Source organism: Streptomyces sp. NPDC107546 (genome assembly GCF_055639175.1).
The window spans coordinates 1-56,560 of the sequence record NZ_JBVKBA010000034.1 but is presented as its reverse complement, the minus strand read 5'-3'; the positions used below and the strand labels follow the sequence as shown (position 1 = coordinate 56,560).

The window sequence follows — 56,560 nt, the reverse complement described above, 5'->3', positions numbered from 1 at the left end:
CTGGGGGCACAGCAGCCGGGTCTGCTCGACCGGCAGCCGCGCGGCCGACTTCGGGGTGTCGTTGCCGGAGGCGGCCGGCGCGCCGAGTGCCGCGAATCCGGTGACGGCGGCGAGTGCGGTCGCGCCGACGATCAGGGACAGGGTCGTGCGGTTCACTGCTGGCTCCCGTCGGGGCGCTCACTGTCGGTGCCGTGCGCCGGGTCGTACGGCGCGGCGTAGCCCTGGGTGTACGTCGGGTCGTACGGCGCCGTGTTGCCGTACGCGTACGGGTCGTACTGGGCGCCCTGATGTGGGTCGGCCTGGTACGGCTGTTGCTCGTAGGCGCCCGGCGCGTACTGCTGGGGGACGCCCTGGTAGTGCTCGCCGCCGTAGGAGCCGTACCCGGTGTCCGCGTAGCCCGCAGTGTCCCACTCCCCGTACGCCGACTGGTGCGGGTCGGCGGCGGGGGGCTCCTGCGGAGGGGCGGGCGGGGCGCCGGCGTCCTGGGCGGGTTCTTCCGCCTCGGCCTGCGCCCGCAGCCGGCGGGCGCGGCGGCCCTCGCCGGTGGTGTCCTGCGCGGGCGCCACCCGCTCCTCGGGGAGGTCGTCGTCGACGTCACGGCGGCGCCCGGGCAGGGCGAGCACCACCAGGACGACGGCGAGCGCGCCCTGCGCCCACAGCCAGGCGGCGTGGCCGAACGGAGTGTCATAGGTGACGTCCAACGTGCCGCCGGAGGCGGGCAGTCGGAAGCCCTGGGCCCAGCCGTCCATGGTGGTGGGGGTGAGCGGCTTGCCGTCCAGGGTGGCGGTCCAGTCGGGGTCGGCGGTGTCGGCGATCCGCAGGATGCGGCCCTCGCCGCCCGAGGGGATCGTGGTGTGGATCTCCACGGGTCCGGCCGCGACGGGCTGCGGCGCGCCCGTGCCGCCGACGATCGCGGCGCGGGAGACCTCATGGTCGACGCGCCACAGGGCGCTGCCGTCCTGCTGGCTGAGCCGGGTCAGGCCGGGCGTGGCGTCCAGCACGCGGCTGATGTCGCGGGGCGCGCCCTTGCGGACCAGGACGTAGCGCACGGCGAAGCCGCCCAGTTCGTCGGCCTGGTCGGCGCCGGAACCCGCGACGAGGTTGGCGACGGTCTTGTCCAGCTGCCTGTTCTCGCCGTCCTCGGCGGCGAGTTCACCGTCGCCGAGGCGGGCGCCGGAGCCGCGCACCAGGGTGTAGCCCACGCGCGCGGTGGACTCGCCGTCGAGGACCAGAGTGCGGGCCTGGTCACTGGTGCCGCTCTCCTCGGCGACGAACGCGGGCACCTGCACGGGGTCGCGCCGCTCCAGCGGCCCGTCCGCGCCGCGGATCATCCAGCCGGCTGCGATGAGCAGGGGACCGGCCGCGGACGCGAACGCGATGAGCGCGGCGACCGGCTGGCGCCAGCCGAAGCTCTGCTCGGCCACGCGTGCGCGTGCGCCGTCCGCACCGACCGCCGCCGCGGCCAGCAGCGCGAGGCCGTAGACGAGGGTCGCGGGTCCGGCCCAGGCGGAGCGGTTGGACAGGACCGCGAAGACGAGCGCCACCAGGGCGGCCGCCCACGCCGTCCAGACGGCGGCCTGGCGCTCGCCGCGCATCAGGGCGGCCAGCGCGGCGAGGACGACGCCGATGAGCATCAGCCCGCTGACCGTGCCCGGTCCGCCCGGGCTGGCGCCGAGCAGGTCGGAGGCGGAGGCCGCACTCGCGCCGTACGCCAGACCGGCCTCCTTGAAGAAGCCGAACGGCAGCAGCGACAGCGACCAGGGAGCGAGCAGCAGCAGCGGGGTGCCGACCTGGGCGAGGAAGCGCAGACCGTGGGCGACGATGTCGTTGCGGCGCACGACGAGCAGCGCGAGGCCCAGGACCAGGGCGATCGGCCACACGATCGGCGTGAACGCGGTGGTGATCGTCAGCAGGAGGGCGTAGGCCCAGGTGGCGCGCCAGCTGCCACGCGCGCCGGAGGTGTGGGCGAGGCCACTGGCCGCGATGCCCGCGCGCCCGATGAGCGGCAGCAGGACCGCGAGGACCGCGGTGCCGATGCGGCCGCCGGCGAGGGCGCCGGTGGCGGCGGGCAGGAAGGCGTAGGCGACGGACGCCCACGCGCGCAGCAGCCGCGACTCGACGAGGGGACGCGAGGCGAAGTACGCGGTGAACCCGGCGAGCGGCACCGAGCAGACGAGCAGCACCGTGACCGCGAGACCGGTGGAGCCGAACAACATCGAGGCGAGCAGGGCGACGAGTGCCAGATAGGGCGGCGCGGAGTGCGTGCCGCCGGCGCCCACCGGATGCCAGGCGTCGAGATAGCGCGACCACAGCTCGGAGGAGTCGGCGGGCGCGGGCAGCAGCGCGCCGCCCGCGAGCGCGCCACCGCCGAGCAGCGCGCGGCAGGCGACGAGCGAGAAGAGCAGGAGGACGCCGAAGAGCACCGGTCCGGGCTTGCGGGCGATGCGCTTGAGCCGTGCGAACTGTTCGACCTGCAGGAAGTCGGCGTCGTCACCTCCGGGTCCGGACTCCAGGCCGCCGCCGTGCCGGCCGGCCGAGGACACCTCGGGGTCGGAGCGGCCCACCAGGTTGCTCGCCACCTGTTCGACGGTGGCCCGGACGGTCGCTCCGGGCGGCGGGAACAGCGCGCGCAGCTCGCCCTTGTCGACCTGCGGGCGGCCGCGCCCGCGGCGTCCGGCGATGATCCGCTCGGGCCGCAGCAACGTCCCCAGCAGGCCGCGGATCTCGTCGACGGCCTGCCCGGGCACCTTGCCGACGAGGTACGCCACCGTGCGCAGCAGGGTGCCGAGCACCAGACGGATCAGGACCCAGGGCAGCTGTGCGGAACGGGCGTTGACGAGGAGGGTGTAGACGGCGCCCGCCTTGTCGACCTTGTGCGGGGAGGCCGCGGTGCGGCCCACGCAGTCGACGGTTCGGCGTTCGCGGGAGGCCGCCTCGGCGTGGCGAACGACCGCGTCGGGGGCGACGAGGACGCGGTGGCCGGCGGCCTGGGCGCGCCAGCACAGGTCGACGTCGTCACGCATCAGCGGCAGGTTCCGGTCGAATCCGCCGAGCTGCTCGAAGACATCCCACCGGATCAGCATGCCGGCGGTGGACACGGACAGCACCGGGCGGACGTGGTCGTGCTGGCCCTGGTCCTGCTCACGGCGGTCCAGGCCGGTCCAGCGACGGCCGGAGTTGGCGATGGTGACGCCGACCTCGAGCAGCTGCCGGCGGTCGTACCAGCCGCGGAGCTTGGGGCCGACGACGGCGACCTCGCGTCCCAGCTCGGCCTCGTGCTCCACGACGCGCAACAGCTCGGCCAGTGCGCCCGGTTCGGGGGCGCAGTCGTCGTGCAGGAGCCACAGCCACTGCACCGGCTCGCCGTACGGCAGCTCGGGCATGTCGTAGGCCTCGTCCCGCCAGGTGCGGGTCACGGGGTCCCAGCCGCTCGGGCGCTTGAGGTAGGGCAGGTCGTCCGGGGTCGGTACGGGCGCGGAGCGGCTCACCTCCTCGACGGCCTGGCCGAAACCGGTGCGCCGGGCCAGGTGCAGGACGCGGTCGGGGCCGAGGGCGTCGGTGAGCAGCTGGGCGGAGTCGTCCGCGCTGCCGGTGTCGGCCGCCACGGCGTTCTGCACGGGGCGCTCCTGGCCGAGCAGCCCGGCGAGCGCGTCGGGCAGCCAGCGGGCGCCGTCGTGGGCGACGAGCACCGCGGTGACCACGTGACGTGGGAACTCTGGTGGAGACGGGTCGTGTTGGACCGCCGTATGGCTGTGCACGGACATCGAGGTACGGGCCCCGGTTCGTTGGACTGCGTGGACGCCTGTGCCCCGAGGGGGCCGCGGGACGTCTCGGACGGAGGCCCACACTAACGGCTGGACAAGATCACGGCCCGTCGCCTGGGGACAACCCACCTGCGACGGGCCATTCGTTACGAAAGGATGTGCGGCTTTTCACCGCTCGCCGGCCGGACCGGCCGCCACGCCCGCATGCGACTGCTCCACGACGTCCTGAACGACTCTTTTGGGACGGTGTCGACGGTGACCGCAGTGACGTCAGACGGCGGCCTTCTTCAGACGGCGACGCTCACGCTCGGACAGGCCGCCCCAGATGCCGAACCGCTCGTCGTTGGCGAGCGCGTACTCGAGGCACTCGGAGCGGACCTCACAGGCGAGGCAGACCTTCTTGGCCTCGCGGGTGGAGCCGCCCTTCTCGGGAAAGAAGGACTCGGGGTCGGTCTGGGCGCACAGCGCGCGCTCCTGCCAGCCGAGTTCCTCGTCCGCGTCGTCGACCAGCAGTTGCTGCACCAGCTCGGTCATGTGCGCCCCTCGTCTGTCTTTCGCGTCCCCGTGATGTAGCCGTTACCGAATCCGGCTGAACGACACGAGTGAAATTACAAGTGTGCCGATCCGGGCCAGTCAAGCCGAGATCTGCTATTGAGCCCCTTATTCACTCTGCGGAACCAAGGCTATGCGGAAAGTGTTCAAATCGGCATAAACCCTGACAGCCTGTGAGGGTCCAGGTGGCCCTGCGACCCCTCACCGAGAAGGACGCCCAGCAGTTCGATCTCGTTCCGACACGCACGCCGAAGCGAACCGGATCACATTCGGATCACGAGATCGCAACGACGCCCACGCGCCCGGCGGTGCGCCATGTGTCCCCCCGACTGCACTGAACAAACCTTTCCTCTGCACGATGAACCGGATGAGGTGAAACAGCTCCCACATGGCGGACGTCAAGTTGACAGGGAAAGGTGTGAACCGATGTCCTAGTGGGCATGTTCGCGAACTCGGCACTCACCCAGACCCGCACCGCCGGGTCACACGGTGCTGCCCGCGCTCGCTGTAGCTGTTGCTGTTCCGGCTGTTGAGCCTTCCCCCGCGCTCCGGCCGCTCCCGGGTCCACACGGCCCGGCTGTAGTTCCCTCCGCCCGCACCAGGGCTCGCGCCGTGCCCGTGACCCGGGCGGGGCACGCGACACCCCACCCCTGCACTCTCCCGCCGAGGAACCACCGCACCCATGAACAGCGACAGCGACCTGCAGATCGCCGGCGACATCCTGGAAGTACCGCACCTGCTCCAGCCGCCGCGCGAGCACCCGGTCACCGTGGCCGAGTTCGCCGGGCTCGCCCGCTCCATCGCCGCCGACCGCTCCCGGTGGGAGCACCTGGTCCGGTACGACGCGACCTCGCGCTGGTACCACCGGCTGCAGACCGGGCCCGGCTACGAGGTGTGGCTGCTGTCCTGGGTGCCCGGGCAGGGCAGCGGGCTGCACGACCACGGGCGCTCGTCGGGCGTACTGACCGTCCTGCACGGCGCACTCACGGAGCGCACGGAGCGTGGCAAGCGCGCACTGCGCACGGGGGCGCAGCGCGTGTTCGCACCCGGCTACGTACACGAAGTGGTGAACGACGCGCTGGAACCGGCGGTCAGCCTGCACGTCTACTTCCCCGGGCTGACGGAGATGCCGATGCACACCAGGGCGTGCGCGGCGGAGCGCGGCACGGTGGACACGGTCACGGCCTGAGAGCCCCGGACGGAAGAGGGGTCCCGGACGGAGGGGGAGCCCGGCGGCGGGTCGGGACCCGCCCGGTGCCGGGCTGCGTCGCGGGTGTCACCGCCGGGTCACGCGTTGTCGTAGGCGCCTGCAAGACTGCATCCATGCGCATTGTGGTTCTGGCAGGCGGCATCGGCGGTGCCCGGTTTCTGCGGGGTCTGAAGCGGGCCGTGCCCGACGCGGAGATCACCGTCATCGGCAACACCGGCGACGACATCCACCTCTTCGGGCTGAAGGTCTGCCCGGACCTCGACACGGTGATGTACACGCTCGGCGGCGGCATCAACGAGGAACAGGGCTGGGGCCGGGCCGACGAGACCTTCCACCTCAAGGAGGAGCTCGCGGCGTACGGCGTCGGGCCGGAGTGGTTCGGGCTCGGCGACCGCGACTTCGCCACGCACATCGTGCGGACCCAGATGCTGGGCGCGGGCTACCCGCTGAGTGCGGTGACGGAGGCGCTGTGCGACCGCTGGAAGCCGGGGGTCCGGCTCATCCCCATGTCGGACGACCGCGTCGAGACCCATGTCGCCGTCACGCTGCCCGACAGCGGCTCGGCCGCGGGCTCGGGCGAGCGCAAGGCGATCCACTTCCAGGAGTACTGGGTGCGGCTGCGCGCCTCCGTCCCGGCCGAGGCGGTCGTGCCGGTCGGCGCGGAGCAGGCGAAGCCCGCGCCGGGTGTCCTGGAGGCGATCGCAGAGGCGGACGTGATCCTCTTCCCGCCGTCCAACCCCGTCGTCTCCATCGGCACGATCCTCGCGGTCCCCGGCATCCGGGAGGCCATCGCGGACGCCGGGGTCCCGGTGGTGGGCCTGTCCCCCATCATCGGTGACGCTCCCGTGCGCGGGATGGCCGACAAGGTGCTCGCGGCGGTCGGCGTGGAGTCCACGGCCGCGGCGGTGGCCGAGCACTACGGCTCGGGGCTGCTGGACGGCTGGCTCGTCGACACGGTGGACGCGGCCGCCGCGGAGCGCGTGGAGGCCGCCGGCATCCGCTGCCGCGCGGTACCGCTGATGATGACGGACCTGGAGGCGACGGCGCGGATGGCCCAGGAGGCGCTCGCGTTGGCGGAGGAGGTGCGGGGGGCTTGAGCGGCGGGCTTTCCTTGGATGCCGGGTCCGGCGGCGGCGCACCCGTCGCGGCACCCGCCTACCGGGTCTGGGCGCTCGCGGGGCTGCCTGAGATCCGTGAGGGCGACGACCTCGCCAAGGTGATCGCCACGGCCGAGCCGCGGCTCGTCGACGGCGACGTCCTGCTGGTCACCTCCAAGATCGTCTCGAAGGCGGAGGGACGGGTCGTCCGGGCGGACGACCGGGAGTCCGCCATCGACGCCGAGACCGTGCGGGTCGTGGCCCGGCGCGGTCCGCTCAGGATCGTGGAGAACCGGCAGGGTCTGGTGATGGCCGCCGCCGGTGTCGACGCCTCCAACACCCCTGCGGGCACCGTGCTGTTGCTGCCCGAGGACCCCGACGCGTCCGCGCGCGCCATCCGCGAGGGGCTGCGGGACACGCTCGGCGTCGAGGTCGGCGTGATCGTCACGGACACCTTCGGGCGGCCCTGGCGCACCGGGCTCACCGACGTCGCCATCGGGGCGGCGGGCGTGCGGGTCCTCGACGACCTGCGCGGCGGCACGGACGCGCACGGCAACCCGCTGAGCGCGACCGTCGTCGCCACCGCCGACGAGCTGGCGGCCGCGGGTGATCTGGTCAAGGGCAAGGCCGCCGGGCTGCCCGTCGCGGTGCTCCGCGGGCTGCCGCACGTGGTGACCGGCGACCACGGCGACGGCGCGCGGGCCATGGTGCGCGGCGCGCGCGACGACATGTTCCGGCTGGGCACGTCCGAGGCGGTACGGGAGGCGGTGACCCAACGGCGTACGGTGCGCGCGTTCACGGACGAGCCCGTCGACCCCGGTGCCGTACGCCGTGCGGTGGCCGCCGCCGTGACGGCTCCTGCGCCGCATCACACCACGCCGTGGCGGTTCCTGCTGCTGGAGTCCGAGGAGTCACGGACGCGGCTGCTCGACGCGATGCGGGACGCGTGGATCGCGGACCTGCGCCGGGACGGGAAGACCGAGGAGTCCATCGCCAAACGCGTCCGGCGCGGGGACGTGCTGCGCAACGCCCCGTATCTCGTCGTGCCGTGCATGGTCATGGACGGCTCCCACACCTACGGCGACGCGCGGCGGGACGCGGCCGAGCGGGAGATGTTCGTGGTCGCGACGGGCGCGGGGGTGCAGAATCTCCTGGTCGCGCTCGCCGGGGAGCGGCTGGGGTCGGCGTGGGTGTCCTCGACGATGTTCTGCCGGGACGTCGTCCGCGAGGTGCTGGAACTGCCGGCGAACTGGGAGCCGATGGGCGCCGTGGCGGTGGGGCATCCGGCTGAGGAACCGAAGCCGCGGCCGGAGCGGGATGCGGGGGCGTTCATCGAGGTGCGGTGAGCCGGCGGCTCGACCGCAACGCGCCCGGAGCCGGGCGCGCGCCCCCTACCCTCGTAGGACGACACCCAGAGCACCACCACCTATCCACCAGGACCTCATCCGTGGCCGGACGATTCGCACCCCGCCCCACCCCCACGACCGCGCGCGGTGGGCATGTCGTCGTGCCCGCGGGCATTCCGCGGCCCGCCACGGCACCCGGACGGCGGCGGACCTGGACCCCGCCCGGCCCACTGGACCTGGGCCTGGTGCTCGGGCCGCTGCGGCGCGGCCCCGCCGATCCCAGCTTCCGGGCGACGCCCGACGGCTCGGTGTGGCGGGCCAGCCGTACGCCGCTCGGCCCGGGCACGCTGCGGGTCGCGCTCCGGTGCGGGGTCGCCGAGGCGGAGGCCTGGGGACCCGGGGCGGAGTGGCTGCTGGAGCAACTGCCGGAATTGCTCGGCGCGTTGGACGATCCCGACGCCTTCGAGCCACGGCACCGACTGGTCGCGCAGACACGGCACCGCCGGCCGGGACTTCGGCTCACCCGGACCGGACTGGTACTGGAGTCACTGATTCCGTCGATCCTGGAGCAGAAGGTCACGACGGACGAGGCCTACCGGGCGTGGCGGCTGCTCGTACGGAAGTTCGGGGAACCGGCGCCGGGGCCCGCGCCGGGGCGGATGCACGTGATGCCGGCACCGCGGACGTGGGCGCTCATTCCGTCGTGGGAGTGGCACCGGGCCGGAGTGGACAACAAGCGGGCGTCGACGATCCTGCGGGCGGTAAGGGTCGCCGCCCGACTGGAGCAGGCGGTGGGGATGGAGCCGGCCGAGGCGCAGGCGCGGCTCGAGGTGGTCCCCGGGATCGGGCCGTGGACCTCGGCGGAGACCGTGCAGCGCAGTCACGGGGCGGCGGACTCGGTGACCGTCGGGGACCTGCATCTGCCCGGGATCGTCGGATACGCGCTGGCCGGGGACCGGGACGCGGACGACTCCGTGATGCTGTCGCTGCTTCAGCCGTACGCGGGCCAGCGGCACCGGGCGGCACGGCTGATCCTGCTGAGCGGGTGTGCGCCGCCACGGCGCGCCCCGCGGATGCGGCGGGGCGACATCGGGCGGTTGTAGCGCGACGCCGGGTGCCCACGGGACACAGGGCACCCGGCGTCGTCGAGAGGTGCTACTGCTGGTCCGAGGAGAAGCGCACCGCGCCCGCCGGGATCCGCGCGTCGCACCAGACCCGCACTCCTTCTCGGAGTTCGTTGTCCGCGCCGACCACCGCGCCGTCACCGATGACCGCGCCCGTGACGATCGAGCGCTCGCCGATGCGGGAGCGGGCGCCGATCAGGGAGTCCGTGATGACGGCCCCGGGCTCCACGACGGCGCCGGAGAGCACCGTGCTGCCGGAGATCCGGGCGCCCTCTCCGACGAACGCGCCCTCGCCCACCACCGTGCCGCCCGTCAGCTTTGCGTCCGACGCGACCGAGGCCGTCGGCAGGATCAGACGGTCGCCGCAGCGGCCGGGCACCGCCGGGGACGGCGCCCGCCCGAGGACCAGGTCCGCCGAGCCGCGCACGAAGGCCGCCGGCGTGCCCAGGTCCAGCCAGTACGTGGAGTCGACCATGCCCTGCAGATGGGCTCCCGCCGCCAGCAGGTCCGGGAACGTCTCGCGTTCCACCGACACCGGGCGGCCCACGGGAATCGTGTCGATCACCGAGCGGCGGAAGACGTAGGCGCCGGCGTTGATCTGGTCGGTCACGATCTCCTCGGGGGTCTGCGGCTTCTCCAGGAACGCCGTCACCCGACCCGTCTCGTCCGTGGGGACCAGGCCGTACGCCCTCGGGTCCGTCACCTTCGTCAGGTGCAGCGACACGTCCGCGCCCGTCGACTGGTGGGTGTGGACCAGGGCGCGGATGTCGAGGCCCGTGAGAATGTCCCCGTTGAAGATCAGTACCGGGTCTTCGGGACCGGACTGGAGGCGGCTCGCCACGTTGCGGATGGCGCCACCCGTGCCGAGGGGCTCCTCCTCCGTGACGTACTCGAGGCGGAGGCCGAGGGACGAGCCGTCACCGAAGTACGGCTCGAAGACCTCTGCCAGATAGGAGGTGGCGAGCACGATGTGCTCCACGCCCGCCGCCTTCGCCCGCGCCAGTTGGTGTGTGAGGAACGGGACCCCGGCCGCCGGAACCATCGGTTTGGGGGTGTGCACCGTGAGCGGGCGAAGCCGGGTGCCTCTACCGCCGACCAGGAGGATCGCTTCTGTCACCTGTCGTCTCTGCTTCCTGCCGGGACCGGCCAAACTGTGAATCGGCGGACCAGTGTATGCAGACCGTGTTGCGGGGACCGCAAGGGGCGTTATGAGGACCGTGAGAGAGGCCCCTCTCAGGCACCTTCGTCATGCGGCGGACCTTTGCCCTCAGCGGCCCTGCAGGCGGGCCGCGGTGGAGCGGATCGTGGAGAGTTTGCCGTAGAGCTGCTCTCCGGGACAGTCCGTGGGGTACCCGTCGCGATGGCCGGAGAGCACGTTCAGTCGTGCCTTCTCACCCTTTGGGTACAGATTGCCACCCCCGGACACCAGGTAGGTCGTGCCGCGCGGATCCATGCCGTACAGACCGAGTTTCCACGCGGTCAGCGCACCCACGCCGTCCAGCGTCTGGGCCGACGGTTTGCTGTTGCCGGAGTAGGTGCCGATGACGGCGATGCCCGTGCTGTCGCTGTTGAACCCGAGGGTGTGGGCGCCCAGCACGGGCTTGTCGATGCCTCCGGCACGGCCCTCGTAGATGGTTCCGCACTTGTCGACGAGGAAGTTGTAGCCGATGTCCCGCCAGCCGTTACTCACCACGTGGTAGCGGTAGATACCGCGGATGACGGAAGGTGCCTGCGCGCAGGTGTAGTTGTTGCCCGACGCCGTGTGGTGCACGAACGCCACCTTCACGCTGTCCGTGTAGACGAAGCCCGCCTCGCGCAGGGTTTCGTCGGCACCCCAGCCGCTGCGGGTGACGATTTTCGGGCGCGGGGCGGTGTGGGTCCCCGAGTGCTCCGGGAGCTGCTGGGGGACTGCTTCCGGCTCCTTGCCCGAAGTTTCCTTTGCTGAGCCGGCGGTGTCCGCAGGGCTCGCGGGCTCTTTTGCCGGGTTTGCGGTCCCCTGGGCCGGATTCGCGGTTCCTTCTGTCGGGTTCGGGGTCTCCTTCGCGGGGCTCGCCGTCCCCTGCGCAGGGGCGACGGTCTGCTCCGCCGTGCCCGACGGTTCCTTCACCGTCCCCTGCGGTCGCTGCGTTCCCTTCGCCCCCTGCGACTCCTGCACCTCGTACGAGGGTGACGGGGCCGCGCCGTCATTCAGGAACGCGCGATCGGCGTCCCGGCCGAACGCGTTGGAACCCGCACCGGTCGCGGTCTCGGGTGCGCCCCCCTCGGACGGCTCCGGCGCGGCCGCGTGCGCGGTGGGACCGGGGGCGCCCGCCTTCGAGTCCACGCCGGGGTCGACCAGTTCGACACGGAGTCCGTTGGGGAGCACGGGTGATCGCGTCGTTCCGGTGTCGTCCCCCTCGGCGCTCACCCGTACCGCCACTCCGTCCGAGTCACCGACCCACAGCGGCGCGGTCGCCCCGCGTGCCCTGCTGGTCCGGCCCTCCTCGGTGCCGGGGTCGGGGCCGTGGCCCTGGTGGTGCGTCTCGAGTTCCTGCCACTCGGACCACTGGTGCGTCCCGCTCGCGCGGGTACGGACCTCGACGTGGCCGTGGAGTTCGGTGCCCGGGTCGTCCCAGACGACGCCGACGAGTGAGAAGGACCGCACCGTCTGCGGGTTCAGGCCCGCTTCGACCACCGCCCCGGCGGCGCGGGTGAAGGGCACGAGGGGGAGGGACTGCGTACTGCCGGGGACGGCCGCCGAAGCCGACGGAGCCCGCAGACCTGTTCCGGCCACCGCGGCTGGGATCGCGAGCGGAAGGGTCAGTACCGCCGCACAGGTGACGCCGATCAAGGAAGCAAGATATCCACGCATGCACACGATCTTGAACATAGTCAGACATATATGTCCATTTGGAAACTGACGACCCGTCGGCCGCACTCGGCCGAACCGGTGGCGCCCGACACCCCGCCGCCGACGCGCGCACGTCCGCCCCCGCGTACTCTTGCGCCGTGACCGCCACCGATCGCACACCCTCCGACCTGCTGCGATCCGCGCTCGTCGCGGACCCCGCGCGCCCCCTGGTGACCTTCTACGACGACGCCACGGGCGAACGCGTCGAACTCTCCGTCGCCACCTTCGCCAATTGGGTGGCCAAGACCGCCAACCTCCTTCAGGGTGACCTCTCCGCCGAGCCCGGCGACCGGGTCGCGCTGCTGCTGCCCCCGCACTGGCAGACGGCGGTGTGGCTGCTCGCCTGCTCGTCCGTGGGCGTCCTCGCGGACGTCGACGGCGATCCGGCCGCCGCCGACCTCGTGGTCAGCGGTCCCGACACGCTGGACGCGGCGCGTGTCTGTTCCGGGGAGCGCGTGGCCCTCGCCCTGCGCCCCCTCGGCGGCCGCTTCCCGCAGACCCCGGACGGCTTCGTCGACTACGCCGTCGAAGTGCCGAGCCAGGGCGACCGCTTCCAGCCGTACGCCCCCGTCGACCCGGACGAGCCGGCGCTGATCGTCGCCGGGGCCGAGTACACGGCGGCGGAGGTCGTGGAACGGGCCCGCGCGGACGCGCTCCCCCTCGGGCTCACGGGGCCCGGAGCGCGGTTGCTGTCGGGGTTGCCGTATGACACGTGGGCTGGGCTGAGCGCCGGGTTGTACGCGCCCTTGGCCGCGGGGGGCTCGGTCGTGTTGTGCCGGCACCTCGAGCGGTTGGGAGAGGAAGGGCTGGCCAAGCGGATCGAGAGCGAAAAGGTGACCGCGACGGCTGTCAGCTGATCAGCGCCGTGCGGCTCCCGCCCGGGTGTCCGACCGCGCGTCCCCCGCGGCTGATCACGCCACGCCGTGGAGCCGCACGATGTCACAGCCCCGCGCCCCTATAGAGGCGCGGTCGGCGTCCATCCGGACCAGTACCGGACGCCCCGCAACCGGCCCCGGGCCATCGTCGTAACAGCAGCTCCCGCTCATACGACGCAAGGCGGTGGACCCGGCAGTGAGAGCACGTCATCGGCGGTGGCGCTGGGCGCGATGGTGTGCGGTCGGACTGGCCGCACTCCTGCTGGGCGCCGCCGGGGCCGGCTGGGTCGCGTACGAGAAGCTGGACTCGAACATCACCGCGGACGAGGCCGCCGCCGACGAGCTCACGCGGTACGAGAAGGAGCGGCCCACTTCGCTCGTGCACGGCGCGCGGAACATCCTGCTCATCGGGTCCGACTCGCGTGCGGGCGCCGGCAACGGCCGGTACGGGCGGGATTCCGGGACGGAGCGGTCCGACACCACGATCCTGCTGCACCTCGCGGCCGACCGGCGCAGTGCCACCGCCGTCTCCCTGCCCCGTGACCTCATGGTGAACGTGCCGAGCTGCGGCCGGAGGGACGGCAGCCGCAGCGAGGCGCAGTTCACCATGTTCAACCACGCCTTCGCGACCGGGGGTTCGGCCTGCACGATCCGTACCGTCGAGAAGCTGACGAACATCCGCGTCGACCACCACATGGTCGTCGACTTCAACGGCTTCAAGAAGATGATCGACGCGCTCGGCGGCGTCCAGGTGTGCCTGCGGCATCCGATCGACGACACGGCCGCCAGGCTCAGACTGCCCGCGGGCAAGGTGAATCTCGACGGCGAGCAGGCGCTCGGCTATGTAAGGGCCCGCAAGAGCCTCGGCGACGGCAGCGACACCGAGCGGATGGAGCGCCAGCAGCGCTTCCTCGGCGCGCTGGTGACCAAGGTGCGCAGCAACGACGTCCTGCTCAACCCGGTGAGGTTGTATCCCGTGCTGGACGCGGCCACCTCGGCCCTCACCACGGACCCCGGCCTGGCGAGTCTGCGCGGACTCTATGCACTCGTGCGCGGGCTCGGGAACCTCTCCGCGGAACATGTGCGGTTCCTGACGGCCCCGCGCACCCCGTACCCGGGCGACATCAATCGTGACCAACTCGTGCAGCCCGCGGCGGACAGGCTCTTCCGGCGCCTGCGCGCGGATCAGCCGGTCGAGGTCACCAAGGAAGTTCCGGGTAATTCAGCCGCAAAAACGAGCAATACGTCGCCCGGTTCCGGACCCGGTTCGCGGGAGAAGACGTCATCCGGGCCCACGCCCACTTTCACCGGCAACACGGCCGCCCAGGACGCCTGCGGGTAAAGCGCACCCCATGGCGGGGAACGCATGAGCTAAGAAGTGTCTGAGAAATAGGATGGATTGCCCGGTTGTAGGGAAGTGGAATTTGTCACCGCCGTCGCTCGACGCCGAACTGGGCGGATAGTGTGAGCGATCCGGTGCCACGCCCCGAGGTCCGTCCTGGGCAACACGCACTGGCTGAAGAGACCCGAGCGCCTCGAGGGGGAAGGCGCCGCGTGGCCCCGACGGAGGATTCGGACAACCGTGGACGCGCAAGGCCGTGGGCGGGCGGACAACATCGACCCCGCAGACCAGTGGGTGCTCAACCCGGACACCGGCGAATACGAACTGCGACTGGCCGCTCCCGGAGCGCAGTCGTCCGTGCCGCGACCGCGCAGGGGGACACCCGTCGGCAGCGCGCAGGGGGGCACCCGCACAGCACCCGGCCGGGGGGAACCGGCCCCGGACGTCCTGCCCGGTCAGCGCCGCCGCCGTGGGGCGCCCTCGGAGCCGCCGGGGCGCCGCCGGGGCCGTACCAAGCCCAAGAAGGGCAAAGCGAAGAAGATACTGTTGTGGACCGGCGGCAGCATGGCGTTCGTGCTCGTCGCGGTCACGGCGGCCGGTTACTTCTACCTGCAGCACCTCGAGGGCAACGTCTCGACGACGGACGTGGGTGACGCCGCGAAGAACGGCTTCAGCAAGGACGAGGCGTTCAACATCCTGATCATCGGCACCGACAAGCGCACCGGCAAGGGCAACGAGGGCTACGGCGACACCGGCAGCGTCGGCCACGCCGACACCAACATCCTGGTGCACGTCTCCAAGGACCGGACGAACGCGACCGCGCTGAGCATCCCGCGCGACCTGATCGTCGATGTGCCGGACTGCCCGACCAAACAGCCCGACGGCACCACCAAGGTGATCCCCGGTACGCGGGACGTCCGCTTCAACACGAGCCTCGGGCAGGACGGCCGCGACCCGGGCTGCACCATGCGCACGGTCAAGGAAGTCACCGGCATAGAACCCGACCACTTCATGATGCTGGACTTCAACGCGGTGAAGACGCTGACGACGGCGGTGGGCGGCGTCGATGTGTGTCTCAAGCACGCGGTCAACGACCCGAAGTCGCACCTCAAACTGCCCGCCGGTCCGTCCAAGATCGAGGGCGAGCAGGCCCTCGCGTTCGTGCGCACGCGGCACGCCTGGGGCAATGCGGGCGACCTGGACCGGATCAAGGTGCAGCAGCAGTTCATGGCGTCGCTGATGCGCAAGATGGCCTCGAGTGACACGCTGACCAATCCCTCGAAGCTGCTCGACCTCGCCGAGGCCGCCACCAAGGCGCTGACCGTGGACACCGGCCTGCACAAGGTGAGCACGCTCAAGGACGTCGCCCTGGAGCTGAAGAAGGTGCCGACGAAGAACATCAGCTTCCTGACCGTGCCGGTGCGTGACAATCCGGCGGACGGCCCGGTGCACAAGACGGTCATCGTCGACCCGGACACGGCTCCCGAGGTCTTCGCCGCGATCAAGAACGACGTGTCCTTCACCGCGGTGAAGAGCAAGGAGAAGGCGGCGAAGACCGCCGCGAACGACCCCCTCAAGGGCTCCCGCTCCGCCGCCTCCGCCATCCGCGTCGACATCTACAACGGCGGCGCCCCCGCCGGCAGCGCACAGGCGACTCTGAGCTGGCTGCAGAACAACGAGGGCGTGACCAAGTCCAGCCAGCTCGGCAACGCGGGCAGGACGCTCAGCAAGACGACGCTCGAGTACTCTCCCGACCAGGCCGATCAGGCGCGGAAGCTGGCGGACATCATGGGGTTGCCCGCTTCGGCGCTGAAGCCGGGCAAGAGCGAGAAGAACGACCAGGGGCTGCCCGCGATCGTGCTGACCCTCGGACAGGACTTCCAGGGCCCGGGCACGCCGCTCACCGCTCCGACCAAGGCGCCGGACGTCCCCAACAAGTCCACGGCGGACAAGGTTCAGTGCGCCAGTTGAGCGCACCGCGCCACCTTATGGGCCTGTCGTGCGTCTAACAGGACGCCTGGCAGGCCCGTCAGGTGCCGCAAGGGTGGGGAGGATGGGTAGTTGACGCAGTACGGTCTGCGCGGGGAAGCATCTGCGGTCGAAGAGGCCATGTCCCTCTCACCTCAGGGAGGGCACACGCCGGACGGCCACGGCTCGAGCGGGGGGCGAGGGCCCGGCGACGGCGGACGCGGCGGCGGCAACAGACGCCGCAGAAGGCGCGCGCTGCGGTGGTCGGCGACGGTTCTGTCGGTCGTGATACTCGGCACGGCCGGCGCCGGATACCTCTACTACCAGCACCTGAACGGCAACATCCGCAAGGGCGAGCGCAGCAGTGGCGACTCCAAGGCACAGAAGACCCAGCCCAACGCGGCCGGCCAGACGCCGGTGAACATCCTGCTGATCGGTTCCGACAGCCGTAACTCCGACGCGAACGTGGCGCTGGGCGGCAGCAGGGACAACCGTGGCAACCCGCCGCTGGCCGACGTCGAGATGCTCATCCACCTGTCCGCCGACCGCAAGAGCGCCGCCGTGGTGAGCATCCCTCGCGACACCCGGGTCGAGATCCCCAAGTGCAAGGATCCGGCGACCGGCCACGAGTACCCGCCGACCGACGCCATCATCAACGAGTCGCTGGCCCGCGGCGGCCCCGGCTGCACGCTGGCCACCTGGCAGAACCTGACCAAGGTCTACATCGACCACTGGATGATGATCGACTTCGCGGGCGTGGTGAAGATGGCGGACGCCATCGGCGGCGTCGACGTGTGCGTGAACCAGAACGTCTGGGACCGCCCACTGCCCAAGGCACCCGGTGGTTCCGGCCTGAAGATGACGGCCGGCACGCGCAACGTCAAGGGCGTACAGGCCCTGCAGTGGCTGCGCACCCGCCACGCCTGGGGCAGTGACCTGCTGCGGGCCAGGGCTCAGCACATGTACCTGAACTCGATGATCCGCACGCTGAAGAGCCAGAACGTCTTCACCGACACCGGTCGGCTGATGAACCTGGCCGAGGCTGCCACGAAGTCCCTGCAGGTCTCCGAGGAGATCGGCTCGGTCAGGAAGCTCTACGACCTGGCGATGCAGCTCAAGACGGTCCCGACGAACCGCATCACCATGACCACGATGCCCAACGTCGCCGACCCGCAGAACGACGACCACGTGGTCCCCGACGGTGCCAACGCGGACAAGATCTGGGAGATGATCCGCGACGACGTGCCGTTCGACGACAAGGGCACGACGCCGGCGCCGAAGAAGACGACGAGCACGAGCCAGGCGGTCAAGGCTCCCTCCGCCACGGTCGCGGCCGACCGGTTGGGCGTGGTGGTACAGAACGCCACCAGGACGTCCACGCAGGGCCCGGTGCCCCGCCGGGCACGCGACATCAGCCAGGTGCTCGTGAGGAAGGGCTTCGCCAGGGCGGTGCCCGACACGACCGCGGCGCTGTCCGAGGACCAGACGGTCGTGCGCTACCCGAGCGCGGACCTGGAGGGTGACGCCCGGAGCGTCGCCACGGCACTGGGCATTCCCATGAGCGCCGTGAAGAAGTCGACCGACGTGTCGGGCGTCACGGTCATCGTGGGCTCCGACTGGCGTACCGGCACGAGCTACCCGAAGCAATCCACACCGAAGCCCGGGGACCTCCCCAGCAACTCCGACGCCATCAACGGCTCGGACACCGGCCAGTGCATGGACGTGTACGCCCCCTACCGGTGGTGAACCTCCGGAGCCGGTCCAAGGGGCCGGCTCCGGTGACGAGTCGAGGCACGCCGGGTTTCCGGGGCTGGTGTGTGTCCGCCGGCGGCTGCGGCAATCAGAGCGGTCAGGCCTGGCTGACCACTGCCGGCCGCCGGGAGGCGATGACCTTCCTCGCCAGGGACCTGGGGCTCGTCAGGAAGCCCCAGCCCCACGACATGTGCATCGCGGCGAGGGCGACGGGGATCTGCAGACGGGCCTTCAGCGGCAGACCCCTGCCCGCCGGGATCGAGCCCAGCACGATCGCCGCGAGATAGCCGCCGGGGACCACGAAGCCCCACGGGGTGATCGCGGCGCCCACCACGATGCCCGCAGCGATCGCGCACACGGCGGTCGGCGGGGCGAGGTAGCGCAGATTGATGGAGCCCTCGTGGTAGCGGGCGACGACATGGCGCCAGCGGCCGTAGTCCTTGTACTGCTTGGCGAGCGCCCGCACCGACGGCCTGGGCCGGTACGACACCTTCAACTCCGGTGAGAACCAGATCAGACCGCCCGCCTCGCGGATGCGGAAGTTCAGCTCCCAGTCCTGGGCCCTGATGAACTCCTCGTTGTAGCCGCCCTGCTGCTCGAGGGCCTCCCGGCGGAAGACGCCGAGGTAGACCGTCTCCGCGGGGCCGGCCTCGCCGCCGGTGTGGAAGGCGGCGTTCCCGACCCCGATCTTCGAGGTCATGGCGGCGGCGACCGCGTGCTCCCAGTCGTTCTCGCCCTCGGCGTGCATGATGCCGCCGACGTTCTGCGCGCCGGTCTCCTCCAGGAGGCGTACGGCGGTCGCGATGTAGTTCGGCGAGAGCATGCCGTGGCCGTCGACGCGGACCACGATCGGGTGCCGGGATGCCTTGATCGCTGCGTTGAGCGCGGCGGGCGTGCGGCCGGTCGGGTTCGGGACCGTGTGCACGCGGGGGTCCTCCCGGACCAGCTCGGCCGCGATCTCGTCCGTGCGGTCCGTGGACGGGCCGAGCGCGATCACGACTTCCGTCTCGCCGCCGTACTCCTGCGCGAGGATCGCTCGGACGGCTCCCCGCAGATGCCGCTCCTCGTTGAGCACGGGCATGATCACGGACACGGCAGGCAGCTGCACGTCGGGCTTGGCGTTCATAGAAGCCTCACGTTACCGCGAACGGGCGACACCGTTGCGCGCCGCCCGGGCGCCGTCGAGGGCCGAAGATCACGGGGGCCTACGGTGCTCGCGGACCCATGCCCAGCCCCGCGGAGGTCTCCCCCGTGCCCACGCCCACCCGCTCGCCCGCGCGCCGCGAGCCGGACCGCCGCTCCCCCGCCAGGCGGCCGCCCGTCCGGCCGCGGAAGCGCGGCTGGCCCGTGCGGATGACCACGACGCTGTCGGTGGTGGTCCTGATCGCGGCCGGCATCGGGCACGCGGTGATCACCAGCCTCGACGGCGGGATCTCCCGCATCGACCCGTTCAGGGACATGAAGAACCGTCCCGCGGCCGGGAACGGCATGAACGTCCTGCTGGTCGGCACAGACGGGCGCGACAGGATCACGGAGAGGGAGCGGCGGGCGTTCCACCTGGGCGGCGAGCCCTGCCACTGCACCGACACGATCATGATCGTGCACATCTCGGCGGACCGGCAGCGGGCGACCGTGGTCAGCCTGCCCCGCGACTCCTACGCGGAGGTGCCGGAGCACACCGACGAGGCGACAGGGCAGCAGCGCGTCCCACATCCGCTCCGGCTGAACGCGGCGTACGCGGAGGGCGGGCCGAACCTGACCGTGCGGACGGTCGAGGACATGACCCATCTGAAGATCGACCACTACCTGGAGGTCGACTTCATCAGCTTCATGAAGACGGTAGACGTCCTGGGCGGGGTACGGGTGTGCACCACGCAGCCGCTGAAGGACGCCTACACCGGGCTCGATCTGGCCGCGGGCACGCATGTGCTGAGCGGCGGGCAGGCGTTGCAGTACGTCCGGTCCCGGCATGTGGACGGGGCGTCCGACCTGGGACGGATGCAGCGGCAGCAGAGGTTCCTGGCGGCGCTGATCGACCGGGCGATGTCGTCGGGTGTGCTGCTGAACCCGGTGAAGCTCCGGGAGGTGGCGCAGGCGGCGCTCGGGTCGGTGCGGGCGGATCAGGGGTTCGGGCCGGACGAACTGCTGGACCTGGGGCGGGCGATGCGGAACTTCTCGCCGCGGTCGTCGGAGTTCACGACCGTACCGATCGGGCGGATGGAGTACGAGGTCAAGGGGCTGGGGTCGACGGTGAAGTGGGACGACGCGAAGGCGAAGGCGTTGTTCGACTCCCTGCGGGAGGACCGGCCGCTCGCTCCTCGCGAGTCGCGGCCGAAGGGTCAGGCGAAACCGGAGGCTCCTGCCCGGGGACCCGCGGCTGCGGAGGTGGAGGTGCCTCCGCAGCAGATCCGGGTGCAGGTGGAGAACGGCACGCTGACGGAGGGGCTCGGCAGGCGGGCGGACGACGGGCTCGCGGCCGCCGGGTTCCGCACGACGCGGCAGCCGGTGAACGCGGCGGAGCGCGGCGTGCGGCGCACGGTCGTGATGTACGACCCGCGCTGGGACCGCTCGGCGAAGGTCCTGGAGGCGGCGTTGCCGGGGAGCGAGCTGCGGGCGGTGCCGGGGCAGGGGGAGGCGCTGCGGGTGATCGTGGGGGCGGACTTCAAGGAGGTGCGGCCGGTGAGGGTGCGGACGCCGGAACCGAAGGCTTCGCCGACGCCGCAGCAGGCGGTGGTGACCGGGGATCAGGTGGTGTGCCCGGCGTAGAGGGCGCCGGGCGCGGAAACACAACTACCGTGCGTCAGTCCTCGAAACCCTCCGCCGCCCTCTTCTCCCGTAGCTCCTTGATCGCTCGGCGGCGGGCCAGGCGGTGGGTGCGGCGGATCTGGGCTTCCTGGTAGCGGCGCCTGTCCCGGTCCGTCTCCGGGATCACCGGCGGGACCGGACGGGGCTTGCCGTCCGCGTCGACCGCGGCGAAGACCAGGTAGGCGGAGCCGACCTGGGTGGGCGGGGTGGACTCGTTCCAGCGTTCGGCCAGGACCCGTACGCCGACCTCCATCGACGTCCGGCCCGTCCAGTTGACCTGCGCCTTCACATGGACCAGGTCGCCGACCCGGACGGGCTCCAGGAACACCATCTCGTCCATCGACGCCGTCACCGCGGGTCCGCCGCTGTGCCGGCCGGCCACCGCGCCCGCCGCGTCGTCGACGAGTTTCATGATCACGCCGCCGTGCACCGTGCCCAGCAGGTTGGTGTCGTTGTGCGTCATGATGTGGCTGAGCGTGGTCCGGGACGCGAAGGTGGGCTTCCCGGGAAGTGCAGCCTCTGTTTCGCCCAGAATTTCTGATTCCGGGGCGGGGGCCTGGTCTGTCATGGCCTCCACCTTATGCCGCGCCACGATCCGGAGACTTTGTGTCGGCTTCGCAACAGCCCTGACCCTGTTTTTCCTCGGCTCTTGTACGGCCCACAGCCCGACCCTGCACACTGGGGCGCATGAACAATTGGCCCGAGGGATGGTCCGACGACAGCCGCGGCAACCGCTACGGACGCGGCAGCACCAGCGCTCAGCCCGAGGGCGCGCGCGTGATGCGGCAGGTCCGGCGTACGCCCGGCGCACCGGGCGGCCCCCAGGCCGCGCCGCCGTACGGCGGGGTGCCGCAGCAACCGACGTACGACGACCAGGGGTACGGCGGCTACGACAACGGCTATGAGAGCGGTTACAACACCGGCCAGGTCTACGGCGGCCCGGCCGGCAGACCCCACGGACCGGGCGGCGGCGGACCCGGCGGGGCGCGCACCGCGCCCAACTGGCGCCGCCGGATCAAGTGGACCACGATCACGCTGGTCACCGCCTTGGCGGTGACCTCGGTCGCCACCTACTTCTGGGCCGACTCCAAACTCCACCGCGACGTCGACCTCTCCAAGGTCATCGACCGGCCCGCGGCGGGCAAGGGCACCAACTACCTGATCGTCGGCTCCGACAGCCGCGCCGGCATGTCGGACGCGGACAAGAAGAAGCTGCACACCGGGTCCGCCGAGGGCAAGCGCACGGACACCATGATGATCCTGCACGTCGGCGACAACGGCGACACACTGATCTCGCTGCCGCGCGACTCGGACGTGCAGATACCCACGTACAAGGGGTCCACGTCCGGCAAGGTCTACCAGGGCACCGGACGCCATGTGAAGCTGAACGCGGCCTACGCGGAGGACGGCCCGGAGCTGCTGGTCCGCACGGTCGAGTACAACACCGGCCTGCGCATCGACCACTACGCGGAGATCGGCTTCGGCGGCTTCGCGAACATCGTGGACGCGGTCGGCGGTGTCACGATCACGATCGACAAGGGCTTCAAGGACAAGTACTCGGGCGCCGACTTCAAGGCGGGCACCCAGCAACTGAACGGCGAGCAGGCCCTCGCCTTCGTCCGCACCCGGCACGCCTTCGCACAGAGCGACCTGCAGCGCACCAAGAACCAGCAGAAGTTCCTGGCGGCGCTCGCCCACCAGGTCGCAACCCCGTCGACGGTCCTGAACCCGTTCAAGCTCTACCCGACGATGGGCGCCGGCCTGGACGCGCTGACCGTGGACAAGGACATGTCCCTGTGGGACCTGGCCTCCATGTTCTGGGCGATGAAGGGCGTCAACGGCGGCGACGGCAAGTCCATGAACATGCCGATCTCCGGCTCGAGCGGCGGCAACCTGCTGTGGGACAAGGCGAAGGTCAAGACACTGGTCGACGAGCTGAAGAACGACCAGGCGGTGACGGTCTCCGGCAACTAGTGCCACCGCGACGACCCCGTCACGGTGGCGTCCCGTCCGGCTGGCACCGCGGGCACCACACCGTGCCGCGACCGGCGACGCGGGACCGGCGCAGGATGTCACCGCAGCGCGGGCAGGCCGGGAGGGGGTCGTCGCGGTGGCCGGTGAGCCAGGAGTCGCGCGGCGGCACGCAGCCGGCGGTGACCGCCGAGCGCAGGGTGCGGCGCATGTGCGTGTACAGGCGCCGGAGTTCGGCCTGGGTGAGGTCGCTCGCCCGGCGGGTGGGACGAACCCCGGCGCGCCACAGGATCTCGTCGGCGAGCAGATTGCCCAGTCCGGCCAGGACGGACTGGTCCATGAGGACGCTCTTGACACGGGCGCCGCGGGAAGAGAGCGCGGCCTCGAACTCCCTGCCGTCCACCGCCAGGGCGTCGGGTCCCTGGCGTCCGAGCAGCCGGGCGATGGCGCAGTCGTCGTCGGCCAGCCAGAGCCCCTGAAGCTTGCGCTGGTCGCGGTAGCGGAGCTGCCGGTCGCCGCCCACCGTGAACAGGACACGATCGTGGGCCTCGACCGCGTTGTCGGGACGACCGCAGACCAGCCGGCCCGTCATGCCGAAGTGCAGCAGGAGCGTCGGGCCGCCGCCGGTGCCGGCGAGCAGCCACTTCCCGTGCCGCTTCGGCTCGGTGAACCGGCGGCCCTCCAGCGCGTCGCGCAGCCGCCGCACGCTCACCCCGCGCAGGACGCCCGCGTCGCGCACGTCGACGCGTCGGATGACCCTGCCCTGCGCGCAGGATTCGAGCACCTTCCGGAATCCCTCGACGTCTGGCAGCTCAGGCATGGGGTACGCCCTTCAGCCGGCCGATGCCCGGCGCTCCGGGGACGGCGGTCGATGCGGTGCCGCCCCTTCGCCGGCGTCTCATTCATTCCCCGTGGAGGCCATCCGGTCCCCACCGGCCATCTGTACGCCACCCGGCCCCTACGGCCCCATGCGAACGGCCCCCGGCGCGATGCCGGGGGCCGAGGAGGTGTCTGCGCAGGCGGAATGGGCTCCTGCTAGGGAAGGTTCCTCGCCATCACGATCCGCTGGACCTGGTTCGTGCCTTCGTAAATCTGGGTGATCTTCGCGTCGCGCATCATGCGCTCGACCGGGTAGTCGCGGGTGTAGCCGTAGCCGCCGAGCAACTGGACGGCGTCCGTGGTGACCTCCATGGCCACGTCCGAGGCGAAGCACTTGGCGGCGGCGCCCTGGAAGGTGAGGTCGGAGTCACCGCGCTCGGACTTGGCGGCGGCCGCGTACGTCAGCTGGCGGGCGGCCTCGATCTTCATCGCCATGTCGGCGAGCATGAACTGGATGCCCTGGAAGTCGGCGATCGGCTTGCCGAACTGCTTGCGCTCCTTGACGTAGTTCTTGGCGTAGTCGAAAGCGCCCTGCGCGACACCGAGGGCCTGGGCGGCGATGGTGATGCGGGTGTGGTCGAGGGTCTTCATCGCCGTGGCGAAGCCGGTGCCCTCCTCGCCGATCATGCGGTCGGCGGGGATGCGGACGTTGTCGAAGTAGACCTCGCGGGTGGGTGAGCCCTTGATGCCGAGCTTCTTCTCCGGGGCGCCGAAGGACACGCCCGGGTCCGACTTCTCGACGACGAAGGCGGATATGCCCTTGGAGCGCTTCTCGGGGTCGGTCACCGCCATGACCGTGTAGTACTCGGAGACGCCTGCGTTGGTGATCCAGCGCTTGACGCCGTTGAGGACCCAGTGGTCGCCGTCGCGGACCGCGCGCGTCTTCATGCCGGCCGCGTCGGAGCCCGCCTCGGGCTCGGAGAGGCAGTAGGAGAACATCGCGTCGCCCTTGGCCAGCGGCGCCAGGTACTTCTTCTTCAGCTCCTCGGAGCCGGAGAGGATCACCGGCAGTGAGCCGAGCTTGTTCACGGCCGGGATGAGGGAGGAGGACACGCAGACACGGGCCACCTCCTCGATCACGATGACGGTGGCGAGCGCGTCCGCGCCGGCGCCGCCGTACTCCTCCGGTACGTGCACCGCGTGCAGGTCGTTCGCGACGAGGGCCTCCAGCGCCTCCTGCGGGAAGCGGGCCTCCTCGTCCACCGCGGCGGCGTAGGGCGCGATCTTCGCCTCGGCCAGCGAGCGGATGGCGTCGCGGAGCATGTCGTGCTCCTCGGACGGGCGGTACAGGTCGAAGTCAGCCGATCCGGCCAAGGTCTCTCACGCTCCAGGAAGACGCAGTGCGCTGACGCTAATTACCGTTAAGTAACTCGAATTTTAGGGGGCCGCCCACGGGACGGGTACGTGAGCTTGGCGACAGCTGGGAAATTGCCCACGAAGGCACCCGGCTATGCTCGGGCACCGGTCACCGCCCTACCCGTTCTGGAGCACCCATGAGCCTCAAGATCACCGTGATCGGCACCGGCTATCTCGGCGCGACACACGCCGCGGCCATGGCCGAGCTGGGGTTCGAGGTGCTGGGGCTGGACGTCGTGCCCGAGAAGATCGAGACGCTGCAGCGGGGCGAGGTCCCGATGTACGAGCCCGGGCTCGAGGAGTTGCTGCGCAAGCACGTCGCGGGCATCGAGGGATCCAGCGGGCGGCTGCGCTTCACGATGGACTGGGCCGAGCTGGCCGATTTCGGGGACGTCCACTTCCTGTGTGTGAACACGCCGCAGAAGCACGGCGAGTACGCCTGCGACATGTCGTACGTCGACGCCGCGATCGCCTCCCTCGCGCCGCATCTGAAGGGCCCCGCGCTCGTCGTCGGCAAGTCGACCGTGCCCGTGGGCTCCGCGGACCGCCTCGCCACGTACCTCGCCGAGCACGCGCCCGCAGGCGGGGACGCCGAACTGGCCTGGAACCCGGAGTTCCTGCGCGAGGGCTTCGCCGTCAAGGACACGCTGCACCCGGACCGGATCGTGGTCGGTGTGCGCAGCGAGCGCGCCGAGAAGCTGCTGCGCGAGGTGTACGCGACGCCGATCGCCGAGGGCTCGCCGTTCGTGGTGACCGACTTCCCGACCGCCGAGCTGGTGAAGGCCTCCGCGAACTCCTTCCTCGCCACCAAGATCTCCTTCATCAACGCGATGGCGGAGGTGTGCGAGGCCGCGGGCGGCGACGTGGTCAGGCTGGCGGAGGCCATCGGGTACGACGACCGGATCGGCAAGAAGTTCCTGCGGGCGGGGATCGGCTTCGGCGGCGGCTGTCTGCCGAAGGACATCCGGGCCTTCATGGCGCGCGCCGGCGAGCTGGGCGCCGACCAGGCGCTGACCTTCCTGCGCGAGATCGACTCCATCAACATGCGCCGGCGCGGCCAGATGGTGGAGATGGCGCGGGAGGCGCTGGGCGGCGGTTCGTTCCTCGGCAAGCGGGTCGCGGTGCTCGGCGCCACCTTCAAGCCGGACTCCGACGACGTCCGTGACTCGCCCGCGCTGAACGTCGCGGGGCAGATCCACCTGCAGGGCGGCCAGGTCACGGTCTACGACCCCAAGGGCATGGACAACGCCCGGCGGCTCTTCCCGACGCTCGGCTACGCCGACTCCGCGCTGGAGGCGGTCCGGGGCGCCGACGTCGTCCTGCACCTCACCGAGTGGCGTGAGTTCCGCGAGCTGGACCCGGCGGAGCTGGGCGAGGCGGTGGCCTCCCGCATCGTCCTCGACGGCCGCAACGCGCTCGACCCGGAGGTCTGGCGCCGGGCCGGGTGGACGTTCCGGGCGATGGGCCGCCCCACCGCATAGACGTACGGGTGACGCCGGTCCGGCCGAGGCTCAGTCGGCCGGACCGGCGTCCTGTTGCATTCTGCACCACCGGGTCACCGTCCGACCGGCGAACTCCCTGTGGATCACGCCTCTTTCGCCCGGTACCGCCGCATCTTCGCGCGCGCCCCGCACACCGCCATCGAGCACCAACGGCCGCGCCCGGCCGGACTGCGGTCGTAGTACGCCCAGTGGCACGTCACGGCCTCACAGGCCTTCAGACGGTCCCAGGTGCCCGCTGTCAGCGCCTCGCCGACCGCGGCCGCCACACGCGCGTGCAGGGAGCCCTCGTCGGTGGGGGTCAGGCGGGCCGAGCCGTCCCGCTCGTCGACGGCCACATAGAGCGGGGCCTGCGCCAGCAGGCGGGTCAGGGGGGTCACCTCGCGGTGCGGCGGGTGGCCAGCGTGGGCGAGCAGCGCGGCCCGCAACGACTCGCGCAGTTCGCGGGCGCGCGGCAGTTCGTCCTCGGTGAGAGCGAAACGGGCCCGGCCCTCCACGGTGTCCAGCGAGTCGTTGCCCGACTCGATGTCCAGCGTGTTCACCAGGGCCTGGACGAGTTCCAGTCCGCCGGGAGCGGGCGATCTCTCACTCATGCCCGCGACGTTACCTCCAGCAGCCGCTGATGCGGTAACCGGGGCCGACCGGCGTGTACCTCTTGCGCTGTCACCTCATGACCGGGAGCATGAGCACACAGTGACTGTTACCGGTTGATGACTTCTTTCGGTAACAGGGAACAGAGTTCCATCGGTAACCGCGATCTGGAGGAGGAAGTCATGGCTCTCGCCAAGCTCGGCCCCGTCGTCCTGGACTGCCCGGACCCGGGCGCGCTCGCCGCCTTCTACGCCGAGGTGCTCGGCGGCAGCGTCGAGGGCGAGGGGGACTGGGTGGACCTGCGGGTGCCCGGCGGGCAGGCGCTGGCCTTCCAGGCGGCGCCCGGATTCGTACCGCCGAAGTGGCCCGCGCCCGACCACTCCCAGCAGTTCCACCTGGACCTGGTGGTGGAGGACCTGGACGCGGCGGAGAAGGGGGTGCTGGAACTGGGCGCGAAGCCGCTCGACGCGGAGGACCGCTCGCGCACCTTCCGCGTTTACGCGGACCCGGCCGGGCACCCGTTCTGCCTCTGCGCCTGCTGACGCCGAAGGAGGCCCCTCATGCCCGCTGTGGCACGTTTCCGCAACGTGGTGATCGACTGCCCGGACCCGCGCGCGCTCGCCGAGTTCTACGCGCGCGTGGGCGGTGGCACACCCAAGGCCGAGGACGAGGAGTGGGTCGTCCTGCGGATCCCCGACGGGCCGCGGATCGGCTTCCAGCGGGTGGAGGGCTACACCCCGCCGGAATGGCCGCGCGCGGACCGCAATCCGCAGCAGTTCCACCTCGACTTCGACGCGGGTTCCACCTGGGAGGAGGTGGACGCGGCGCACGAGAAGGTGCTGGCGCTGGGTGCGCGGCCACTGGACGTGGAGGACCGGGAGAAGAAGGACTTCATGGTGTACGCCGACCCGGCGGGACACCCCTTCTGCCTGTGCCGGATCGAGCACGCCTGAACCCGCCGCTGTCCTGCCCGGCCCGAGCTGCCGACAGCGCGGGCCGGGGGCGGCAGCTCGGCTGCGGGCGCGACTCCCCGCAGGGCCGGGAGGACGGCGGCTCGGACCCGGTGGGGCGTACCGGACCGTCCCGCCCCGTCCCGGACGGTCAGCCGTCGAGATCCTCGATGGTCGCGTGGGACGGCGCGCGGCTGGTCTGCACGTCGCGCGCCACGTCCTCGGCCGCACCCAGCACCCGTACCGCGTTCTGCCAGGTCAGCTTGGCGAGGTCGGCCCTCGACCAGCCGCGGTCCAGCAGCTCCGCGATCAGGTTCGGGTAGCCGGAGACGTCGCCCAGGCCGTCCGGGGTGAAGGCGGTGCCGTCGTAGTCGCCGCCGATGCCGACGTGGTCGATGCCCGCCGCCTCGCGCATGTGGTCGAGGTGGTCGGCGACCGTGGCGACCGTGGCGACCGGGCGCGGGGTGCGCTCCTCGAAGGCGCGGTGGACCTTCATCGCCTCGGGGGTGGTGTCGAGGGGGTGCAGGCCGTGCGCGCGCATGTTGTCGTCCGCCGCGGCCGTCCAGTCGACGGCCGCCTGGAGGACGAACTTCGGCACGAACGTCACCATCGCCACGCCGCCGTTGGCGGGCAGGCGTTCGAGGACGTCGTCGGGGATGTTGCGCGGGTGGTCGCACACCGCGCGGGCGGAGGAGTGCGAGAAGATCACCGGGGCTTCGGTGGTGTCCAGCGCGTCGCGCATCGTGGTCGCCGCCACGTGCGAGAGGTCGACGAGCATGCCGAGGCGGTTCATCTCCCGGACCACCTCACGGCCGAAGTCCGAGAGGCCGCCGACGCCCGGTTCGTCCGTCGCGGAGTCCGCCCATGCCACGTTGTCGTTGTGGGTGAGGGTCATGTAGCGCACGCCGAGCCCGTACAGGCCGCGCAGCGTGCCGAGCGAGTTCGCGATGGAGTGGCCGCCCTCGGCGCCCATGAGGGAGGCGATCCGGCCGTCCTTGCGCGCACTCTCCATGTCGGCGGCGGTCAGTGCGGGAGCCAGGTCCGCCGGGTAGCGGGCGAGCAGCTGCCGTACGCAGTCGATCTGTTCCAGCGTCGCGGGCACCGGGTCGGGCAGGTCGCAGGGCACGTACACCGACCAGTACTGGGCGCCGACCCCGCCCTCGCGCAGCCGGGGCAGGTCGGTGTGCAGGCGGGCGTTCTGGTGCCGGGCGATGTCCAGGGTGTCCAGGTCGTAGCGGGCCTGCTTGCGCAGCGCCCAGGGCAGGTCGTTGTGCCCGTCGACGACCGGGAACTCCCGCAGCAGTTCCCGGGCGGACTGCAAGGACGGCGAGGTCATCGCGTCACTTCCCCGAGTTGAAGCCGAAGCCCGCCGCCGCTCCCTCGACCTTGGAGCGCAGGCGCTTGCCCTTCTCGGTGGCCTGGTCGTTGAGCTCCTGCTGGAACTCCCGCATCCTCTGCAGGAGTTCCTCGTCGTGCGCGGCGAGGATGCGCGCCGCGAGCAGCCCGGCGTTGCGGGCGCCGCCGACGGACACGGTGGCCACGGGGACACCGGCCGGCATCTGCACGATCGACAGCAGCGAGTCCATGCCGTCCAGGTACTTCAGCGGGACCGGCACGCCGATGACGGGCAGCGGGGTGACGGAGGCGAGCATGCCGGGCAGGTGCGCGGCACCGCCGGCGCCCGCGATGATCGCCTTCAGACCACGGTCCGCCGCCTGCTCGCCGTACGTGATCATCTCGCGCGGCATGCGGTGCGCGGAGACGACGTCGACCTCGTACGCGATCTCGAACTCGTCGAGGGCCTTGGCGGCGGCCTCCATGACGGGCCAGTCGGAGTCCGACCCCATGACGATGCCAACAACGGGGCTCATTCGGTGATCGTGCCTCTCAGGTAGCCGGCTGCGTGACGGGCGCGCTCCAGCACGTCGTCGAGGTCGTCGCCGTAGGTGTTGACGTGGCCCACCTTGCGGCCGGGCTTCACGTCCTTGCCATACATGTGGATCTTGAGCTGCGGATCACGCGCCATGCAGTGCAGGTACGCCGAGTACATGTCGGGGTAGTCGCCGCCCAGGACGTTCACCATGACCGTCCACTTGGCGCGCGGGCGCGGGTCGCCGAGCGGGAGGTCGAGGACGGCCCGCACATGGTTGGCGAACTGCGAGGTGATCGCGCCGTCCATCGACCAGTGGCCCGAGTTGTGCGGGCGCATCGCCAGCTCGTTGACCAGGATGCGGCCGTCACGGGTCTGGAACAGCTCCACGGCGAGGTGACCGACCACGCCGAGTTCCTTGGCGATGGTGAGCGCGAGCTGCTCGGCCTCGAGGGCCAGCTCGTCGTCCAGGTCGGGGGCCGGGGCTATCACCGTGTCGCAGACGCCGTTCACCTGCCGGGACTCCACGACCGGGTAGGCGACGGCCTGCCCGTGCGGCGACCGTACGACGTTGGCGGCCAGCTCCCGGACGAAGTCGACCTTCTCCTCGGCGAGGACGGGGACGCCGGCGCGGAAGGGGTCGGCGGCCTCCTCGACGGAGTCCACCACCCACACGCCCTTGCCGTCGTAGCCGCCGCGGACGGTCTTCAGGACGACGGGGAAACCATCGCCCTCGGCGGCGAACGCGGCGACGTCCTCGGGGTCGCTGACGATCCGGTGCCGCGGGCAGGGCGCACCGATGGCGTCGAGTTTGGCGCGCATCACACCCTTGTCCTGGGCGTGCACGAGCGCGTCCGGGCCGGGACGCACGGCGATGCCGTCCGCCTCCAGGGCCCGCAGGTGCTCGGTGGGCACGTGCTCGTGATCGAAGGTGATCACGTCACAGCCCTGCGCGAAGGCACGCAGCGTCTCCAGGTCGCGGTAGTCGCCGACGACGACGTCGCCGACGACCTGTGCCGCGGAGTCCTGAGGTGTGTCACTGAGGAGCTTGAACCTGATGCCGAGCGGGATGCCTGCCTCGTGGGTCATACGAGCGAGCTGGCCACCGCCGACCATGCCGACTACCGGGAATGTCACGCACCTAGGGTATCGGCCTGGCCAGTGAGGCCGGTTTCCGTCCCCGCGGAGGGCGTTTGGAGGGCCGTTTCCGAGGGACTTTCGAAGGGGTACGCGCATAAAAAACATGGGGGGTTACGGAACGGGGTCCAGGTGGCTTTCTTTCCGTCCTCATGTATGGTCCCCGGACGTCGTTCACCGGCGCTCGTTAGCATGGCCGGGTCGACGGGGCCGTTCGGCGCTCTCCGCCGAAGGCCCGCTGTCACCGAGTGGCACGAACGACACCAATGACGCGACCGAGTACGACCGACCCGACGGGGGCTGGCGACACCATGGGCAGTGGTTCCACAAGTCTGACGGACAGGCCCCAGGGCGCGGTGCGCCGGAAGTTCGACCGGATGCTGCGCGAGATCGCCAAGTTCGGCGCGGTCGGCGGGGCGGGTCTGCTGGTCAACCTCCTGGTGTTCAACCTCGTGCGGAATGTCACGGGGCTCCAGGTGGTCCGGGCGAGCATCATCGCCACGGTCGTCGCCATCGTCTTCAACTACATCGGCTTCCGCTACTTCACCTACCGGGACCGGGACAAGAGCGGGCGCACCCGCGAGATGACCCTGTTCCTGGTGTTCAGCGCGGCGGGACTGGTGATCGAGAACGGCGTGCTGTACCTGGCGACGTACGGGTTCGGCTGGGACAGCCCGCTGCAGAGCAACGTCTTCAAGTTCCTCGGCATCGGCCTCGGGACGCTGTTCCGCTTCTGGTCGTACCGCACCTGGGTGTTCCGGGCCATGCCGGCGGGGTCGGCGGTGGCGGGTGCCGAGTCGATACTCCAGGAGTCGGAGCAGCGCCGCCACGACGAGCACGCGAACCGCTGACCGGCGGCATCGCCCCGCCGACGCCTGAAACAGCAACTCGCCCGGCGTGGTGGGGCGAGGAACATCGCCCGGCGTCATGCGGTGAAGAACATCACCAAGCGTGATGCGGTGAAGTGAGCAAGTCCTGACCGACCGCTTCATCGGGACCCGCTCCCCGGCTCACCTCACGGTGGGCTCCGGTTCCTCCGGTTCGGCGGGCACCCTCAGCGGGGTCCGGGACAGGAACAGGCCGAAGACCGGGGGCTTGGCCTGGAGCATCTCCAGGCGGCCGCCGTCGGCCTCCGCGAGGTCACGCGCCACCGCCAGACCGATGCCCGTGGAGTTACGGCCGCTGATGGTGCGCTCGAAGATGCGGGAGCCCAGCTCCGGCGGCACCCCCGGCCCCTCGTCCGTGACCTCCACGACCGCCTGGTTGCCGGTGACCCGGGTGCGCAGGGCCACCGTGCCGCCCCCGTGCATGAGCGAGTTCTCGATCAGCGCCGCCAGCACCTGGGCGACCGCCCCCGGCGTCCCCACGGCCCGCAGGTGCCGTTTGCCGGAGCTGACGATCGCACGTCCCGCGCTGCGGTAGGCGGGCCGCCACTCGGCGAGCTGCTGCTGGATGACCTCGTCCAGGTCGAAGGAGACGGCGGAGCCGGTGCGCGGGTCACGGGCGTTCGTCAGCAGCCGCTCCACGACGTCGGTGAGCCGTTCCACCTGCGTCAGCGCGATCGTCGCCTCCTCCTTCACCGTGTCCGGGTCGTCTGTGAGCGTGATCTCCTCCAGCCGCATGGACAGCGCCGTCAGGGGCGTGCGCAGCTGGTGCGAGGCGTCGGCCGCCAGGCGCCGCTCGGCGGTCAGCATGCGGGCGATCCGCTCGGCGGAGGAGTCGAGGACGTCGGCGACCCGGTCCAGCTCCGGGACGCCGTACCGCTTGTGGCGCGGCCGCGGGTCACCGGAGCCGAGGCGCTCGGCGGTCTCGGCGAGGTCGGTGAGCGGGGAGGCGAGGCGGTTGGCCTGGCGCACCGCGAGCAGCACCGCGGCGATGATCGCGAGCAGCGCCACCAGGGCGATGATCAGCAGCGTACGGCCGACTTCGCGGGTGACGGCGGAGCGGGGCTCCTCGACGCGGACCGTCTCCCCCTCCTCGCCCTTGGTCGTGGAGTGGATGACGTCACCGGTGGGCTGGTCGCCGACCCGGATGGTGGGCTGGCCGGGGATGTCGATCACCGCGTACCTGTCGCCGGTGACCTGGTCCTTGAAGACCGCGGCGCTGACCTTCTCGTCGCCGAGGATCCGGCTGTCCACGATGCTGGCCAGCCGCAGCGCCTCGGAGTCGACGCGCTCCTGGGCGCTGTTGCTGATCGTCCGGGTCTCGACGATCACGAGGGAGACGCCGAAGACCGCGATCACCACGAGGACGACGGCGAGGGTGGACTGGATGAGACGACGACGCACGGGGCCCTCCGGGCGGTGGCTTTACGACGACCAGTGTGCCCCGGGCACGTCTGGGCCATGGGGTGGGGCCGCGCCCTGAAGGGGTGCGGGAACTGCGCGACCAGCCACAGGAGACCCGCGGCCGCGGACGCACACCAGCCACAACGGCGTGACGCCCTGTGGCCACCCCGAACCACACCGGATCCCGGCGGAGCCCAGCGGCAGCGCCTAGTTCTTCTCGAACCGGAAGCCCACGCCCCGTACCGTCGCGATGTACCGCGGGTTCGCCGCGTCGTCGCCCAGCTTCTTGCGGAGCCAGGAGATGTGCATGTCCAGGGTCTTCGTGGACGACCACCACGTCGTGTCCCAGACCTCGCGCATCAGCTGGTCGCGCGTGACGACCCGGCCCGCGTCCCGGACCAGGACCCGGAGCAGGTCGAACTCCTTCGCGGTGAGCTGCAGCTCCTCGTCGCCCATCCACGCCCGGTGCGACTCCACGTCGATGCGCACGCCGTGCGTGGCGGGCGGCTGCGCGGGCTCGGTGGCGCCGCGCCGCAGCAGGGCGCGGACCCGGGCGAGCAGTTCGGCGAGCCGGAACGGCTTGGTGACGTAGTCGTCGGCGCCAGCGTCGAGACCGACGACGGTGTCCACCTCGTCGGCCCGTGCGGTCAGGATGAGGATCGGGACGGTGTGGCCGTCGGCGCGCAGCCGGCGGGCCACCTCCAGACCGTCCATGCCGGGCAGCCCGAGGTCCAGCACGACCAGGTCGACGCCGCCCTGCATTCCGGCGTCGAGCGCGGTGGGTCCGTCCTCGCGCACCTCGACCTCGTAACCCTCCCGGCGCAGGGCACGGGCCAGCGGCTCCGAGATGGACGCGTCGTCCTCGGCGAGCAGTACACGGGTCATGGGGTGATGGTAGTCCGCCCAGGACAAGAGCAAAGGTGTGATGGCGGCCGGCAACTCTTACCTGGACCTGGGACGATGCGGCGGCGCCGCCGTTCGTGACGCTCCGTGGTCACGCCTCCACCTCTTGGGGGCCATTTGGGCGTAGACCTTCGAATAGGTGACCATAGTTCCTTAACTACCTGTGATCCGTGTCTCAAGTCCTTCCATATCCAGCTGTGCCGTGCCGTATGGTGAAGAGAACGCCTGTAGCACCAGCAGGGACCTTTGGCGGTAGCTCGACGCTGAAGGTCTCTTTTATGTGCGGGCTGGCCTCCTCCCAGCCCTGAAGGAATGACCTGTGGCCGGGCCTTGAGCGCTCAACGCGCGTAGAGGCGTGGATCCCGGTGGTCGTCGTCCATCGCTCCGTGATCCGGGGCGTACACCCCGTGGGCGTGGGGCGGACGTCCGATCCCGCCGGTGCCGGCCGTCCCCCCACGGGCGCGTGACGCTCGTGCAGCGCGTCCCGACCAGCAAGGAACGACCATGGCGTCCAGCCTGACGAAGGACTCGGTCCGCCCGGGCACCCCCGGATCCGAGAAGACCTTCTTCGGCCACCCCCGCGGACTGGCCACCCTCTTCATGACGGAGATGTGGGAGCGGTTCTCCTACTACGGCATGAAGGCCCTCCTCCCGCTGTACCTGGTGGCACCGGGCGGCCTGCACATGAGCGCGGCCACCGCGACCGCGATCTACTCGGTGTACCTGTCCCTCGTGTACCTGCTCGCCCTGCCGGGCGGCTGGTTCGCCGACCGCGTCCTCGGCCCCCGCAAGACGGTCGCCGTGGCGGGCTTCGTCATCATGCTGGGCCACCTCACGCTCGCCCTGCCCACCGCCGGTACGTTCTTCGCCGGTCTCGGCCTCGTCGCGATCGGTTCGGGCCTGCTGAAGGCGAACATCTCCACGATGGTCGGCCACCTCTACGAGGGCCCGGACGACCCGCGCCGCGACGGTGGCTTCACCCTCTTCTACATCGGCATCAACCTCGGCGCCTTCGCCGCGCCGCTGGTCATCGGCACCGTCGGCCAGAACGTCAACTGGCACCTGGGCTTCGCGCTCGCCGCGCTCGGTATGGCGCTCGGCCTCGGCCAGTTCCTGCTGGGCGGCCGTCACCTCAGCTCCCACTCGCAGGTCGTCCCGACCCCGCTGACGGCCGAGCAGAAGAAGGCCACGCTGACCAAGGCCGCCCTGTGGGCGGGCGTCGCGGTCGTCTTCTACGCGATCGTCGGTTTCTCCGGCGTCTACACGCTGAACTGGCTGCTGGTCCCGATCACTCTGGCCGGCCTCATCATCCCGATCCTGGTCATCGCCCGCATCAAGCGGGACAAGGACCTCGACCGCACCGAGCAGTCGAAGATGACGGCGTACATCTGGTTCTTCGTCGCCGCGGCCGTGTTCTGGATGATCTACGACCAGGGCGGCTCGACGGTCTCGCTGTTCGCCGACTCCTCGGCGAAGAACACGATCTTCGGCTGGAACTTCCCGGTCTCCTGGTACCAGTCGGTCAACCCGGTCATGATCATGGCGCTGGCCCCGGTCTTCGCCTGGGCGTGGCTGGCGCTGGCCCGGCGCGGCAAGGAGCCGAGCACCGCGGTGAAGTTCGCGATGGGCCTGGTCCTGATCGGCGCGTCCTTCTTCCTCTTCCTCGCCCCGCTGGGGATCGCCGACGGCGGTCACAAGGCGGCCGCGATGTGGCTGGTGGCGATCTACTTCGTGCAGACCATCGGTGAGCTGACGCTGTCCCCGGTGGGTCTGTCGGTCACCACCAAGATGGCGCCGGCGAAGTACGCCTCCCAGATGATGGGTGTCTGGTTCCTGGCCGTCACCGCCGGTGACGCCACGACCGGTCTGCTGTCCATCGCGGGCGTCGACCTGAACAAGGCGGGCATCGTGGCCCTGCAGGCCGCGCTCGCCGTGGTGGCCGGTCTTGCGGTCTGGATGTACCGCAGCAAGGTCAAGGAGCTCATGGGCGACGTGCACTGACGTCTGTCCCAAGCTCTCGGAGGGCCGCCGCACCCACCCGGATGCGGCGGCCCTTCGCCGTTCCCCCGGGTCAGCGGACGCGGCGGGGCAGGAACGTGAAGACCGCGCCGCCCAGCAGGATCGCCGTTCCCGCCACCAGACCAAGGGCCTTGAGGGTGCCGTGGTCGTCCGTGCCCGTCTGGGCCAGGCCGCCGCCTGTCGTACCCCCGGCCGTCGTGCCGCCGTCTGTCCTACCCCCGGCCGTCGTGCCGCCGCCCGCGGTCCCGCCGCCCGTCGTACCGCCCGACGACGTGCCTCCGGACGTCCTCGCCCGGCTGCTGCTCGGTGTCCAGCGTCAGCGACACCTCCGTCTTCGTCGGTGTGCACGTGGTGGTGGTGCCGAGGGCCTTGATGGTCAGCACGCCCGGCGACAGCGTCGAATCCCCGCCGGCGCCCGGTTTGTAGGTTCCCGTCAGGTCCGGGACACCGATCGGATCACCCGACTTGATGTCCTGCGCGTTCGCCGGGCCCTCGACATGGACCGTGCCCTTGTCCGCGCCGCCCACCACGACCTCCATCGACGGTTTCACCGAGCCTTCGGGGATGTCGGCCGGGCTGTTCATCACCGACTTCTTGAACCGCACGGTGAGATCGAAGCTCCCGCCCGCCTTCTTCGCGTCGATCTGCACCGGCGACGTGGCGCTCTTGTCGCCGATGGGCGTCCTGCAGGCGTACGGGACCTGGACCTCCTTGCCCGTGAAGTCCGTCTGCCCCCACCGTCGCCGCCGGTCGCGCTCGCCGTCGGGGACGTCGCGGAGGAGGTGGCCGTCGGGGACGTCACGGTGGGGGACGCGGTAGGCAGGCCCGGCGGCGGGTCGGTCGGGAGGAGCGTCGTCGGCACCACCGTCGGCAGCCCGCCCGTCGTACCGCCCGCTCCCCCGCTCCCGCCGGTCACCTTGATGGTCGCCGCCGGTCCCACCGTCTCCTTCGGGGTGCACTTGGTGTCCGTGGAGATCGGCTTGTCGACGTTGATGGTGTACGCGTCCGGGGTCAGCGTCACCTGGCCCGCCGCCGTTCTCACGTGTTTCCCTTCGTAGGGGTCGCCGGACCGTCCTCGTGCGGTGCGCAGAGCCGGCCGCTCGCCGCGGTCCCCGGATCCGTGTCCGGGGTGAACCACGGCAGCGCCGAAGTGGGGCTGGTCCTTGCGGGAGCGGGCGGTTTCGGCAGGGGCAGGGCGACGCCGGGCAGCCGAAGGCCCCGGTGGCGTAGCACCGCGCCGCGCGGCCTGACCCGGTCCACGACCGCCATGCCGACGCGGAACACGGCCGCCGGCACGACCAGGCAGACCAGGACCCAGAAGACGGTCACGCCCCAGGGCCGGGCGACACCCCAGGGCTGCTCCGCGAGGACCTTGCCGCCGTACTCGAGGGAGACCGTGTAGTCGCCGTGGGCGCCCGCCGTGAGCTCCACCGGCAGCCTGATCTCCGCCTTCCGGCCGGGCGCGACCGTGCCGTGCCACTGGCGCTCGTCCCACTGCGGCGCGAACACGCCGTGCGAGGTGCCGACCCGGAAGACGGGATCCTTCACCGGCGACGAGCCGACGTTGCCGACCGTGAACACGAGCGTGCGCTTCGGCGGTGCCCCGAACCAGGTCAGCAGTCCACTGGAGCCGTCGAGACGGGTGTCCGTCAGCACCGACAGACGTCCGGCGGCGGACTGTGCGGGCAGCGGCTTGACGGCGTGCCCGGCGACCTGGAAGGCCGCGTCGGTGGTGGCCCCGGCCCCGGTGACGGTGGCGACGTGCACCACGCAGGGGCACGGCGCGGGCGGCTCGGCCACCGGCAGCTTCCTGCTGAAGTGGCCCCGCGCGTCGGTCGTGACGGCCCGTCCGTCCGCGTTGGCGCAGGAGTTGGTGCCGCCGATCACTCCCCGGGACGGCGTGGCCTGCCCGCAGATGAGGATCATCAGCAGGATCTTCGCCCGCCAGCCGCTGCCCGACACGGTGACCGCACCGCCCGTGCCCGCCTGGGACACGGACAGCTCGACGGCCGGTTCGCCGGCGCCCCAGGCGGTCGCCGCCAGGGGCACAAGGAGGAGCGCCAGCACCGCCACCAGTGCGGCGATGCGCCCCTTCACCTCGGCGCCCCCGTCAACTCGGCTGCGGGCCACGGTCGTTCGCCGGTCAGCCGGTCCGGCGGCCGGTGCCTGCGGCGCCGTACGACGACACCGGCGACCGCAGCCGCGAGCAGCCCCGTCCCGCCGCCCGCCATCGCGCCCCACGGCACGAACCGCGCCGATGCGGCCCCGGAAGCGTGTGCCCCGCCCGCCGCCGTGACCTCGACCCGGACGTGCACCGCGTCGAGCACCGGGTGGTGCGGCCACGGCACGGTGAGCCGGACCCGGCGGCCGGGCGGCAGGTCGAGGGGCAGGGTGCGCTCGGGGCGGTCCAGGACCCGACCGAGGACACCGTAGGCCCGCACGGCGAGCCTCGGGGTCAGCACGGTCGTACCGCGGTTGACCAGTTCGTAGCAGATCCGTCCGCCGCGCACCGCCACGTGCTCCACGGTCAGCGCGGACAACGCCGGTCCGACGACGCGGAGTCGCAGGCGTACGGCGGTGGAACGGCCGCCCGTGCTCGCCACGATCGAGCCCGGGTGGTCGCCGGGTGCCGCTCCCGCGGGCACCGCCACGGTGAACGGCACGTCGGCGCGGGTACGGGCGGGCACGGTCACCACGACGGTGCGCACCGGGATCCGGTGCCCTCCCGTCGTGCGTGCGAAGGCGATCCAGGGGCCGGAGTCCCCCGGCGCCCCCCGTGCCTCTTGGGCGCCGCTCAGCCGGACGGTCAGCGGCCGCCCGCCCGGGTTGCGCACCGACACCGCGTCCTCGAGGACCGTCCCGGGCTCGCCCTCCGCGTACACGTACGGCCGCCCGCCCGCACCGCTCAGGGACCAGCCGGCGTCGGCGACTGCGGGCGCGGCGACCAGCGGGCTCGCACAGGCGACGGCGAGAGCGAGAGCGGAGGCGGGGCGGAGGTACGGCATGGCGGCTCCAGTTGGTACGGGGGCGGCTCAGTGGCGTACCGCCTGGTTGCGACGGGTCAGCCACAGCACCCCGGCCGCGCCGGCGAGCAGGACGGTGCCGCCGAGGGTGCCGAGGGCGACCACGGAGTCCTCGGGTCCGGTCTGCGGTAGTTGCCCACCGGATGCCGTGCCGCTCGCGCCGGAGCCGCTGGGGGCGGAACCGGATGTGCCGCCGCCGGCCGCCGTGACGTCGAGGGTCAGGGACGGGCCCGGGTGGTTGGCGGGCGTGCACGTGGTCGTCGTACCGAGCGCCTTGATGGTGAGCACACCCGCGGTGAAGGTGACCTTGCCGGTCTTCCCGGGCGTGTACGTGCCGCTCAAGTCGCTGATCTTGATGGGGGTGTCGGCGGGGATCGCCGCCTGGTTGGCCGGGCCCGTGACCGTCAGGGTGCCGCTCTCGGCGCCGCCCAGCACGATCGTGGCGCTCGGGTTCATCGCGCCCTTGCCCAGTTCGACCGGGCTGGAGGAGACGCCCTTCTGCCAGGACATGGTGATCCTGTAGCCGCTGCCGCTCTTGACGCCCTTGATGTCGATGGGCGAGACGGCGCTCTTGTCGCCGATCGGCGTCCTGCACTGGTAGTCGACGTCCACGACGTCGGCCCGGGCCGCGGGAGCGGCCATCAGGACCGCCGAGCCGGCCAGGGCAGCGGCGGACGCCAGCGCCGCGCTTCGCTTGTGGTACGACACGGTCCCTCATTCCTGACGGCACATCAGATCGGCCGTCAAGGTACGCCCGGGGCCGTGGGGAGGGAAGACACAGTGCGCGCGGGATCCGTGACGATCCGGCACGCGAGGCATGTCACACGAAGAAGGGTTCGAACCGCGGGTAACCAGAGGTCAGCCACCCACGAGGCGACCGAGCGGAGTCACGCGGGCGCGCGGAACCGCGTCATGCGAGGCGCGCCGAGCCGCGTCACGCGGGCGCGCCGAGCTCCGCCCACACCGTCTTGCCGGCGACGCCGGGGGACCTGACGACGCCCCAGTCCAGGCAGAGCCGCTGCACGATGAACATCCCATGACCGCCGGGGCGTCCGGCGCGGTGCGGGGTGCGCGGGGCGGGCTGGCCGGAGCCCCGGTCGGAGACCTCGATGCGCAGCACCTTGTTGTCGCACGCGATACACAGCTCTTCGGGACCCTCGGCGTGCAGGCACGCGTTGGTGACCAGTTCGGAGACGACGAGCAGCACGTCCTCGGCCGCGGCCCGCTGGTCGGCGGTGGCGGCGGGCAGCCAGCCCCATGCGTACAGCGCCTGGCGGGTGAAGTCGCGGGCGAGCGGAACGACACCGCTCTCGCCCGCGAAGCTCATCCTGCGGACCTGCCGACCGGAGGCGGGCGCCGCCTCCCCGGGCGCGCCTGAGGAGGCGCCCTCGCCCGACGGGCCCTGCGCGGGCGTCCCGGAAGCGCCGCTGGGCTCGGGGCCGCGGTCGCCCGGCGAGTAGGGCCGGGTGGTGCTCATCAGCGCTTCACCTCACCGATTCACCAGTTCACGATTCAAGACTCAGTACGGGGGTCGACGTCGTATCCGTCGATTGTTGCTCGCGCCGTGCGTTCGAGGCACTTTTCTTGCGGGTTTCGCCCTCGCTGCCGACATGGTCAGCATGTCTCCTGCCCGACCGGACCGCTGGAACACCCACGGATTCGGCCGGGGATCTGTGACGCGCGTAACGTGCTGATAACGCGGAGGGATCCGGGACGCGAACCATCGGCGGTGTCACTCGGCCAGCGCCGCGTCCAGCGTGTCGTGGACGGTGAAGACGGCGTCCGCCCCGGTGATCTCGAAGACCCGGGCCACCACCGGCTGCATCCCCACGAGGTGCACCCCACCGCCCGCGGACTCGGCCTTCAGCCGGGCGGAGAGCAGGACGTTCAGCCCGGTGGAGTCGCAGAACTCCAGCCTCGAGCAGTCGACGACCAGGCGTGAGAACCCCTTCTCGAGGCAGTCCTCGAGAGGTTCACGCAGCAGGTCGGCGGTGTGGTGATCCAACTCACCCGCCGGAGTCACGACGGCACTCGTGCCTTCTTGTCGCACCTCGACCAGAAGCCGGCCCGACTGTGCGCTGCCGACCGTCCCGCGGTCCATGCCGTCTCTCTCCCGACCGTCGTGGTTGATGCTGGACGCCCTCGAACATTACGCCCTCTGTGCGCCTCTCGACACCCGAACAACCCTACCAATTCGGACATTTCATCACAGTACGCACTTGCGAACGGTCAACGAAAGCGGGTAGGCCTAGTACAGACACCTATTCAACACGGCCGGCTTTGGAGGGCGCCGCACACCGCAGTGCACATATGGGCATCGGCGGCCATATGCCGACAACGATGGAGGACATCATGTCACCCCGGCTCGACGCATCGCAGACCCAGAGGGCGACGTCGACACCCCCCCTGGAACGACCGGACCACGGCTACGGCCTGGCCGACCGCGAAGGCCCCACCGGGCCCGACGGCCTCGCCGATCTACCGGAGATCCCCCCGTACGACGAAGTGGGACCGGTCGACGCCCGGGCCCTTTCCAAGACGCTCTTCGAGAGGCTCGAGTCACTCGAAGAAGGCACGCACGAATATTCGTACGTGCGCAACACGCTCGTCGAACTGAACCTGGCCCTGGTGAAGTTCGCCGCCTCCCGCTTCCGCTCGCGCAGCGAGCCGATGGAGGACATCATCCAGGTGGGCACGATCGGCCTGATCAAGGCCATCGACCGGTTCGAACTCAGCAGAGGCGTCGAGTTCCCCACCTTCGCGATGCCGACGATCGTCGGTGAGATCAAGCGCTTCTTCCGCGACACGTCCTGGTCGGTCCGGGTCCCGCGCCGGCTGCAGGAGCTGCGCCTCGACCTGGCCAAGGCCGGCGACGAACTGGCCCAGAAGCTCGACCGCGCACCCACCGTGGCCGAGCTTGCCGAGCGCCTCGGCATCTCCAACGAGGAGGTCGTCGAGGGCATGGCCGCGTCGAACGCGTACACGGCCAGCTCCCTCGACGCCCAGCCCGAGGAGGACGACTCCGAGGGCGCGCTCGCGGACCGCATCGGCTACGAGGACCACGGACTCGAGGGCATCGAGTACGTCGAGTCGCTGAAGCCGCTGATCGCCGAACTTCCGCAGCGTGACCGGAAGATCCTCTCGCTGCGCTTCGTGGCCAACATGACGCAGTCGGAGATAGGCGAGGAGCTGGGCATCTCGCAGATGCACGTGTCACGGCTGCTGTCCCGCACCCTGGGACGCCTGCGGAAGGGACTCACCGTCGAGGAGTGAGTCCCGCCGCGGTGGGCAGCGAGTGAGGCCCACCGCGATGCGCGGTGAGTGACGCCCGCCACGTGGCACCTGCCGAGTGGTACCAGCCGCCCGGTGTCCGGCCGAACCCCAGAACTCGGCCGGGCACCGGGCGACTTGCGTTCGACCGCCACCTCACAGATCGTTCCCCGGCCGTTCATCACCTGCTCACAACGTGTTCCCCGGTTACCCGCGGGAACCCCTTTTCCCGCAGAGTGACTTCCCTCACTATGGTCACCCCATACCGGCCGGTACGTCTGGGTTCCAGACGCGCCCGCCGACACACGCGGGCTGCGAGGAGGCAGCGGGATGACCGGGGCGGAGCGGGACGACGACGATGACGTCGAGGCCGGCGGCGGCATGCACGGTACGGTGCCCGACGCCCGCCTCACCGATCTGCTGAGGACTGACACCCCGACCGCGTATCCAGCTCTGCGCGAACTACGCATGCGCCACCGCACTCCTGTCCTCGGCTACGCACGGCTGTGCACGGTCGACGAGACGGCGGCCCGGCAGCTGACCGCGCAGGCGTTCGCGCTCGCGGCCCGCGACACCGCCCGCGGCACCGACCCGCGCGGCCCCTGGCGCCACCAACTCCTGCTGCTCGCGGGCCGGGTGACCCAGTCGTGGGCGACGGACGAGCGCGCCGCCCGGCTCGATCCGGGGCTGCTCACGCATCTGCGCGCGGCCGGACCCGAGGGCGTGGTCCCGGCGATGCTGGCGGCGTTCCAGGCGCTGCCTGTCCGGGTGCAGGGGCTCATCTGGTACGGCGTCGTCGACCAGGAGCCGCCGGAGCGCACGGCGGTCCTGCTCGGACTGTCCCCGCAGGATGTGGCGTACGACATCGAACCGGCTTTCAAGGCACTGCGCGAGTCGGTCCTGAAGACCCGGCTCGCCGGCTCGGGCAACCCCCGCTGCCAGGACTTCCGGCGGCTCATCGAGGAGTCGGTGCGCCCCGACAAGCCGCGCTACAGCGCCGATCTGCACGCCCACATGGCCTACTGCGTGCACTGTGCCACCGCGTACGAGGAGCTGTCCCACCTGCGGGACGCCCCGCGTACGGCACTGGCGGAGGGGCTGCTGCCGTGGGGCGGCGCCGCGTACGTGAGGGGCGACGCGGAGGAGCAGAGCGCGGCCGCCGCGGCCCGGCTCGCCGACTGGTGGCCGTCGCGGCGGTTCGCGCTGGCGGCGACGGCCGTGGGCGTGGCGCTGGCTCCGCTGCTGGTCTACCTGATGACCTCGGGTGGTTCGCAGCCGGCGCGGGCCGCGAGCGAGATCCGCAGGCCGACGCCGCCTGCGGTGACGGTGACGGCGACGGTCTCGGTGACGCCGTCGTCCTCGCCCTCCCCGTCCCCCTCCCCCACTCCGGCGACGACGTCGCCGAGCCCGACGCCGGCGCCCTCGCGCACGGCGACCACGCACCCGGCGTCCCCGAAGCCGAAGCCTCCCGCCGCGCATCCGCCGAACGGCACGTACGCCCAAGTCGTGAACGTCGCCTCGGGTCTGTGCCTGGACATCCGCGACGGGGTGATGGACCTGGGCACGGACGTCATCACCGCCCCGTGCACGTCGTCCCCGACGCAGCGCTGGCGCGTCGACACGGCGCGCGGCGTCCTGCAGTCGGCCGCCGACCCGGCCTTCTGCCTGGACAGCCGCGGCTCCACCTACCGGGGCGTCGGCATCTGGGAGTGCTCCTCGGTCGACGGCCGCAACGGGCAGAACCTGCGCTTCACGGTCGACTCCCGCGGAGTGATCCGCCCGGCGATCGCTCCCGACCACGCGGTCACGCCCTACGGCGGTGACACGGTGGTCCTGATGCCCGACCAGGGCGGCGACGGCCAGCGCTGGAAGGCGGGGGCGGCCTGACGGCTGCCTGAGTCCTAGGCGGCCTTCCGGCCCCTCCGCCAGACCTCGGCGACCAGGGGCACGCCCGGGCGGTAGGCAAGGTGGACGTGGCTCGGCGCGTCGAGGATCGCCAGGTCCGCGTAGGCGCCCGGGGTGAGGCGGCCGATGTCCGTGCGGCGCAGGGCGCGGGCGCCGCCCGCCGTGGCCGACCAGAGCGCCTCGTCCGGGGTCATACGCATGTCCCGCACGGCGAGGGCGATGCAGAACGGCACGGAGGACGTGTAGGAGGAGCCGGGGTTGCAGTCGGTGGACAGGGCGACCGTGACGCCCGCGTCGAGGAGGCGGCGGGCGTCGGGCCACTCCGCGCGGGTGGAGAACTCGGCGCCCGGCAGCAGGGTGGCGACCGTGTCGCTGTTCGCGAGGGCGTCGACATCGGCGTCCGTCAGGTGTGTGCAGTGGTCGGCGCTGGCCGCGCCGAGTTCGACGGCGAGCTGCACGCCCGGGCCGTACGACAGCTGGTTGGCGTGGACCCGCGGGTGCAGGCCCTTGTCCCGGCCCGCGGTGAGGATCGCGCGGGCCTGGTCGCCGTCGAAGGCGCCCTTCTCGCAGAAGACGTCGATCCAGCGGGCGTGCGGTGCGCAGGCGTCGAGCATCTCGCCGGTGACCAGGGCCACGTAGGCGGCCGGGTCGTCGGCGTAGTCGGGGGAGACGATGTGGGCGCCGAGGTAGGTGACCTCGTCGGTGTGCGCGGAGGCGATCCGCAGGGCGCGCTCCTCGTCGTGGACCGTGAGGCCGTAGCCGGACTTGGTCTCCAGGGTGGTGGTGCCCTGGCGGAGGGCCTCGGTGAGGTGGCGGACGAGATTGGTCTCCAGTTCCGCGTCCGTCGCGGCCCGGGTCGCGGCCACCGTGGTGCGGATGCCGCCCGCCGAGTAACCGCGGCCCGACATACGGGCGTTGAACTCCTCGGTGCGGTCGCCCGCGAAGACCAGGTGCGAGTGGGAGTCCACGAAGCCCGGGATCACCGCGCGGCCGCCGGCGTCGACCCGATTGTCGGTGGCGGGTGCTTTGCTTGACTCACCGATCCAGCAGACGCGGTCGCCGTCGATGACGAGGGCAGCGTCCCGGATCAGTCCGAGGGGGGAGGAGTCACCGAGGGAGGGGTCGTTGGTGACCAGGCCGGCGATGTTGGTGATGACCGTGCTGCTGCTCATGGGTTCCTCGTGGGTGGCCGGGCCGTCGGCGGGCGGCGTCGCGGACGTGTGGCTTCGGGTCGTCAGGCGCGCAGGGCTTCGACGGCGTCCGCCAGCGCCCGTGGCACGTCCGGTAGGAGCAGGTGGGCTCCGTCGCGGACGACGTGCCGGCCGCCCACGACCGTATGGCGCACATCCGCTGCCGTCGCGGCGAATACGGCCGTCTCGGCGCCCAGCCGTGGCAGGGGCCCCGCGGTCCTGACCGAGTCGAGCGCGATCGTCGTGAAGTCGGCGAGCGCGCCCGGCTCCAGGACGCCCGCGCCGTCCCAGCCGAGCGCGGCGTGCCCGTCGGCGGAGGCGGCCCGCAGCAGGGCGGCCGCCGTCCAGTGGCCGCGGGTGCGGGTGCGCAGCCGCTCGTTCAGCTCCATCGCGCGGGCCTCCTCGAAGAGGTCGATGACGGCGTGGCTGTCGGAGCCGAGAGACAACGGCGAGCCGGCCGCCTGCAGGGCCGGGGCCGGACCGATGCCGTCGGCGAGGTCCCGCTCGGTGGTGGGGCACATGCAGGTGCCGGTGGCGGTGGAGCCGATCAGCCGGATGTCCTCGTCCGTGAGGTGCGTGTTGTGCACCCCGGTGGTGCGCGGCCCGAGGACGCCGTGGTCGGCGAGGAGCCGGGTCGGGGTGCGTCCGTGTGCCTGCCGGCAGGCGTCGTTCTCGGCCGTCTGTTCGGAAAGGTGCACATGCAGCGGGGCCCGCCGCTCCTGCGCCCAGCGCGCCACCGTCTCCAACTGTTCGGCGGGCACCGCCCGTACGGAGTGGATCGCCGCACCGATCCGTGCGTGATCGCGTTCCTTGAGAACTGAACAGCGTTCGGCCCAGGCCTCGGCCGTGCCGTCGGAGAAGCGGAGCTGGTGGGTGTTGGGCGGTTGTCCGAAGCCGGAGGACAGGTAGGCGGTGTCGAGGAGGGTGATACGGATGCCGGCCTCGGCGGCGGCCGCGATCAGCGCCTCCCCCATGGCGTTGCGGTCGGCGTAGGGGGTGCCGCCGGGGGCGTGGTGCACGTAGTGGAACTCGCCGACGGCGGTGACCCCGGCCAGCGCCATCTCCGCGTACACGGCACGGGCGAGCGCGTGGTACGTGTCCGGGGTCAGTCTGTCCGCGAACGAGTACATGACCTCCCGCCAGGTCCAGAAGGTCCCCGAGCCGATCTGGACGGTGCCGCGCAGGGCGCGGTGGAAGGCGTGGCTGTGGGCGTTGGCGAGCCCGGGGAGGGTCAGCCCGCGCAGGACCTCGGCGCCGGGCGGTGGCGCGTCGACGCCGGTGCGGACCGCGGTGATGCGCCCGTCGGCCACCTCCAGGGCGACGCCCGGTTCGACGGCCGGGTCGAGCCAGGCGTGCTCCAGCCAGTACGTCCGTGTCACCTGCACACCAGCCCTTCCAGTACGTCGGCGAGTGCGGCCACCCCGGCCAGGCAGTCGTCCTCGGCGGCGTACTCGGCCGGGGAGTGCGACACGCCCGTGGGGTTGCGCACGAACAGCATGGCGGTCGGGATGCTCCCGGAAAGGATCCCGGCGTCGTGTCCCGCCCCGGTGCCGAGGACGGGCACGGCCAGGTCGGTGTCCCGGCCGAGGATGCGCGCAAGTTCGTCCCGCAGGGCGTGGTCGAACTGGACGACCGGCGTGAACGACTCGCGCACGACGTCCAGATCGACACCGTGCGCCTCGGCGTACTCCCGGGCCGCCTTCTGGATGCCGCCGACCACGGTGTCCAGGCTCGCCTGGTCGGCGGCACGGGAGTCGAGCCAGCCACGGACGAGGGACGGGATCGCGTTGACCCCGTTGGGCTCGACGGCGATCTTCCCGAAGGTGGCCACGGCACCGGCGAGTTCGGCCTCGCGACGGGCGGCGAGCACGGTCTCGGCGTACGGCAGCATGGGGTCGCGCCGGTCGACGAGGCGGGTGGTGCCGGCGTGGTTGGCCTCGCCCCGGAAGTCGAACCGCCACCGCCCGTGGGGCCAGATGGCACTGGCGACCCCGACGGGGTTCCCGCCGATGTCGAGCGCCCGCCCCTGCTCGACGTGCAGCTCGACGAACGCGCCGATCCGGCCGAGCCGCTCGGGATCGGGCCCGATGGCGTCGGGGTCGTACCCGGCGGCCTCCATGGCCCGCGGCAGGGTGACCCCGTCACCGTCGGTCAGCCGGTGGGCCTGCTCACGGGTGAGCTGCCCGGCGGCGAGCCGCGACCCGACGCAGGCCAGCCCGAACCGGGCGCCTTCCTCGTCGCCGAAGTTGACGATGCCCAGGGGCTTGGCGAACCGGACCTTCCTGCTCCGCAGCTCGTCGAGCGCGGCGAAGGCGGACACGACCCCGAGTGGTCCGTCGAAGGTCCCGCCGTCGGGCACGGAGTCGAGGTGGGAGCCGGTGACCACGGCGTCCCCCTGGGCGGGGTCCCCGAGCCAGGCCCACTGGTTCCCGTTCCGGTCGACCTCGTGGACCAGCCCCCGGGCTTCGGCCTGCTCCTCGAACCAGGCCCGGCACTCGGCATCGGCGCCGGTCCAGGCGAAGCGGCGATAGCCGCCGGAAGCGGAGTCGCGGCCGACCGGCAGCAACTCCGCCCACATGCCGTGGAAGCTCACGCGTCGTCACCCTCGCGCATCGGCACCCGCACGCCCCGCTCCTCGGCGACGGACTCCGCGATGTCGTACCCGGCGTCGACGTGCCGGATGACACCCATCCCGGGGTCGTTGGTGAGGACCCGGCGGATCTTCTCGCCGCCGAGCTCGGTGCCGTCGGCCACCGTCACCTGCCCGGCGTGGATGGACCGGCCCATCCCCACACCACCACCGTGGTGGATGGACACCCACGACGCGCCGGACGCCACGTTGACCATGGCGTTCAGCAGCGGCCAGTCCGCGATCGCGTCCGATCCGTCGAGCATCGCCTCCGTCTCGCGGTACGGCGAGGCGACGGACCCGCAGTCGAGGTGGTCACGGCCGATGACGATCGGCGCGCTCAGCTCCCCGCTCGCCACCATGTCGTTGAACCGCTCACCGGCCTTGTCCCGCTCCCCGTACCCGAGCCAGCAGATACGCGCCGGAAGCCCCTGGAAGTGGACCCGTTCACGGGCCATCTTGATCCAGCGCGCGAGGGACTCGTTCTCGGGGAAGAGCTCGAGGATCGCCTTGTCGGTCTTCGCGATGTCCGCCGGGTCGCCCGACAGCGCCGCCCACCGGAACGGGCCCTTCCCCTCGCAGAACAACGGCCGGATGTAGGCGGGGACGAACCCGGGGAAGGCGAACGCCCGCTCGTAGCCCGCGAGCTGTGCCTCGCCGCGGATCGAGTTGCCGTAGTCGAAGACCTCCGCACCGGCGTCCATGAAGCCGACCATCGCCTCGACGTGCCGGGCCATCGACTCGCGCGCACGGGTGGTGAAGCCGGCCGGGTCCTTGGCGGCGTAGGCGGCCATGTCCTCGAAGGTGACGCCGACCGGCAGGTACGAGAGCGGGTCGTGGGCCGAGGTCTGGTCGGTGACGATATCGATGGGGGCGCTCATGGCGAGGAGCTGCGGCACCAGCTCGGCGGCGTTGCCGAGGACGCCGATGGACAGCGGACGGCGGGCGTCGCGCGCCTCGACGGCCAGCTGGAGCGCGTGCTCCAGCGAGTCGGCCTTCACGTCCAGGTACCGGTGCTCGATACGGCGCTCGATGGCCCGCGGGTCGCAGTCGACGCAGATCGCGACGCCGTCGTTCATGGTGACGGCGAGCGGCTGGGCGCCGCCCATGCCGCCGAGGCCGGCGGTCAGGGTGATGGTTCCGGCCAGCGAACCACCGAACTTCTTGGCGGCGACGGCGGCGAACGTCTCGTAGGTGCCCTGCAGGATGCCCTGGGTGCCGATGTAGATCCAGGAGCCGGCGGTCATCTGCCCGTACATCGTCAGGCCGAGGGCCTCCAGGCGGCGGAACTCCTCCCAGTTGGCCCAGTCGCCGACGAGGTTGGAGTTGGCGATGAGGACGCGCGGCGCCCACTCGTGGGTCTGCATGACGCCGACGGGGCGGCCGGACTGGACGAGCATCGTCTCGTCCTGCTTGAGGGTCTTCAGCGTGCGGACCATCGCGTCGAAGGAGCGCCAGTCGCGCGCGGCCTTGCCGGTGCCGCCGTAGACGACGAGCTTGTCGGGGTGCTCGGCGACCTCGGGGTCGAGGTTGTTCTGCAGCATCCGCAGGGCGGCCTCCTGCTGCCATCCCAGGGCGCTCAGTTCGGTGCCGCGGGGCGCTCGGACGGGGCGGGGTCCTGACATGGTCTGCCTCCTGGTGGACGGCGTCACGCGGCGGGGGCGCGCGGGACTGTTGCAGCGGTTATTCACATCCTGGCTTCCTGAATAGAACTAGTCAATACGTCCTTGCGCCAGCAGGGCGGGGGCCGGGATGTTTGGCTGGAGGCATGACCGCAGACAGTGGCACGGGGACGGGGGACGCGGTGGGCGTGGCGAACATCGAGACAGGGGGACGCGGCGACGGCCGCGACGCCGAGCGGGTGGCACGGCGGGACGACGCCGTGCGGGCCGCCGTCGAACACGGGCTGCCGGGGCCGGACACCCCCCTCGTCGGCCTGCTGGACGTCGTGGGCATCCGGGACTCGGCGGCGGCGCTGCGGGCGGCCTTCGACGCGGTGGTGGCGCCGGGGACGCCGGTGCTGCACGCGTTCGCGGTCAAGGCGACCCCGCTGGTGCCGGTGCTGCGGCTGCTGCGCGAGGCGGGCATCGGCGCGGAGGTGGCGAGCCCGGGCGAGATGGCGCTGGCCCGGGCGGCCGGGGTGGCGCCGGAGTGCATCGTGCTGGACTCGCCCGCCAAGACGGCGGCCGAGCTGCGCCAGGCGCTGGAGCTGGGCGCCGCCGTGAACGCGGACAGCCCCCAGGAGCTGGCGCGGCTCGACGAGCTGGTCCGCACGGTGAGGACGGACTCCCCGCTGGGGATCCGGGTGAATCCGCAGACCGGGGCCGGTTCGATCCAGGCGCTGTCGACGGCGACGGCCACCTCGAAGTTCGGGGTGGCGTTGCGGGACGAAGGGGCGCGCGAGTGGGTGGTCCGCGCCTATGCGGAGCGGCCCTGGCTGAGGCGGCTGCACGCGCACTCCGGCTCCCAGGGGGTGCCGCTGTCGCTGATGGCACGGGGTATCGCGGAGACGTACGCGCTCGCCGAGGAGATCAACCGGCACGTCGGGCGCCGCCAGATCGACACGATCGACATCGGCGGCGGGCTGCACGTCAACTTCGGTTCCGATGTCACGACGCCGACGTACGCGCAGTACGCGCGGCTGCTGGCGGAGGCGGTGCCGGGGCTGTTCGACGGGCGGTACGGACTGGTCACGGAGTTCGGTCGGTCGCTGCTGGCCAAGCACGGGACGCTGGTGGCGCGCGTGGAGTACACCAAGAGGGCGGGCGGCCGGGCCGTCGCGGTCACGCACGCCGGGGTGCAGGTCGCGGTGCGGACGGTGTACGCGCCGGCGTCCTGGCCGCTGCGGATCGCCGCCTACGACGCGAAGGGGCGCCCCAAGGAGGGACCCGAGGTGGTGCAGGACGTGGCGGGACCGGCCTGCTTCGCGGGCGACCTGCTGGCCGAGGCGCGGGCGCTGCCGCTTCTGGAGCAGGGCGACCACGTGGCGGTGCTGGACACCGGCGCGTACTACTTCGCGCACCACTACGCCTACAACTCCCTTGCCCGGCCGGCGGTGTACGGCTACGCGCCGGACGGGGACGGCGGGATCCGGTTCGCCGTCGTACGGGAGCCGCAGTCGGTCGAGGAGATCGTGGCGGAGTCGGGCGGGGGGCGCGCGGGAGCACTGTCGGAGCTCTGAGGAAACCGCGCGCCTTCCCCAGCGCCCCCTCCGGTGTGCAGGCGGCCCGCAAATCCGCACGTCAGCGAGGAGGAGCCCTACTCGCGCCCAACATCCCGGCAAACAGGGTCAGTTGACCCACCTTAGTGGCCCCGCGCATGTTCCACTGGAAAATGCCAGATCCCTCACCCCTCGCGCACACGTTGCGTAGCGTCTGTGTCACTCAGCCGTACCCGAGGCGGGAGGGGAGCCGCTGTGCCCGGAATCGACGAGTGTCTGCTGGAAGCCATGCGCCTGCCCGGCGCCCGGGGTGCCGCGGTGGTCGACTGGACGAGCGGGCTCGCGCTGGGCACGGTCGGGGAAGCACCCGGCGGTGACCACGAGACGACGGCGGCGGAGGCGGCGGAACTGGCCCGGCTGGCCGCCGAACACCGCGCGTTCGCCCCGGAGGGGGACGCCGACTGGTCCGAGGACGCCTGCCCGGTCGAGGACCTGATCATCGCCAACCGGGACAGCTACCACCTGCTGCGGTTCGTCCCGACGACCTTCGACAGCAGCGTCTTCCTGCACCTGTGGCTGGCGCGCGAGGACGGCAACCTCGCCCTCGCCCGCATCCGGCTCGGCGAGATGGCCGGACGGCTGGTGCTGGGATGACGACGGTCAGAGTGCCCTCACCGCCCCCGCTGCCGGTACGGCAGGGGACGCGGATCCCGGGCGGCGGCCTGTCCCCCATGCTCAGCCGGCTCGCCGCCGAGCGGGCCACCGGTGTGCTGATGCGCGAGGGCGGGATGCTCCACCTGTCCGAGGGCCAGGTGGTGTACGCGGAGAGCCCGGCCACCCCGGGCCTCGACAGCCTGCTCATCGCGCACGGCGTGCTCGACGAGGAGGGCTGGCGGGAGGCGCTCGCGCAGGCGGGGCCGCAGGGGCTGGTGGGCCGGTTCCTGGTCGACAGCGGCCGGATCGTCCAGGGAGCGCTGGAGCTGTGCCATCTTGGGGCGCTGTTCGACGCGGCGTACTTCGTGCTGGGCCCGAGCAGCGCCCCCGCCCGCTTCCGCTACGGCGAGGCCCACTGGCTGGGGCCGGTGCACCCGGTTCCGGTGACCGCGGTGGAGCGGGAGACGCTGCGCCGCCGGGAGCTGCTCCACACCATCTGGCCCGACCCGGCGATCGACGAGGCCCCCTTGGTCCGCGCCGACCGCCCGACGCTCCCGACCGTCACGCCCCGCCAGGAAGCCGTACTGGGCCGCGTCGACGGAACCCGAACGGCGGCGGACATCTCACGGGCACTGGGCCGCCCGGCGTTCCACACGCTCGTGGACATAAGGCGCCTGGCAGCGGCGGGGTTCGTATCGGCCCGCACCGCCGCGCCGGCACCAGCGCCACCACCCACACCGGCACTGACACCGGCGCCGGCGCCGGGCGACACACCACCCGCACCCGTCGAAGAGCTGCCGCCCTACCAAGACCCCCACATCACCTTGCTGAAAAGGCTGAGAGATGCGCTGGAGGCCCTTTGACCGCCCCGCGCGGCAGCGACCTCGCGCCGAGAGGAGACAGCTGATGACAGCCGAGGCGGACGTCCTGGACGAACTCCGCCGACTGAGATCCCGCATCCCCCAGCTGACCGGCTCCCTCGCCGCCAGCGTCGACGGACTCGTCCTCGCCCAGGACGCGCCCGGCGTCGAACCGGAAGGCGTCGCCGCGCTGACCGCGGCCGCGCTGGGCGTCGCCGTACGGCTGGCGCAGGCGACGGGACAGGGCGAGTTCCGCGAGGTGCTCGTCCGCGGCGTCCACGGCTACGTGGCCACGTACGCCGCGGGCCGCAACGCCGTCCTGACGGTACTCGCCGAGGACCGCGTCAACGTCGGCCGGCTGCACCTGGAGGGCCGCCGTGCCAGCGCCCGGATCGGCGAGCTGGTCGACGAGGCCGCCGCCCGCGCCGAGCCGCCGCCGCAACCCCCCGCCCCATGGACCCCCACCCAGCCCCCACCCACCAGGCCCGCACCCACGCGGACCCGCACCGCGCGCACCCCCGCGAGCCCACGCCCGGCCGCGAACGCGCGTACCACCACCGAAAGTTGAAAGGACTCATCCCGAAATGGCCAACACCGAAACCGCGCTGAAAGAGGCGCTCGCCTCCATCGAGGGTGCGACCGGAGTCGCCCTGGTCGACTACACCAGCGGCATGGCGCTGGGCACGATGGGCGGCAGCAAGAGCTTCGACCTCACCGTCGCGGCCGCCGGCAACACCGACGTCGTACGGGCCAAGCTGCGCACGATGGAGCACCTCGGGCTCAAGGCCCAGATCGAGGACATCCTGATCACGCTGTCCGACCAGTACCACCTGATCCGGCTGCTCACCGGCCGCGGCGGCAACGGCCTGTTCCTCTACCTCGTCCTGGACGCCAAGCGGGCCAACCTGGCGATGGCCCGCCACCAGCTGAGGAAGATCGAGGAGGAACTGGAGGTCTGACGCTCCGCCCGGCCGCTCCCCGCGCCAGTGCCCGACAGGGGCGCTAGTGCTGTGTCCGGAAAGGTTCACCGGCTCGCGACGCCCGGCACGGCACCTCGCCGCGTTGTCGCATCGCCCGAGTACATCCAGTACGCGGGCGACGCTCCGCCGTGCGATGCACCGCACCGGACGCGGCGAGCCTTCCGGCAGACCTTTCCGGCCACAGCACTAGACCAGCTCAGCGGTACGGCGGCGCGCCCCGCCCGGGGCCGCGTCGCCGGCCGCGATGCCGGTGCTGCGGTACCCCTTGACCGGCTTGCCCGCGGGGCCGCCGCCCCGGCGGCCGAGCCAGTCGACGCGCACCCACAGCAGTACGTCGTCGGCCTTCTCCCGCCGCCCGAGCCAGACGGCCTTCAGGCACAGCCCGGCGCCGGTTCCGGCCAGCAGCATGCCCCCGGCGGCGGGCACCGCGAAGGAGCTGACGAGCGCGGCGGCGAAGGCGGCGAGCAGCCACCAGCGGTGCCCGCGCCGCCAGGTGCGGACGGTGACCGCTCGGTCCTGGAGGACGTCGTACTTCCCGGCGCGGGCGGCAGCGCCGGCGAGGGCGGCGTACCGCTTGCGGCGGGAGAAGGCGACGACGGCGGTCGCCACGATGAACAGCGCGGCCCCGGCCAGGACACCGATCCGGCGTCCGGTCACACCCGGCACGAGCATCGCGATGCCGGTCGCGAACACTCCGAGCCACCACAGCGGTGCTGCCCCCGCCCGCACGACGACGGCCACCCGAGCCAGTCCCTGTCCTCCGCGCACCACGTCCGGCCTCCCGTCTCCTCCTGTGAAGCGCCTCAGTGCACGGAGGCTAGCGAGGGAACCTGAGACGAGTCTGAAAAACCCCGTGCCAAGGCGTGCGGCTCGGGCTACTCGACGAACAGCCCCCGGGCCGCGGCCCGTGTGTCGAACTCCTCCAGGCGTGCCTGGGCGTCCGGCAGGTCGTCGCACATCGCTTCGAGGAGGACCCGCCCGAGGAGCATCGGGGCACAGGCCGTGTCGAAGGCGAGGCCCGTGCCGACGGCGGCCGGCAGCAGCAGGTCGGACGCCTTGGCCACGGGCGCGAACGCCGAGTCGGCGACCGTGACCACCGTCAGGCCCGCCTCCCTGGCATACGCCAGCGTGTCCACGACCTCGCGTGGATGCCGGGGCAGCGCGAAGCAGAGCAACGCGCTCGCGCCCGCCCGGACGGCCGCGTCGATACGGTCCTGGAGCATCGTGCCGCCCTCGTCGAGCAGGCGGACGTCCGGGTGGACCTTCGCCGCGAAGTACGCGAAGCCGTACGCCTGGGAGGCCGCGGCGCGCAGGCCGAGCACCGGCAGGGGGCGCGAGGCGGCGAGGATCCGGCCGGCCTTGTGCACCGGCTGCGGGTCGGCCAGCGCCTCCGCCAGATGCCTCAGGTTCTCTATCTCGGCCTCAACGGCCTGCTGGTACTCGTTGTACGCCCCGGCCCCCGCCGTCTGTTCCGCGGGCGCGACCTCGCGCAGGTGCCGGCGCAGCGCCGGATAGCCGTCGAAGCCGAGAGCGACCGCGAAGCGGGTCACGGACGGCTGGCTGACCCCGGCGAGTTCGGCCAGCTCCACGCTCGACAGGAACGGCACGTCGGCGGCCCGTCGCACCATGCTGTGCGCGATGCGCCGCTGGGTCGGCGTGAGCCGGTGCCCCTCGAAGAGCGCCTGCAGCCGTGAGGCAGGGCTGTCGGCCACGCTCATGACGTCCTCCCCCTCCCAGGGTCCGTGATCACCGCCCGACTATTCAAGCACCGAGAGCCCTGCATGGCGATATGCAAGCCGGCCGTCCGCCCCGCGCCCGACACGGCCCCGATTCCCCTCCCTGTCCCGAGCCGCGAGCCGGCGAGCCCGCGATGCCATCGGCTCGGGAGGACGGATCCGGCGCGGCACCACTGACCGCGGTCGTCAAGCGGCTTCCTATCCGCGGTCCGAACGTGGCGTGGCCGCCCGGTCCGAGGTCGTTTCCGGTTGCGTGTGGAGGATCTCGCGGGCCTGGTCCGCTGCGCGGGCGAGGCTCTCGGAGACGAAGTCGAGGAAGCGGGCGGTGTTCTCGAGGCGGGCGCCGGCCGGGGTGCCGGGGCGGAGGATGCCGACGCCCTGCCGTGCGGTCTCGGCGACCTGGGCGGTGGCCCGGGCGCTGGACATCATCGCCTGGTACATCACCTCGTCGTCGACGACATAGCGCTCGCGGCGGCGTTCGTCGCGTTCCCGGCGGACGAGGTCCTGGCTCTCGAGGTACGCGATGGCCTTGGAGACGGACGCCGGGCTGACCTGGAGGCGCTGGACGAGTTCGGACGCGGTGAGGCTGCCCGTGTCGCTGATGGTGAGGCAGGCCATCACCCGCGCCATCATCTGGGGCGTGCCGGACTGCATGAAGACGGTGGTGAGCGTCTCCTCGTACGCGCGTACGGCCTCGGGATCGCGTCCGTAAGCCTGCGGGGGCGCCTCCGCACCGCGGGGCGCGGCCTGCCTGCGGCGCTGGGCGCGGCGTTCGGTGGCGCGGTGGGCGAGGTCGGCGCGGTAGGCGGTGGGGCCGCCGTTGCGCATGACCTCGCGGGTGACGGTCGAGGTCGGACGGTCGAGACGTCTGGCGATTTCCGCGTAGGCGAGCCCGTCGGCCAGCCCCAGCGCGATCTGCTGGCGTTCCTGCTGAGTGAGCCTGCCGCCCGGCATCGCGGCCTCCT

At 71.7% G+C, this 56,560-nt stretch carries 49 protein-coding genes and 1 pseudogene (1 of these 50 cut by a window edge); 22 read left to right on the top strand and 28 right to left on the bottom strand.

The genetic code is table 11. From position 1 onward, the window contains the following. The 3 genes from ACZ7L1_RS32795 to ACZ7L1_RS32785 all read right to left on the bottom strand — a co-directional run. Positions 1 to 156 carry the start of a DUF5719 family protein gene (locus ACZ7L1_RS32795; RefSeq protein WP_471442400.1) on the bottom strand. It extends 1,362 nt beyond the left edge of the window, so only the first 156 of its 1,518 coding nucleotides appear in the window; its start codon is at positions 154 to 156; its stop codon lies off the left edge, out of view. Beyond that, positions 153 to 3,764: a glycosyltransferase family 2 protein gene (locus ACZ7L1_RS32790; protein ID WP_471442398.1), complete on the bottom strand. Its 3,612-nt coding sequence runs from the start codon at positions 3,762 to 3,764 to the stop codon at positions 153 to 155. Before ACZ7L1_RS32790 ends, ACZ7L1_RS32795 begins: the two co-directional genes overlap by 4 nt. Before the next feature lie 270 nt (positions 3,765 to 4,034). Continuing rightward, on the bottom strand, positions 4,035 to 4,298 hold the full coding sequence (locus ACZ7L1_RS32785; protein ID WP_003975777.1) for a WhiB family transcriptional regulator: 264 nt from the start codon (positions 4,296 to 4,298) through the stop codon (positions 4,035 to 4,037). A gap of 700 nt (positions 4,299 to 4,998) precedes the next feature. Between ACZ7L1_RS32785 and ACZ7L1_RS32780 the strand changes: the two genes are divergently transcribed. The 4 genes from ACZ7L1_RS32780 to ACZ7L1_RS32765 all read left to right on the top strand — a co-directional run bounded on the left by ACZ7L1_RS32780 (position 4,999) and on the right by ACZ7L1_RS32765 (position 9,072). Then, on the top strand, positions 4,999 to 5,505 hold the full coding sequence (locus ACZ7L1_RS32780) for a cysteine dioxygenase (RefSeq protein ID WP_471442396.1): 507 nt from the start codon (positions 4,999 to 5,001) through the stop codon (positions 5,503 to 5,505). 134 nt (positions 5,506 to 5,639) lie between these two features. Then, positions 5,640 to 6,623, top strand: coding sequence for a 2-phospho-L-lactate transferase (gene cofD, locus ACZ7L1_RS32775; protein WP_471442394.1), 984 nt, complete (start codon positions 5,640 to 5,642; stop codon positions 6,621 to 6,623). A 14-nt stretch (positions 6,624 to 6,637) separates the two neighbouring features. Continuing rightward, positions 6,638 to 7,969 (top strand): coenzyme F420-0:L-glutamate ligase, encoded by a 1,332-nt coding sequence (locus ACZ7L1_RS32770; protein WP_471442428.1) that lies wholly within the window; start codon positions 6,638 to 6,640, stop codon positions 7,967 to 7,969. A 101-nt stretch (positions 7,970 to 8,070) separates the two neighbouring features. Beyond that, positions 8,071 to 9,072 carry a DNA-3-methyladenine glycosylase family protein gene (locus tag ACZ7L1_RS32765; protein ID WP_471442392.1) on the top strand — a complete coding sequence of 334 codons (1,002 nt, stop codon included), beginning with the start codon at positions 8,071 to 8,073 and terminating at the stop codon, positions 9,070 to 9,072. Positions 9,073 to 9,124: 52 nt separating this feature from the next. Here ACZ7L1_RS32765 and manB read toward each other — a convergent pair whose 3' ends face one another. Both manB and ACZ7L1_RS32755 read right to left on the bottom strand, forming a co-directional pair. Beyond that, positions 9,125 to 10,210: a mannose-1-phosphate guanylyltransferase gene (gene manB / locus ACZ7L1_RS32760; protein WP_471442390.1), complete on the bottom strand. Its 1,086-nt coding sequence runs from the start codon at positions 10,208 to 10,210 to the stop codon at positions 9,125 to 9,127. 150 nt (positions 10,211 to 10,360) lie between these two features. Continuing rightward, entirely contained in the window at positions 10,361 to 11,944 is a 1,584-nt protein-coding gene (locus ACZ7L1_RS32755; protein WP_471442388.1) for an N-acetylmuramoyl-L-alanine amidase, read from the bottom strand. A 137-nt stretch (positions 11,945 to 12,081) separates the two neighbouring features. Between ACZ7L1_RS32755 and ACZ7L1_RS32750 the strand changes: the two genes are divergently transcribed. The 4 genes from ACZ7L1_RS32750 (at position 12,082) to ACZ7L1_RS32735 (ending at position 17,914) form a co-directional block, all read left to right on the top strand. Continuing rightward, positions 12,082 to 12,840, top strand: coding sequence for a TIGR03089 family protein (locus ACZ7L1_RS32750; protein WP_471442386.1), 759 nt, complete (start codon positions 12,082 to 12,084; stop codon positions 12,838 to 12,840). A gap of 214 nt (positions 12,841 to 13,054) precedes the next feature. Further along, positions 13,055 to 14,200, top strand: coding sequence for an LCP family protein (locus ACZ7L1_RS32745; RefSeq protein WP_471442384.1), 1,146 nt, complete (start codon positions 13,055 to 13,057; stop codon positions 14,198 to 14,200). Between the two features lie 240 nt (positions 14,201 to 14,440). Beyond that, positions 14,441 to 16,171, top strand: a complete 1,731-nt coding sequence (locus ACZ7L1_RS32740) for an LCP family protein (RefSeq protein ID WP_471442382.1) — start codon at positions 14,441 to 14,443, stop codon at positions 16,169 to 16,171. 138 nt (positions 16,172 to 16,309) lie between these two features. Beyond that, positions 16,310 to 17,914: an LCP family protein gene (locus tag ACZ7L1_RS32735; RefSeq protein ID WP_471442427.1), complete on the top strand. Its 1,605-nt coding sequence runs from the start codon at positions 16,310 to 16,312 to the stop codon at positions 17,912 to 17,914. Between the two features lie 103 nt (positions 17,915 to 18,017). Here the strand turns inward: ACZ7L1_RS32735 and ACZ7L1_RS32730 are convergent, their stop codons facing one another. Then, a complete protein-coding gene (locus tag ACZ7L1_RS32730; RefSeq protein WP_471442380.1) occupies positions 18,018 to 19,046 on the bottom strand; it encodes a glycosyltransferase family 2 protein in 1,029 nt (342 codons plus the stop codon). Positions 19,047 to 19,171: 125 nt separating this feature from the next. Here ACZ7L1_RS32730 and ACZ7L1_RS32725 point away from each other — a divergent pair, with 125 nt between their 5' ends. Next, positions 19,172 to 20,686 (top strand): LCP family protein, encoded by a 1,515-nt coding sequence (locus ACZ7L1_RS32725; RefSeq protein WP_471442425.1) that lies wholly within the window; start codon positions 19,172 to 19,174, stop codon positions 20,684 to 20,686. A 34-nt stretch (positions 20,687 to 20,720) separates the two neighbouring features. Here ACZ7L1_RS32725 and ACZ7L1_RS32720 read toward each other — a convergent pair whose 3' ends face one another. Beyond that, positions 20,721 to 21,293, bottom strand: a complete 573-nt coding sequence (locus tag ACZ7L1_RS32720; protein ID WP_471442378.1) for an acyl-CoA thioesterase — start codon at positions 21,291 to 21,293, stop codon at positions 20,721 to 20,723. Positions 21,294 to 21,412: 119 nt separating this feature from the next. Between ACZ7L1_RS32720 and ACZ7L1_RS32715 the strand changes: the two genes are divergently transcribed. Then, positions 21,413 to 22,699, top strand: coding sequence for an LCP family protein (locus tag ACZ7L1_RS32715; protein ID WP_471442376.1), 1,287 nt, complete (start codon positions 21,413 to 21,415; stop codon positions 22,697 to 22,699). 19 nt (positions 22,700 to 22,718) lie between these two features. On the opposite strand, the gene ACZ7L1_RS32710 is transcribed toward ACZ7L1_RS32715, so the two are convergent. Then, entirely contained in the window at positions 22,719 to 23,516 is a 798-nt protein-coding gene (locus ACZ7L1_RS32710; RefSeq protein WP_471442374.1) for an Fpg/Nei family DNA glycosylase, read from the bottom strand. A 215-nt stretch (positions 23,517 to 23,731) separates the two neighbouring features. Beyond that, complete coding sequence (locus tag ACZ7L1_RS32705) at positions 23,732 to 24,889, bottom strand: acyl-CoA dehydrogenase (RefSeq protein WP_389002901.1); 1,158 nt, start codon at positions 24,887 to 24,889, stop codon at positions 23,732 to 23,734. 179 nt (positions 24,890 to 25,068) lie between these two features. Here ACZ7L1_RS32705 and ACZ7L1_RS32700 point away from each other — a divergent pair, with 179 nt between their 5' ends. Continuing rightward, complete coding sequence (locus ACZ7L1_RS32700) at positions 25,069 to 26,412, top strand: UDP-glucose dehydrogenase family protein (protein WP_471442372.1); 1,344 nt, start codon at positions 25,069 to 25,071, stop codon at positions 26,410 to 26,412. 104 nt (positions 26,413 to 26,516) lie between these two features. On the opposite strand, the gene ACZ7L1_RS32695 is transcribed toward ACZ7L1_RS32700, so the two are convergent. Continuing rightward, positions 26,517 to 27,023 carry a CGNR zinc finger domain-containing protein gene (locus ACZ7L1_RS32695; protein WP_471442370.1) on the bottom strand — a complete coding sequence of 169 codons (507 nt, stop codon included), beginning with the start codon at positions 27,021 to 27,023 and terminating at the stop codon, positions 26,517 to 26,519. Between the two features lie 180 nt (positions 27,024 to 27,203). Between ACZ7L1_RS32695 and ACZ7L1_RS32690 the strand changes: the two genes are divergently transcribed. Next, positions 27,204 to 27,563 carry a VOC family protein gene (locus ACZ7L1_RS32690; protein WP_389002910.1) on the top strand — a complete coding sequence of 120 codons (360 nt, stop codon included), beginning with the start codon at positions 27,204 to 27,206 and terminating at the stop codon, positions 27,561 to 27,563. 18 nt (positions 27,564 to 27,581) lie between these two features. Next, the gene (locus ACZ7L1_RS32685; RefSeq protein WP_200423575.1) at positions 27,582 to 27,974 is read left to right on the top strand and encodes a VOC family protein; all 393 of its coding nucleotides are present in this window, start codon (positions 27,582 to 27,584) and stop codon (positions 27,972 to 27,974) included. 148 nt (positions 27,975 to 28,122) lie between these two features. Here ACZ7L1_RS32685 and ACZ7L1_RS32680 read toward each other — a convergent pair whose 3' ends face one another. Genes ACZ7L1_RS32680 through ACZ7L1_RS32670 form a run of 3 tightly spaced genes read right to left on the bottom strand, consistent with a single transcriptional unit; the run spans position 28,123 to position 30,978 of the window. Further along, on the bottom strand, positions 28,123 to 29,307 hold the full coding sequence (locus tag ACZ7L1_RS32680) for a dipeptidase (RefSeq protein ID WP_471442368.1): 1,185 nt from the start codon (positions 29,305 to 29,307) through the stop codon (positions 28,123 to 28,125). A 4-nt stretch (positions 29,308 to 29,311) separates the two neighbouring features. Beyond that, the gene (gene purE, locus ACZ7L1_RS32675) at positions 29,312 to 29,842 is read right to left on the bottom strand and encodes a 5-(carboxyamino)imidazole ribonucleotide mutase (protein ID WP_471442366.1); all 531 of its coding nucleotides are present in this window, start codon (positions 29,840 to 29,842) and stop codon (positions 29,312 to 29,314) included. Beyond that, positions 29,839 to 30,978: a 5-(carboxyamino)imidazole ribonucleotide synthase gene (locus tag ACZ7L1_RS32670; protein WP_471442364.1), complete on the bottom strand. Its 1,140-nt coding sequence runs from the start codon at positions 30,976 to 30,978 to the stop codon at positions 29,839 to 29,841. Before ACZ7L1_RS32670 ends, purE begins: the two co-directional genes overlap by 4 nt. A gap of 311 nt (positions 30,979 to 31,289) precedes the next feature. Here ACZ7L1_RS32670 and ACZ7L1_RS32665 point away from each other — a divergent pair, with 311 nt between their 5' ends. Further along, on the top strand, positions 31,290 to 31,829 hold the full coding sequence (locus ACZ7L1_RS32665) for a GtrA family protein (protein ID WP_471442423.1): 540 nt from the start codon (positions 31,290 to 31,292) through the stop codon (positions 31,827 to 31,829). Positions 31,830 to 31,988: 159 nt separating this feature from the next. Here the strand turns inward: ACZ7L1_RS32665 and ACZ7L1_RS32660 are convergent, their stop codons facing one another. Then, on the bottom strand, positions 31,989 to 33,266 hold the full coding sequence (locus tag ACZ7L1_RS32660; RefSeq protein ID WP_471442362.1) for an ATP-binding protein: 1,278 nt from the start codon (positions 33,264 to 33,266) through the stop codon (positions 31,989 to 31,991). A 207-nt stretch (positions 33,267 to 33,473) separates the two neighbouring features. Further along, positions 33,474 to 34,151, bottom strand: coding sequence for a response regulator transcription factor (locus tag ACZ7L1_RS32655; RefSeq protein WP_263230290.1), 678 nt, complete (start codon positions 34,149 to 34,151; stop codon positions 33,474 to 33,476). 522 nt (positions 34,152 to 34,673) lie between these two features. Here ACZ7L1_RS32655 and ACZ7L1_RS32650 point away from each other — a divergent pair. Beyond that, positions 34,674 to 36,170, top strand: a complete 1,497-nt coding sequence (locus tag ACZ7L1_RS32650) for an oligopeptide:H+ symporter (RefSeq protein ID WP_471442360.1) — start codon at positions 34,674 to 34,676, stop codon at positions 36,168 to 36,170. Positions 36,171 to 36,240: 70 nt separating this feature from the next. Here the strand turns inward: ACZ7L1_RS32650 and ACZ7L1_RS32645 are convergent. The 6 genes and pseudogenes from ACZ7L1_RS32645 to ACZ7L1_RS32620 all read right to left on the bottom strand — a co-directional run. Continuing rightward, positions 36,241 to 37,224 (bottom strand): annotated as a pseudogene (locus ACZ7L1_RS32645) (hypothetical protein); the annotation flags it as partial. A gap of 2 nt (positions 37,225 to 37,226) precedes the next feature. Beyond that, entirely contained in the window at positions 37,227 to 38,285 is a 1,059-nt protein-coding gene (locus ACZ7L1_RS32640; RefSeq protein ID WP_471442358.1) for a hypothetical protein, read from the bottom strand. Further along, on the bottom strand, positions 38,282 to 39,193 hold the full coding sequence (locus ACZ7L1_RS32635; RefSeq protein ID WP_471442356.1) for a COG1470 family protein: 912 nt from the start codon (positions 39,191 to 39,193) through the stop codon (positions 38,282 to 38,284). The genes ACZ7L1_RS32640 and ACZ7L1_RS32635 overlap by 4 nt, the downstream gene beginning before the upstream one ends. A gap of 27 nt (positions 39,194 to 39,220) precedes the next feature. Then, complete coding sequence (locus ACZ7L1_RS32630) at positions 39,221 to 39,919, bottom strand: LPXTG cell wall anchor domain-containing protein (RefSeq protein WP_471442354.1); 699 nt, start codon at positions 39,917 to 39,919, stop codon at positions 39,221 to 39,223. Positions 39,920 to 40,145: 226 nt separating this feature from the next. Continuing rightward, positions 40,146 to 40,688 carry an ATP-binding protein gene (locus ACZ7L1_RS32625; protein WP_471442352.1) on the bottom strand — a complete coding sequence of 181 codons (543 nt, stop codon included), beginning with the start codon at positions 40,686 to 40,688 and terminating at the stop codon, positions 40,146 to 40,148. A gap of 255 nt (positions 40,689 to 40,943) precedes the next feature. Next, positions 40,944 to 41,312 carry an STAS domain-containing protein gene (locus ACZ7L1_RS32620; RefSeq protein ID WP_103837661.1) on the bottom strand — a complete coding sequence of 123 codons (369 nt, stop codon included), beginning with the start codon at positions 41,310 to 41,312 and terminating at the stop codon, positions 40,944 to 40,946. 251 nt (positions 41,313 to 41,563) lie between these two features. Between ACZ7L1_RS32620 and ACZ7L1_RS32615 the strand changes: the two genes are divergently transcribed. Further along, the gene (locus tag ACZ7L1_RS32615) at positions 41,564 to 42,484 is read left to right on the top strand and encodes an RNA polymerase sigma factor SigF (protein ID WP_471442350.1); all 921 of its coding nucleotides are present in this window, start codon (positions 41,564 to 41,566) and stop codon (positions 42,482 to 42,484) included. A gap of 327 nt (positions 42,485 to 42,811) precedes the next feature. Further along, positions 42,812 to 44,368, top strand: coding sequence for a ricin-type beta-trefoil lectin domain protein (locus ACZ7L1_RS32610; RefSeq protein WP_471442348.1), 1,557 nt, complete (start codon positions 42,812 to 42,814; stop codon positions 44,366 to 44,368). Positions 44,369 to 44,382: 14 nt separating this feature from the next. On the opposite strand, the gene hutI is transcribed toward ACZ7L1_RS32610, so the two are convergent. The 4 genes from hutI to hutU form a co-directional block, all read right to left on the bottom strand. Continuing rightward, a complete protein-coding gene (hutI, locus tag ACZ7L1_RS32605; RefSeq protein WP_471442346.1) occupies positions 44,383 to 45,558 on the bottom strand; it encodes an imidazolonepropionase in 1,176 nt (391 codons plus the stop codon). A 62-nt stretch (positions 45,559 to 45,620) separates the two neighbouring features. After that, positions 45,621 to 46,961, bottom strand: coding sequence for a formimidoylglutamate deiminase (locus ACZ7L1_RS32600; protein ID WP_471442344.1), 1,341 nt, complete (start codon positions 46,959 to 46,961; stop codon positions 45,621 to 45,623). Beyond that, positions 46,952 to 48,169, bottom strand: a complete 1,218-nt coding sequence (locus ACZ7L1_RS32595; protein ID WP_471442342.1) for an allantoate amidohydrolase — start codon at positions 48,167 to 48,169, stop codon at positions 46,952 to 46,954. The genes ACZ7L1_RS32600 and ACZ7L1_RS32595 overlap by 10 nt, the downstream gene beginning before the upstream one ends. Beyond that, positions 48,166 to 49,830 carry a urocanate hydratase gene (gene hutU, locus ACZ7L1_RS32590; protein ID WP_471442340.1) on the bottom strand — a complete coding sequence of 555 codons (1,665 nt, stop codon included), beginning with the start codon at positions 49,828 to 49,830 and terminating at the stop codon, positions 48,166 to 48,168. The genes ACZ7L1_RS32595 and hutU overlap by 4 nt, the downstream gene beginning before the upstream one ends. Before the next feature lie 143 nt (positions 49,831 to 49,973). On the opposite strand from hutU, the gene ACZ7L1_RS32585 reads away from it, so the two are divergent. From ACZ7L1_RS32585 to ACZ7L1_RS32565, 5 genes are all read left to right on the top strand, one after another. Further along, the gene (locus ACZ7L1_RS32585; RefSeq protein ID WP_471442338.1) at positions 49,974 to 51,386 is read left to right on the top strand and encodes a type III PLP-dependent enzyme domain-containing protein; all 1,413 of its coding nucleotides are present in this window, start codon (positions 49,974 to 49,976) and stop codon (positions 51,384 to 51,386) included. A gap of 234 nt (positions 51,387 to 51,620) precedes the next feature. Further along, entirely contained in the window at positions 51,621 to 52,019 is a 399-nt protein-coding gene (locus ACZ7L1_RS32580; RefSeq protein ID WP_471442336.1) for a hypothetical protein, read from the top strand. Further along, positions 52,016 to 52,882, top strand: a complete 867-nt coding sequence (locus ACZ7L1_RS32575; RefSeq protein WP_471442334.1) for a transcriptional regulator — start codon at positions 52,016 to 52,018, stop codon at positions 52,880 to 52,882. The genes ACZ7L1_RS32580 and ACZ7L1_RS32575 overlap by 4 nt, the downstream gene beginning before the upstream one ends. 43 nt (positions 52,883 to 52,925) lie before the next feature. Continuing rightward, a complete protein-coding gene (locus tag ACZ7L1_RS32570) occupies positions 52,926 to 53,447 on the top strand; it encodes a roadblock/LC7 domain-containing protein (protein WP_471442332.1) in 522 nt (173 codons plus the stop codon). Positions 53,448 to 53,463: 16 nt separating this feature from the next. Continuing rightward, positions 53,464 to 53,838 (top strand): roadblock/LC7 domain-containing protein, encoded by a 375-nt coding sequence (locus ACZ7L1_RS32565; protein WP_366028320.1) that lies wholly within the window; start codon positions 53,464 to 53,466, stop codon positions 53,836 to 53,838. A gap of 207 nt (positions 53,839 to 54,045) precedes the next feature. On the opposite strand, the gene ACZ7L1_RS32560 is transcribed toward ACZ7L1_RS32565, so the two are convergent. The 3 genes from ACZ7L1_RS32560 to ACZ7L1_RS32550 all read right to left on the bottom strand — a co-directional run bounded on the left by ACZ7L1_RS32560 (position 54,046) and on the right by ACZ7L1_RS32550 (position 56,549). Further along, positions 54,046 to 54,630 carry a hypothetical protein gene (locus tag ACZ7L1_RS32560; protein WP_471442330.1) on the bottom strand — a complete coding sequence of 195 codons (585 nt, stop codon included), beginning with the start codon at positions 54,628 to 54,630 and terminating at the stop codon, positions 54,046 to 54,048. A 104-nt stretch (positions 54,631 to 54,734) separates the two neighbouring features. Continuing rightward, a complete protein-coding gene (locus ACZ7L1_RS32555) occupies positions 54,735 to 55,577 on the bottom strand; it encodes a MurR/RpiR family transcriptional regulator (protein WP_471442328.1) in 843 nt (280 codons plus the stop codon). Positions 55,578 to 55,793: 216 nt separating this feature from the next. Continuing rightward, on the bottom strand, positions 55,794 to 56,549 hold the full coding sequence (locus ACZ7L1_RS32550) for a helix-turn-helix domain-containing protein (RefSeq protein WP_471442422.1): 756 nt from the start codon (positions 56,547 to 56,549) through the stop codon (positions 55,794 to 55,796). Positions 56,550 to 56,560: the final 11 nt, after the last annotated feature.

What these genes read in the sequence shown, in the direction of transcription:
- ACZ7L1_RS32790 (WP_471442398.1), bottom strand. Translation starts at nt 3,764, where the DNA reads ATGTCCGTGCACAGCCATACGGCGGTCCAACACGACCCGTCTCCACCA.
- ACZ7L1_RS32785 (WP_003975777.1), bottom strand. Translation starts at nt 4,298, where the DNA reads ATGACCGAGCTGGTGCAGCAACTGCTGGTCGACGACGCGGACGAGGAA.
- ACZ7L1_RS32780 (WP_471442396.1), top strand. Translation starts at nt 4,999, where the DNA reads ATGAACAGCGACAGCGACCTGCAGATCGCCGGCGACATCCTGGAAGTA.
- cofD (WP_471442394.1), top strand. Translation starts at nt 5,640, where the DNA reads ATGCGCATTGTGGTTCTGGCAGGCGGCATCGGCGGTGCCCGGTTTCTG.
- ACZ7L1_RS32755 (WP_471442388.1), bottom strand. Translation starts at nt 11,944, where the DNA reads ATGCGTGGATATCTTGCTTCCTTGATCGGCGTCACCTGTGCGGCGGTA.
- ACZ7L1_RS32735 (WP_471442427.1), top strand. Translation starts at nt 16,310, where the DNA reads ATGTCCCTCTCACCTCAGGGAGGGCACACGCCGGACGGCCACGGCTCG.
- ACZ7L1_RS32730 (WP_471442380.1), bottom strand. Translation starts at nt 19,046, where the DNA reads ATGAACGCCAAGCCCGACGTGCAGCTGCCTGCCGTGTCCGTGATCATG.
- ACZ7L1_RS32720 (WP_471442378.1), bottom strand. Translation starts at nt 21,293, where the DNA reads ATGACAGACCAGGCCCCCGCCCCGGAATCAGAAATTCTGGGCGAAACA.
- ACZ7L1_RS32715 (WP_471442376.1), top strand. Translation starts at nt 21,413, where the DNA reads ATGAACAATTGGCCCGAGGGATGGTCCGACGACAGCCGCGGCAACCGC.
- ACZ7L1_RS32710 (WP_471442374.1), bottom strand. Translation starts at nt 23,516, where the DNA reads ATGCCTGAGCTGCCAGACGTCGAGGGATTCCGGAAGGTGCTCGAATCC.
- ACZ7L1_RS32700 (WP_471442372.1), top strand. Translation starts at nt 25,069, where the DNA reads ATGAGCCTCAAGATCACCGTGATCGGCACCGGCTATCTCGGCGCGACA.
- ACZ7L1_RS32695 (WP_471442370.1), bottom strand. Translation starts at nt 27,023, where the DNA reads ATGAGTGAGAGATCGCCCGCTCCCGGCGGACTGGAACTCGTCCAGGCC.
- ACZ7L1_RS32690 (WP_389002910.1), top strand. Translation starts at nt 27,204, where the DNA reads ATGGCTCTCGCCAAGCTCGGCCCCGTCGTCCTGGACTGCCCGGACCCG.
- ACZ7L1_RS32685 (WP_200423575.1), top strand. Translation starts at nt 27,582, where the DNA reads ATGCCCGCTGTGGCACGTTTCCGCAACGTGGTGATCGACTGCCCGGAC.
- ACZ7L1_RS32680 (WP_471442368.1), bottom strand. Translation starts at nt 29,307, where the DNA reads ATGACCTCGCCGTCCTTGCAGTCCGCCCGGGAACTGCTGCGGGAGTTC.
- purE (WP_471442366.1), bottom strand. Translation starts at nt 29,842, where the DNA reads ATGAGCCCCGTTGTTGGCATCGTCATGGGGTCGGACTCCGACTGGCCC.
- ACZ7L1_RS32665 (WP_471442423.1), top strand. Translation starts at nt 31,290, where the DNA reads ATGGGCAGTGGTTCCACAAGTCTGACGGACAGGCCCCAGGGCGCGGTG.
- ACZ7L1_RS32655 (WP_263230290.1), bottom strand. Translation starts at nt 34,151, where the DNA reads ATGACCCGTGTACTGCTCGCCGAGGACGACGCGTCCATCTCGGAGCCG.
- ACZ7L1_RS32650 (WP_471442360.1), top strand. Translation starts at nt 34,674, where the DNA reads ATGGCGTCCAGCCTGACGAAGGACTCGGTCCGCCCGGGCACCCCCGGA.
- ACZ7L1_RS32635 (WP_471442356.1), bottom strand. Translation starts at nt 39,193, where the DNA reads ATGCCGTACCTCCGCCCCGCCTCCGCTCTCGCTCTCGCCGTCGCCTGT.
- ACZ7L1_RS32625 (WP_471442352.1), bottom strand. Translation starts at nt 40,688, where the DNA reads ATGAGCACCACCCGGCCCTACTCGCCGGGCGACCGCGGCCCCGAGCCC.
- ACZ7L1_RS32620 (WP_103837661.1), bottom strand. Translation starts at nt 41,312, where the DNA reads ATGGACCGCGGGACGGTCGGCAGCGCACAGTCGGGCCGGCTTCTGGTC.
- ACZ7L1_RS32615 (WP_471442350.1), top strand. Translation starts at nt 41,564, where the DNA reads ATGTCACCCCGGCTCGACGCATCGCAGACCCAGAGGGCGACGTCGACA.
- ACZ7L1_RS32610 (WP_471442348.1), top strand. Translation starts at nt 42,812, where the DNA reads ATGACCGGGGCGGAGCGGGACGACGACGATGACGTCGAGGCCGGCGGC.
- hutI (WP_471442346.1), bottom strand. Translation starts at nt 45,558, where the DNA reads ATGAGCAGCAGCACGGTCATCACCAACATCGCCGGCCTGGTCACCAAC.
- hutU (WP_471442340.1), bottom strand. Translation starts at nt 49,830, where the DNA reads ATGTCAGGACCCCGCCCCGTCCGAGCGCCCCGCGGCACCGAACTGAGC.
- ACZ7L1_RS32585 (WP_471442338.1), top strand. Translation starts at nt 49,974, where the DNA reads ATGACCGCAGACAGTGGCACGGGGACGGGGGACGCGGTGGGCGTGGCG.
- ACZ7L1_RS32575 (WP_471442334.1), top strand. Translation starts at nt 52,016, where the DNA reads ATGACGACGGTCAGAGTGCCCTCACCGCCCCCGCTGCCGGTACGGCAG.
- ACZ7L1_RS32570 (WP_471442332.1), top strand. Translation starts at nt 52,926, where the DNA reads ATGACAGCCGAGGCGGACGTCCTGGACGAACTCCGCCGACTGAGATCC.
- ACZ7L1_RS32565 (WP_366028320.1), top strand. Translation starts at nt 53,464, where the DNA reads ATGGCCAACACCGAAACCGCGCTGAAAGAGGCGCTCGCCTCCATCGAG.
- ACZ7L1_RS32555 (WP_471442328.1), bottom strand. Translation starts at nt 55,577, where the DNA reads ATGAGCGTGGCCGACAGCCCTGCCTCACGGCTGCAGGCGCTCTTCGAG.
- ACZ7L1_RS32550 (WP_471442422.1), bottom strand. Translation starts at nt 56,549, where the DNA reads ATGCCGGGCGGCAGGCTCACTCAGCAGGAACGCCAGCAGATCGCGCTG.